General features: G+C 70.8%; 49 protein-coding genes and 1 pseudogene (2 of these 50 running past the window's edge). 23 read left to right on the forward strand and 27 right to left on the reverse strand.

Going from position 1 to position 56,159, the window contains the following annotated elements; genetic code table 11:
- Positions 1–647, reverse strand: partial view of a sensor histidine kinase gene (locus ML342_RS03555; RefSeq protein WP_240125551.1) — the 5' portion only. Its footprint begins 583 nt before the window's first position; 647 of the gene's 1,230 nt are visible here — the first part of the coding sequence; its start codon is at positions 645–647; its stop codon lies off the left edge, out of view.
- A 29-nt stretch (positions 648–676) separates the two neighbouring features.
- Positions 677–832, reverse strand: a complete 156-nt coding sequence (locus ML342_RS03560; RefSeq protein ID WP_240125552.1) for a hypothetical protein — start codon at positions 830–832, stop codon at positions 677–679.
- A gap of 192 nt (positions 833–1,024) precedes the next feature.
- On the opposite strand from ML342_RS03560, the gene ML342_RS03565 reads away from it, so the two are divergent.
- From ML342_RS03565 to ML342_RS03580, 4 genes are read left to right on the forward strand one after another with little or no spacing between them, the layout of a single operon-like run.
- Entirely contained in the window at positions 1,025–2,272 is a 1,248-nt protein-coding gene (locus ML342_RS03565; protein WP_240125553.1) for an efflux RND transporter periplasmic adaptor subunit, read from the forward strand.
- Between the two features lie 55 nt (positions 2,273–2,327).
- The gene (locus ML342_RS03570; RefSeq protein ID WP_240125554.1) at positions 2,328–3,020 is read left to right on the forward strand and encodes an ABC transporter ATP-binding protein; all 693 of its coding nucleotides are present in this window, start codon (positions 2,328–2,330) and stop codon (positions 3,018–3,020) included.
- A 13-nt stretch (positions 3,021–3,033) separates the two neighbouring features.
- Entirely contained in the window at positions 3,034–4,191 is a 1,158-nt protein-coding gene (locus ML342_RS03575) for an ABC transporter permease (protein WP_240125555.1), read from the forward strand.
- Positions 4,192–4,204: 13 nt separating this feature from the next.
- On the forward strand, positions 4,205–5,512 hold the full coding sequence (locus ML342_RS03580; protein WP_240125556.1) for an ABC transporter permease: 1,308 nt from the start codon (positions 4,205–4,207) through the stop codon (positions 5,510–5,512).
- A 17-nt stretch (positions 5,513–5,529) separates the two neighbouring features.
- On the opposite strand, the gene rarD is transcribed toward ML342_RS03580, so the two are convergent.
- The 13 genes from rarD to ML342_RS03645 form a co-directional block, all read right to left on the reverse strand.
- Entirely contained in the window at positions 5,530–6,465 is a 936-nt protein-coding gene (gene rarD / locus ML342_RS03585) for an EamA family transporter RarD (protein WP_240125557.1), read from the reverse strand.
- Positions 6,462–7,379: a drug/metabolite exporter YedA gene (gene yedA, locus ML342_RS03590; protein WP_240125558.1), complete on the reverse strand. Its 918-nt coding sequence runs from the start codon at positions 7,377–7,379 to the stop codon at positions 6,462–6,464. The genes rarD and yedA overlap by 4 nt, the downstream gene beginning before the upstream one ends.
- Positions 7,380–7,468: 89 nt before the next feature.
- Positions 7,469–9,655 (reverse strand): carboxy terminal-processing peptidase, encoded by a 2,187-nt coding sequence (locus ML342_RS03595; protein WP_240125559.1) that lies wholly within the window; start codon positions 9,653–9,655, stop codon positions 7,469–7,471.
- 155 nt (positions 9,656–9,810) lie between these two features.
- Positions 9,811–10,512 carry a lipoyl(octanoyl) transferase LipB gene (gene lipB / locus ML342_RS03600; protein WP_240125560.1) on the reverse strand — a complete coding sequence of 234 codons (702 nt, stop codon included), beginning with the start codon at positions 10,510–10,512 and terminating at the stop codon, positions 9,811–9,813.
- Positions 10,500–10,781, reverse strand: a complete 282-nt coding sequence (locus tag ML342_RS03605) for a DUF493 family protein (protein WP_240125561.1) — start codon at positions 10,779–10,781, stop codon at positions 10,500–10,502. Before ML342_RS03605 ends, lipB begins: the two co-directional genes overlap by 13 nt.
- Positions 10,782–10,841: 60 nt before the next feature.
- Positions 10,842–12,047 carry a D-alanyl-D-alanine carboxypeptidase family protein gene (locus ML342_RS03610; protein WP_240125810.1) on the reverse strand — a complete coding sequence of 402 codons (1,206 nt, stop codon included), beginning with the start codon at positions 12,045–12,047 and terminating at the stop codon, positions 10,842–10,844.
- A gap of 81 nt (positions 12,048–12,128) precedes the next feature.
- Entirely contained in the window at positions 12,129–13,331 is a 1,203-nt protein-coding gene (locus ML342_RS03615; protein WP_240125562.1) for a septal ring lytic transglycosylase RlpA family protein, read from the reverse strand.
- A complete protein-coding gene (gene mltB / locus ML342_RS03620; RefSeq protein ID WP_240125563.1) occupies positions 13,328–14,452 on the reverse strand; it encodes a lytic murein transglycosylase B in 1,125 nt (374 codons plus the stop codon). Before mltB ends, ML342_RS03615 begins: the two co-directional genes overlap by 4 nt.
- 73 nt (positions 14,453–14,525) lie before the next feature.
- The gene (gene rodA / locus ML342_RS03625; protein ID WP_240125564.1) at positions 14,526–15,653 is read right to left on the reverse strand and encodes a rod shape-determining protein RodA; all 1,128 of its coding nucleotides are present in this window, start codon (positions 15,651–15,653) and stop codon (positions 14,526–14,528) included.
- Entirely contained in the window at positions 15,650–17,704 is a 2,055-nt protein-coding gene (gene mrdA, locus ML342_RS03630) for a penicillin-binding protein 2 (RefSeq protein ID WP_338064983.1), read from the reverse strand. The genes rodA and mrdA overlap by 4 nt, the downstream gene beginning before the upstream one ends.
- A 3-nt stretch (positions 17,705–17,707) precedes the next feature.
- Complete coding sequence (gene mreD / locus ML342_RS03635; RefSeq protein ID WP_240125565.1) at positions 17,708–18,190, reverse strand: rod shape-determining protein MreD; 483 nt, start codon at positions 18,188–18,190, stop codon at positions 17,708–17,710.
- Complete coding sequence (mreC, locus tag ML342_RS03640) at positions 18,187–19,107, reverse strand: rod shape-determining protein MreC (RefSeq protein WP_439655141.1); 921 nt, start codon at positions 19,105–19,107, stop codon at positions 18,187–18,189. The genes mreD and mreC overlap by 4 nt, the downstream gene beginning before the upstream one ends.
- An 85-nt stretch (positions 19,108–19,192) precedes the next feature.
- A complete protein-coding gene (locus ML342_RS03645) occupies positions 19,193–20,236 on the reverse strand; it encodes a rod shape-determining protein (RefSeq protein WP_240125566.1) in 1,044 nt (347 codons plus the stop codon).
- Between the two features lie 226 nt (positions 20,237–20,462).
- Here ML342_RS03645 and ML342_RS03650 point away from each other — a divergent pair, with 226 nt between their 5' ends.
- Positions 20,463–21,398 (forward strand): carbohydrate kinase family protein, encoded by a 936-nt coding sequence (locus tag ML342_RS03650; RefSeq protein WP_240125567.1) that lies wholly within the window; start codon positions 20,463–20,465, stop codon positions 21,396–21,398.
- A gap of 55 nt (positions 21,399–21,453) precedes the next feature.
- Positions 21,454–21,768, forward strand: coding sequence for a hypothetical protein (locus ML342_RS03655; protein WP_240125568.1), 315 nt, complete (start codon positions 21,454–21,456; stop codon positions 21,766–21,768).
- Between the two features lie 39 nt (positions 21,769–21,807).
- Here ML342_RS03655 and ML342_RS03660 read toward each other — a convergent pair whose 3' ends face one another.
- The 3 genes from ML342_RS03660 to ML342_RS03670 are packed head-to-tail and all read right to left on the reverse strand — an operon-like array spanning position 21,808 to position 25,519.
- Positions 21,808–22,533, reverse strand: a complete 726-nt coding sequence (locus ML342_RS03660; protein WP_439655154.1) for a hypothetical protein — start codon at positions 22,531–22,533, stop codon at positions 21,808–21,810.
- A 51-nt stretch (positions 22,534–22,584) separates the two neighbouring features.
- A complete protein-coding gene (locus ML342_RS03665) occupies positions 22,585–23,547 on the reverse strand; it encodes an alpha/beta fold hydrolase (protein ID WP_240125570.1) in 963 nt (320 codons plus the stop codon).
- Positions 23,548–23,572: 25 nt separating this feature from the next.
- A complete protein-coding gene (locus ML342_RS03670; protein ID WP_240125571.1) occupies positions 23,573–25,519 on the reverse strand; it encodes a M1 family metallopeptidase in 1,947 nt (648 codons plus the stop codon).
- A gap of 190 nt (positions 25,520–25,709) precedes the next feature.
- On the opposite strand from ML342_RS03670, the gene ML342_RS03675 reads away from it, so the two are divergent.
- The 3 genes from ML342_RS03675 (at position 25,710) to plsB (ending at position 32,498) form a co-directional block, all read left to right on the forward strand.
- Positions 25,710–26,645, forward strand: coding sequence for a hypothetical protein (locus ML342_RS03675; protein ID WP_240125572.1), 936 nt, complete (start codon positions 25,710–25,712; stop codon positions 26,643–26,645).
- Between the two features lie 111 nt (positions 26,646–26,756).
- Entirely contained in the window at positions 26,757–29,714 is a 2,958-nt protein-coding gene (locus ML342_RS03680) for a GGDEF and EAL domain-containing protein (RefSeq protein ID WP_240125573.1), read from the forward strand.
- A gap of 66 nt (positions 29,715–29,780) precedes the next feature.
- The gene (gene plsB / locus ML342_RS03685) at positions 29,781–32,498 is read left to right on the forward strand and encodes a glycerol-3-phosphate 1-O-acyltransferase PlsB (protein ID WP_439655142.1); all 2,718 of its coding nucleotides are present in this window, start codon (positions 29,781–29,783) and stop codon (positions 32,496–32,498) included.
- A 6-nt stretch (positions 32,499–32,504) separates the two neighbouring features.
- Here the strand turns inward: plsB and ML342_RS03690 are convergent, their stop codons facing one another.
- Positions 32,505–32,723 carry a YdcH family protein gene (locus ML342_RS03690; protein WP_240125575.1) on the reverse strand — a complete coding sequence of 73 codons (219 nt, stop codon included), beginning with the start codon at positions 32,721–32,723 and terminating at the stop codon, positions 32,505–32,507.
- Positions 32,724–32,779: 56 nt separating this feature from the next.
- Here ML342_RS03690 and ttcA point away from each other — a divergent pair, with 56 nt between their 5' ends.
- The 4 genes from ttcA (at position 32,780) to ML342_RS03710 (ending at position 36,036) form a co-directional block, all read left to right on the forward strand.
- Positions 32,780–33,718: a tRNA 2-thiocytidine(32) synthetase TtcA gene (gene ttcA / locus ML342_RS03695; RefSeq protein WP_240125576.1), complete on the forward strand. Its 939-nt coding sequence runs from the start codon at positions 32,780–32,782 to the stop codon at positions 33,716–33,718.
- Between the two features lie 75 nt (positions 33,719–33,793).
- A complete protein-coding gene (locus ML342_RS03700) occupies positions 33,794–34,696 on the forward strand; it encodes a recombination-associated protein RdgC (protein ID WP_240125577.1) in 903 nt (300 codons plus the stop codon).
- Between the two features lie 37 nt (positions 34,697–34,733).
- Positions 34,734–35,531 (forward strand): M48 family metallopeptidase, encoded by a 798-nt coding sequence (locus ML342_RS03705; RefSeq protein WP_240125578.1) that lies wholly within the window; start codon positions 34,734–34,736, stop codon positions 35,529–35,531.
- Positions 35,532–35,589: 58 nt separating this feature from the next.
- Entirely contained in the window at positions 35,590–36,036 is a 447-nt protein-coding gene (locus tag ML342_RS03710; protein WP_240125579.1) for a hypothetical protein, read from the forward strand.
- Positions 36,037–36,055: 19 nt separating this feature from the next.
- On the opposite strand, the gene ML342_RS03715 is transcribed toward ML342_RS03710, so the two are convergent.
- Both ML342_RS03715 and hemH read right to left on the reverse strand, forming a co-directional pair.
- On the reverse strand, positions 36,056–36,910 hold the full coding sequence (locus ML342_RS03715; protein WP_240125580.1) for an alpha/beta fold hydrolase: 855 nt from the start codon (positions 36,908–36,910) through the stop codon (positions 36,056–36,058).
- Positions 36,910–37,899, reverse strand: a complete 990-nt coding sequence (gene hemH, locus ML342_RS03720; RefSeq protein WP_240125581.1) for a ferrochelatase — start codon at positions 37,897–37,899, stop codon at positions 36,910–36,912. Before hemH ends, ML342_RS03715 begins: the two co-directional genes overlap by 1 nt.
- A gap of 104 nt (positions 37,900–38,003) precedes the next feature.
- Here hemH and ML342_RS03725 point away from each other — a divergent pair.
- From ML342_RS03725 to ML342_RS03745, 5 genes and pseudogenes are all read left to right on the forward strand, one after another.
- A pseudogene (locus ML342_RS03725) lies at positions 38,004–38,807 on the forward strand (lipid-binding SYLF domain-containing protein); the annotation flags it as partial.
- Positions 38,808–38,881: 74 nt separating this feature from the next.
- Positions 38,882–39,124 carry a Sec-independent protein translocase subunit TatA gene (gene tatA / locus ML342_RS03730; RefSeq protein WP_240125582.1) on the forward strand — a complete coding sequence of 81 codons (243 nt, stop codon included), beginning with the start codon at positions 38,882–38,884 and terminating at the stop codon, positions 39,122–39,124.
- An 8-nt stretch (positions 39,125–39,132) separates the two neighbouring features.
- Complete coding sequence (gene tatB / locus ML342_RS03735; protein WP_240125583.1) at positions 39,133–39,486, forward strand: Sec-independent protein translocase protein TatB; 354 nt, start codon at positions 39,133–39,135, stop codon at positions 39,484–39,486.
- On the forward strand, positions 39,479–40,237 hold the full coding sequence (tatC, locus tag ML342_RS03740; protein WP_240125584.1) for a twin-arginine translocase subunit TatC: 759 nt from the start codon (positions 39,479–39,481) through the stop codon (positions 40,235–40,237). The genes tatB and tatC overlap by 8 nt, the downstream gene beginning before the upstream one ends.
- Before the next feature lie 35 nt (positions 40,238–40,272).
- Positions 40,273–40,989: an RDD family protein gene (locus ML342_RS03745; RefSeq protein ID WP_240125585.1), complete on the forward strand. Its 717-nt coding sequence runs from the start codon at positions 40,273–40,275 to the stop codon at positions 40,987–40,989.
- Between the two features lie 18 nt (positions 40,990–41,007).
- Here ML342_RS03745 and ML342_RS03750 read toward each other — a convergent pair whose 3' ends face one another.
- Positions 41,008–41,922 carry a hypothetical protein gene (locus tag ML342_RS03750; RefSeq protein ID WP_240125586.1) on the reverse strand — a complete coding sequence of 305 codons (915 nt, stop codon included), beginning with the start codon at positions 41,920–41,922 and terminating at the stop codon, positions 41,008–41,010.
- Positions 41,923–41,979: 57 nt separating this feature from the next.
- Positions 41,980–42,705 carry a glutamine amidotransferase gene (locus ML342_RS03755; protein WP_240125587.1) on the reverse strand — a complete coding sequence of 242 codons (726 nt, stop codon included), beginning with the start codon at positions 42,703–42,705 and terminating at the stop codon, positions 41,980–41,982.
- A gap of 119 nt (positions 42,706–42,824) precedes the next feature.
- Between ML342_RS03755 and glyQ the strand changes: the two genes are divergently transcribed.
- Genes glyQ through ML342_RS03775 form a run of 4 tightly spaced genes read left to right on the forward strand, consistent with a single transcriptional unit; the run spans position 42,825 to position 51,690 of the window.
- Positions 42,825–43,757, forward strand: coding sequence for a glycine--tRNA ligase subunit alpha (gene glyQ / locus ML342_RS03760; RefSeq protein WP_240125588.1), 933 nt, complete (start codon positions 42,825–42,827; stop codon positions 43,755–43,757).
- Positions 43,754–45,922 carry a glycine--tRNA ligase subunit beta gene (gene glyS, locus ML342_RS03765; RefSeq protein ID WP_240125589.1) on the forward strand — a complete coding sequence of 723 codons (2,169 nt, stop codon included), beginning with the start codon at positions 43,754–43,756 and terminating at the stop codon, positions 45,920–45,922. Before glyQ ends, glyS begins: the two co-directional genes overlap by 4 nt.
- A 57-nt stretch (positions 45,923–45,979) precedes the next feature.
- Positions 45,980–47,878 (forward strand): autotransporter assembly complex protein TamA, encoded by a 1,899-nt coding sequence (locus ML342_RS03770; RefSeq protein ID WP_240125590.1) that lies wholly within the window; start codon positions 45,980–45,982, stop codon positions 47,876–47,878.
- On the forward strand, positions 47,875–51,690 hold the full coding sequence (locus tag ML342_RS03775; protein ID WP_240125591.1) for a translocation/assembly module TamB domain-containing protein: 3,816 nt from the start codon (positions 47,875–47,877) through the stop codon (positions 51,688–51,690). Before ML342_RS03770 ends, ML342_RS03775 begins: the two co-directional genes overlap by 4 nt.
- Positions 51,691–51,702: 12 nt before the next feature.
- Here the strand turns inward: ML342_RS03775 and ML342_RS03780 are convergent, their stop codons facing one another.
- The 4 genes from ML342_RS03780 to rhlB all read right to left on the reverse strand — a co-directional run bounded on the left by ML342_RS03780 (position 51,703) and on the right by rhlB (position 55,891).
- Complete coding sequence (locus ML342_RS03780) at positions 51,703–52,539, reverse strand: response regulator (RefSeq protein WP_240125592.1); 837 nt, start codon at positions 52,537–52,539, stop codon at positions 51,703–51,705.
- A 1-nt stretch (position 52,540) separates the two neighbouring features.
- Positions 52,541–53,491: a permease-like cell division protein FtsX gene (gene ftsX / locus ML342_RS03785; RefSeq protein ID WP_240125593.1), complete on the reverse strand. Its 951-nt coding sequence runs from the start codon at positions 53,489–53,491 to the stop codon at positions 52,541–52,543.
- Positions 53,484–54,173 carry a cell division ATP-binding protein FtsE gene (locus ML342_RS03790; RefSeq protein ID WP_240125594.1) on the reverse strand — a complete coding sequence of 230 codons (690 nt, stop codon included), beginning with the start codon at positions 54,171–54,173 and terminating at the stop codon, positions 53,484–53,486. The genes ftsX and ML342_RS03790 overlap by 8 nt, the downstream gene beginning before the upstream one ends.
- Positions 54,174–54,250: 77 nt before the next feature.
- A complete protein-coding gene (rhlB, locus tag ML342_RS03795) occupies positions 54,251–55,891 on the reverse strand; it encodes an ATP-dependent RNA helicase RhlB (protein WP_240125595.1) in 1,641 nt (546 codons plus the stop codon).
- Between the two features lie 235 nt (positions 55,892–56,126).
- On the opposite strand from rhlB, the gene trxA reads away from it, so the two are divergent.
- On the forward strand, positions 56,127–56,159 hold the start of the coding sequence (gene trxA, locus ML342_RS03800; protein WP_240125596.1) for a thioredoxin. It continues 294 nt past the right edge of the window; only the first 33 of its 327 coding nucleotides appear in the window; it begins with the start codon at positions 56,127–56,129; its stop codon lies off the right edge, out of view.

Here is a 56,159-nt window from a genome sequence, read left to right on the forward strand (position 1 = left end):
TCGCGCCCGATGCGCTCGCGCTCGGCCAGCGCCGCCAGCCGCCGCACTTCCTCGTGCGAGAGCTTGAGCGCAGCGTCGCGCTGGCGGTTCAGGCGCTCGACGAAGGTGATGATGCCGATGATCGCGGTCACCGCCGGCATCCACACCAGCGCCACCCACGGATAGCCGATCAGGCGCGCGTAGCCCATCAGCGCGAGGTTGCAGGCCAGCAGCCAGATCACGTAGCGGCGCAGCGCGCCGTTGCCGCGCGGCTGCAGCATCACGCAGCCGAACACGAAATAGCTGAGCCCGGACGGGTACCACGGCAGCAGCGCGAAGCACAGCAGCAGCATGCCCAGCGCGGCCAGGTGGGCGCGCCGCTCGCTGGCGCACACGCTGACCGCGTACAGCCACAGGAACAGCGGATAGCTGACCGCGGTCAGCAGCAGCCAGCGCCCGGTATAGCCGTACGCGCCGCCGGAGAAGGCCGGGGTGATGAACACCCACACCGACCACACCAGATGGATGAAGCTGGTCCAGGCCGGGCGCTCCAGGCGCGCCTCGCGCGCGACCAGGGAATCCGGCGCCGGCGCGAAGTGGCGCGCCAGCCAGACGCGCAGGCGACGGTCGAACCGATCGCCCATGCCGCTGCCAGTGTCTGCGTCCATCACGTCCCTCCCGCGGGCCAGGCGCGATCCTACTGCAGGCCGCACCTCAGCCGCGCCGGCGCAGGCCGCTCGCCGCCGCGCAGGGCCAGGTCCACGCCCTGCAGCGCGTGGATCGCGCCATGCCGCTTGTGCGCCGCGTGCAGGCGCGCCAGCAGCGGATGCGCATCCGTCCCATGTCCGTCCATCGTAAAACCCCGTGAAGATGAAGATGGCGCCAGCCTGCCGATGGCACGCCCGTGCCTGCAGGCGCAGGCGTCAGGCCATCCGGATGACAGCCATCACATGCCCGCCCGGAGCCCCCTGCGTAGGCTGTGCCACGATGGCGATGCAGCGCGGGCCACGACCGGCCCCACCGTTCCGCCCCCCCGGATGCCGACATGACTTCGAACGCCGACCTGCTCAATTCCCTCAAGATCGACCGCAGCGCACCGCCGCCGCGGGCCTCGCGCCGCCCGCTGTGGATCGCGCTGGCGGTGGCCGGCGCGCTGGTGCTGACCCTCGCCACCGGGTTCGCCCTGCGCGGAGGGCGCGCGCTCCGCGTGAACGTGGCCGAAGTGACCGCGATCGGCGGTGGCGCGGCGTCCGCCGCCTCGGTGCTGGATGCCAGCGGCTACGTGGTGGCGCGGCGAATGGCCACGGTCTCGGCCAAGGTCACTGGACGCGTGCGCGAGGTGCTGATCGAGGAAGGCCAGAAAGTCGCGGCCGGGCAGGTGCTGGCGCGGCTGGACCCGGTGGATGCCGATGCCCAGCGCCAGCTTGCGGCCTCGCAGCTGGCCGCCGCGCGCAGCCAGATCGGCAGCGTGCAGGCACAGCTGAAGCAGGCCGAGGCGGATGCCGCGCGGCTGTCCACCCTGGCCGCGCAGCAGCTGGTCTCGCGCGCCCAGGCCGAGCAGGCCATCAGCCAGCGCGATGCCCTGCGCGCGCAGCTGGCCACCGCCCGCCGCAATGCCGAGGTCGCCGCCAAATCGCTGCGCATCGCCGACAACGGCGTGGACAACACCATCGTGCGCGCACCGTTCGCCGGCGTGATCATCGCCAAGGCCGCGCAGCCCGGCGAGATCGTCTCGCCGCTGTCGGCCGGCGGCGGCTTCACCCGCACCGGCATCGGCACCGTGGTGGACATGGACTCGCTGGAAGTCGAAGTGGACGTGGGCGAGGCCTACATCGGCCGGGTGAGGCCCGGCATGCCCACCCAGACCGTGCTCAACGCCTATCAGGACTGGAAGATCCCGGGCCGGGTGATCGCGATCATCCCCGCCGCCGACCGCGGCAAGGCCACGGTGAAGGTGCGGGTGTCACTGGACGCCAAGGGCGATCCGCGGATCGTGCCCGACATGGGCGCGCGGGTCAGCTTCCTGGACGAGACGCCCGCGCAGGCGCAGCGCAAGCCCGGCGTGCTGGTGCCTGCCAGCGCGATCACCGAGCGCGGCGGCCAGGACGTGGCGTTCGTGGTGCAGGACGGCAAGGCCGTGCAGCGCACGCTCACCCTCGGGCGCACCCTGGGCGATGACCGCGAGGTGCTCGCCGGCCTCGCCGGCGGCGAGCAGGTGGTGCTCGACCCGCCGCCGGCGCTGGCCGACGGCGCGCAGGTGCAGATCGCGCCGGCCGACGCGAACGACGAATGACGACCGTTTCCCCGCGCGCCGCGACCGGCGCGCCCCATCCCCGGAGATCCATGCCATGACCGCCCTCGTCCGCATCCGCAACCTGCACAAGACCTACCGGCGCGGCCCGGAAACCGTGGATGTGCTGCGCGGGATCGACCTCGACATCGCCGGCGGCGACTTCGTCGCGCTGATGGGTCCCTCGGGCTCGGGCAAGACCACCCTGCTGAACCTGATCGGCGGGCTGGATACGCCCACCTCCGGAACCATCGAAATCGCTGGTCAGCGCATCGACCAGCTCTCGTCCGGGCAACTTGCGCACTGGCGCAGCCAGAACGTCGGCTTCGTGTTCCAGTTCTACAACCTGATGCCGACCCTGACCGCGCAGAAGAACGTCGAGCTGCCGCTGCTGCTCACCCCGCTCTCGGCCGCGCAGCGCCGCCGCAACGCCGAGATCGCGCTGCAGCTGGTCGGCCTGCCCGACCGCGGCCGCCATCGCCCGAACGAGCTCTCCGGCGGCCAGCAGCAGCGGGTGGCGATCGCGCGCGCGATCGTCTCCGATCCCACCCTGCTGATCTGCGACGAACCCACCGGCGACCTCGACCGCGCCTCCGCCGAGGAGGTGTTGACCCTGCTGCAAGAGCTCAACCGCGCGCACGGCAAGACCATCGTGATGGTGACCCACGACCCCAAGGCCGCCGAATACGCCACCCACACCCTGCATCTCGACAAGGGCGTGCTGGTCGAGCAAGCGGCGCAGGCCGCCTGAGCGGGAGACAGCCATGAAGTACCTGCCCCTGATCTGGGCCGCGCTGATGCGCAGCAAGACCCGCACCCTGCTGACCCTGCTGTCGGTGCTGGCCGCGTTCCTGCTGTTCGGCCTGCTCGACTCGGTGCGCGTCGCCTTCAATGCCGGCGGCAGCGTGGCCGGTGCCAACCGCATGATCACCACCTCGCGGCTGTCGATCACCCAGATGCTGCCCTACAGCCTGGATGCGCAGATCCGCGCGCTGCCGGGTGTGAAAAAGGCCGCCTACGCGGCCTGGTTCGGCGGCATCTACCGCGACCCCAAGAACTTCTTCGCCAACTTCAGCGTCAGCCCGGACTATCTCGACCTGTACCCCGAGTTCAAGCTGCCGCCCGCGCAGAAGAAAGCCTGGCTGGCCGACCAGCGCGGCGCCATCGTCGGCGAGGCGCTGGCCAGGCAGTTCGGCTGGAAGATCGGCGACACCATCCCGCTGCAGGCCACCATCTTTCCCACCCGCGGCAGCAACGACTGGCCGTTCACCCTGCGCGGCATCTACCGCGTGGACGACCCCAAGCAGCGGGCGCAGGAACGCGTGCTGTTCTTCCACTGGAAGTATTTCGACGAAGCCAACGACTACGTGAAGGGCCGGGTCGGCTGGTGGGTGGTCGAACCCGAAAGCCCCGCCATCGCCGAACGCGTGGCCAAGGCCATCGACGCGCTCTCGGCCAATTCCGACCACGAGACCAAGACCCAGAGCGAGGCCGCGTTCAACCAAGCCTTCGCCAAGCAGTTCGCGGACATCGGCCTGATCGTCACCGCCATCATGGGCGCGGTGTTCTTCACCCTGCTGCTGCTGACCGGCAACACCATGGCGCAGGCGGTGCGCGAGCGCATCCCCGAGCTGGCGGTGCTCAAGACCATCGGGTTTTCCAACCGCAGCGTGCTGTGGCTGGTGCTGGCCGAATCGGTGCTGCTGGTGGTGCTGGGCGGCACCCTGGGGATGCTGCTGGCGGCCGCGATCGTGCCGATGGTGTCCGCCGCCAGCGGCGGCATGGTGCAACTGCCCGGCCTGCTGGCGCAGACCTGGGGCCTGGGCCTGGCGCTGATGACCGGCATCGGGCTGGTGGTCGGGCTGCTGCCCGCGCTGCGCGCCATGCGCTTGAACATCGTCGATGCCCTCGCCGGGCGCTGAAGAGGACTTCCCCATGAAGCGTTTCGTTTCCGGCCTGCTCACCGTCCTGCTGCTGGCGCTGCTGCTGGCCACCTGGATCGCGCTGCCGTGGCAGGGCGTGCTGGCGCTGGCGCTGGCGCTCGCGCTGTGGCTGGCGCTGTCCCGCAGCGGTCGGCTGGCGTGGGAGGCGGCGAAGATCGGCATCGCCAGCCTGCCGCAGCGCTGGGGCGCCTCCAGCGTGGTGGTGGTCGGCATCGCCGGGGTGGTCGGCGTGCTGGTGGCGATGCTGGCAATGGCCGAAGGCTTCAAGGCCACCCTCGACCGCACCGGCGATGCCAACACCGCGATCATCCTGCGCGCCGGCTCGCAGGCCGAGACCAACTCGGTGATCACCCGCGACCAGGTGCCGCTGATCGCCTCGCTGCCGGGCATCGCGCGCGGCGCCGACGGGCGGGCGCTGGCCTCGCCCGAGCTGTCGCAGGTGGTGAACCTGCCCAGCCGCGCGGACGGTACCGACGCCAACGTGCAGTTCCGCGGGGTCGGCCCGGCCGGCTGGGCGATCCGCCCGCAGCTGAAGATCGTCGAAGGCCGCCGGTTCACCCCGGGCCTGCGCGAGATCGTGGTCGGGCGCGGCGCGCAGCGCCAGTTCCGCGGGCTGGAAGTGGGCAAGCCGCTGAAGCTGGCCAACCAGCAATGGACCGTGGTCGGCGTGTTCGAATCGAAGGATTCGCACGACTCCGAGCTGTGGACCGACGCCGACGTGCTCGGCCCGGCCTACCAGCGCAGCGCGTTCCAGTCGGTGACGGTGAAGCTGGACGGCAAGACCGGCTTCGCGCAGCTGAAGGCGGCGCTGGCCGCCGACCCGCGGCTGAAGCTCGACGTGCTGACCACCCGCGACTACTACGGGCGGCAATCGCAGGCACTGACTAGGCTGATCCGCATCCTCGGCAACGTGATCGGCGCGATCATGGCGATCGGCGCGGTGTTCGGCGCGCTCAACAGCATGTACGCGGCGGTAGCCGGGCGCGCGCGCGAGATCGCCACCTTGCGCGCCATCGGCTTCCGCGGCCTGCCGGTGGTGACCGCGGTGATGCTGGAAACCATGCTACTGGCGCTGCTGGGCGGCCTCTTGGGCGCGGGCATCGCCTGGCTGCTGTTCAACGGCTACACGGTGAGCACACTGGGCCAGAACTTCAGCCAGGTGGTGTTCCAGTTCAAGGTCAGCCCGGCGCTGGCCTGGACCGGGCTGAAGTGGGCGCTGGGGATCGGCCTGATCGGCGGGCTGCTGCCGGCGCTGCGCGCGGCGCGGCTGCCGGTGACCGAGGCGCTGCGCGCGGCCTGAGGCGGCCGGTCTCGCGCTCAGGCCAGTTCGGCCAGCGCCTGCGCACGCTGGCGGCGGCCGTGCAGGAGGCCGTCGATCACGAACACCGCCAGCGCCAGCCAGATGCAGGCAAAGCCCACCAGGCGGGTGCGGTCGAACGGCTCGGCGAACACGAACACGCCGATCAGGAACTGCAGGGTCGGCGCGATGTACTGCAGCACGCCCACGCTGGTCAGCGAGATCCGCCGCACCGCATAGGCGAAACCGATCAGCGGCAGCGCGGTCACCAGCCCGGACAGCACCAGCAGCGCATCCAGCCCCGGCCCATAGCTCGGCCGGCCGGGCAACGGCAGGAAGCCGCCGGTGCCATTCCACTCGCTCCACAGCAGCACGCCAAGCACCGGCAGCAGCAGATAGGCGCTTTCCACGCCCAACCCGGTGACCGAATCCACGTGCGCGAGCTTGCGCAGGACGCCATACAGCCCGAACGAGGCGGCCAAGGTCAGCGCGATCCACGGGAACCGCCCGTACTGCACGGTCAGCCACAGCACGCCGCCCAGCGCGATCGCCACCGACACCCACTGCAGCGGGCGCAGGCGCTCGCGCAGGAACAGCACGCCGATCACCACGTTGAGCAGCGGATTGATGAAGTAGCCCAGCGCCGTCTCCACCACGTGGCCTGCATTCACCGCCCAGATGTACAGGCCCCAGTTGCCGGCGATCAGTACCCCGCTGAGCAGCAGCATCCAGCGCAGCCGCGCCTGCCCGGCCAGCACGTCGCGCAGCCAGTGGCGGCCGTCGCGCCAGACGAGGAAGGCGCCGACCAGCAGCGCGCTCCACACCACCCGGTGCAGCACGATCTGCAGCGAGGGCACCGCTTTCAGCAGATGCCAGTACAGCGGCGCCACGCCCCACAGGACGAAGGTGCCCACCGCCGCCCAGGTGCCGCGCACGGCCTGCGCGTTGGCGCTCACGGCGCCTCCTCCGGCGCGACCGGCGCGGGCCGGCTCGCCTTCGCGCTGCGCGCGAAGGTGAGGATGGCGACGCCGGCGAGGATCACCGCCATCGCCACGACCTCGCGCACGCCGAAGCGCTCGTGCGCCAGCCACGCGCCCAGCACCACCGCGATCGCCGGATTCACATAGGCATAGCTGCCGGCCAGCGCCGGGCGCACGTGGCGCAGCAGCCAGATATAGGCGGAGAAGCCGGCCAGCGAGCCCATCACCACCAGGTACCAGAATGCGCCGATGGCGTGCAGCGTGGGCAGGCCGTGCAGGCGCTCGCCCAGCGCCAGCCCGGCCGCCAGCATCAGCACTCCGCCGCACAGCATCTGCGCGGCGGCCGACATCAGCGGCGACGGCAGGTCGCGGCCACGGCTCCAGATCGAGCCGAACGACCAGCTGACCGAGGCAACGAGCAGCGCCAACAGCCCCTGCGGCGCGCCGGACAGGCTCCCGCCAGCACTCAGCCAGACCACGCCGGCAAACCCAATCCCCAGGCCCAGCGCCTCGCTGCGGGTCGGACGCTCGCCGCGCAGACCGGCGAACACCGCCATCCACAGCGGCGCCGAGGCCACCGTCACCGCGGCCAAGCCGGACGACACCGTGGTTTCGGCCAGGTTGACCATGCCGTTGCCCAGCAGCAGCAGCAGCGCGCCCAGTACCGCCGCGTTGCGCCACTGCGCCGGCGTCGGCGCCGGATTCCCGCGCCAGCGCAGCAGCGCGAACAGCAGCCCGCCGGCGATGACGAAGCGGATCCCCCCGAGCAGCAGCGGCGGGAACCCGCCCTCCAGCGCGAAGCGGATGGCGAGGTAGGTCGAGCCCCAGATGAGATACACGGCGGCCAGCGCCAGCGCGACGCGCGCGGCGGGCGGTGTGGAAGATGGCATTGCAGATCCCTCGGACAGCAGCCCTTCACGACGGCGGGCGCCCGAGGACGCCCGCCAAAACCCTATTGGAATACCCGGATACGGCGCGGTCAGTCGGCCCAGTGGCCGGCGGCATTGCGGGTGGCCGGCAGCACCTGCGCCGCCAGCTGCGCATTCTGGCCCAGCAGGCCGATCGCATCCGCCAGGATCGCCGCGGATTCGCGCAGCAGCGGGTCGGTGGCCTTCCTGGCCGCTTCCTCGCGCGCCACCGAATCGGCGACGTTGCGCTCGTCGGCCGCCAGGCCATCGTCGGGACGCGCCTCCAGCAGCGGATCCAGCGGCAGGCCGAGGCGCTTGCGCTCCTCGGCGCGCTGCTTGCGCTGGGCGTCGAACTTGTCGCGCTCGGCGCGGCGCTCGGCCTCGTTCAGCGAGATCGACTTTTTGGCCTGCTCCTCGCGGAAGCGGCGCACGTCCTCCAGCCACCACTGGTATTCGACATCCTTGGCCACCCGCGCCTGGTGCAGCACTTCCAGCCGTGGCAGCAGCGGCGCGAAGTTGCCGTAGCGCAGGTGCGGGGCGGGGGCGATGCGGGTCCACGGCAGCGCGTTGGGATAGGTGCTCTCGCCGAACTCGCTGGCGTCCACGCTGGCCGGGAAGGCCACGTCCGGCTGCACGCCCTTGTTCTGGGTGCTGCTGCCGTCGGGGCGGAAGAACTGCGCCACGGTCAACTTGACCTCGCCGAAGCGCGGGGTCTCGTTGGCCGGCCAGCGGTCGAGATCCACCAGGGTCTGCACGGTGCCCTTGCCGAAGGTGTCCTCGCCGATGACCAACCCGCGCCCATAGTCCTTGATCGCGCCCGCCACGATCTCCGAGGCCGAGGCCGAGGCGCGATTGACCAGCACCGCCAGCGGGCCATCCCAGGCCACGCCCGGGTCCTGGTCGTACTGCACGGTGACCCGGCCGCCGGCTTCACGCACCTGCACCACCGGGCCCTTGTCGATGAACAGCCCAGTGAGCTCGACCGCTTCGCTGAGCGAGCCGCCGCCGTTGCCGCGCAGGTCCAGCACCACGCCATCGACCTTCTGCGCGCGGAAATCGGCCAGCATGCGCGCCACGTCGCGGGTGGCGGAGGCGAAGTTCTTTTCGCCGCGGCGGCGCGCCTCGAAGTCCTGGTAGAACCCAGGCAAGCGGATCACCCCGATCCGGCGCGCCGGCTGTTTGCCGCTGGGCGGCACCACGATCGTCTCGGCGCGCGCGCGCCGATCTTCCAGCCTCACCTTGGCGCGGGTGAGCAAGAGCTGCACCGGCTTGCTGTCCAGCGGCGCCTCTGCCGGCACCACGTCCAACCGAACCTGGGTATTGGCCGGGCCGCGGATCAGCGCGACCACGTCGTCGATGCGCCAGCCGATGACATCCTTCATCTCACCGCTCACGCCTTGACCAACCGCCACGATGCGGTCGCCCGGCTTGAGCTTGCCGCTGCGCGCGGCCGGCCCCCCGGGCACCATCTCGCGCACCGTCACCACGTCGTCCTGGCGGAACAGCACCGCGCCGATGCCCTCCAGCGAGTTGGACATCTGCACGTTGAAGTTTTCCGCGCTGCGCGGCGTGAAGTAATCGGTGTGCGGATCGACGCTGGCCGTGTACGCGTTCATGAAGGTCTGGAACACATCTTCGTCCTTGAGCTGGTCCACGCTCGTCGCGAAGTTGGCATAGCGCTTGTCGAGGGTCTTGCGGATCTCCTCCGGCGGCTTGCCCGCCAGCTTCAATCGCAGCCAGTCGTTCTTCACCGACTTGCGCCAGAGCTCATCCAGCGTGGCGGCATCGGCCCAGGGCGCGTCCTTGCGGTCGTATTCGTAGCGCTCGTCCTTGCTGAAATCGAAATCACCCTTGAGCTGCTTGCGCGCGAACGCGGTGCGCTCGGCCACCCGCTGGCGGTACACCGCGAAGATCGCCCAGGCCGGATCCACCTGGCCAGACTTGATGGCATCGCCGATGCGGTTCGCATAAGCGTCCCGGAAGCCGGCCACGTCCTGCGCGGTGAAGAACACCTTGGCCGGATCGAGCGCTTTCAGGTATTCGGTCAGGATCTGCTGCGAGAGCGCCGCGTCCATCGGCCGCGGGCGGTAGGCATAGCGGCTGTCGGACAGCAGCCCGTACACCATGCGCGCGGTGATCGCCTGATCGCGGGTGGGCCCGGTCGGCAGTGCGGTATCCCCGGCACCGGCCAGCAGTGCCAGCGGCGAGGCCAGCGCCAGGCCGAGGGTCAGCGAGATCAGAAAGCGGTTGCGGCTCATGGTGGATTCCGCGGCGTGGGGGCCGCTTGCAGGGGGACGGTCAAAATGGCGGCATCTTCGACGTCCGGCCAGTGCCGGAAGTTCACGATGCCCGCCCCGCCACTTTATCGGCAAGCCAGGCGCTTGTGTGAATGCCAACCGCTGGCGCGGAACGCTCAGCCCGCCAGCGCCGCCGGCAGCGCCGGCTCTAGGCGCCAGGCGAGCCCGAGCTGGCGGCCGAGATGCGCCAGCAGCGCCGGCTTGACCGCCTCCAGCGCGGACGGCCCGCCGAGATCGGCCAGCGCCACCACCTGCAGGCCGGCATAGCCGCAGGGATTGATGCGCGTAAACGGCGGGGTGCTCTCGCCGGCGATGTTGAAGGCCAGCCCGTGGAAGGTGCAGCCGCGGCGCACGCGGATGCCGAGCGAGGCGATCTTGGCGCCGTTCACGTACACGCCGGGGGCGCCGTCCTTGCGCGCGGCGTGGATGTTCCAGTCGGCCAGGGTGTCGATCACCGCCTGCTCGATCCGGCACACGTAATCGCGCACGCCGAGCTTCAGGCGCTTCAGATCCAGCAGCGGGTAGGCCACGATCTGGCCGGGGCCGTGGTAGGTCACCTGGCCGCCGCGATCGACGTGCAGCACCGGGATCTCGCCCGGCATCAGCACATGCTCGGGCTTGCCGGCCTGGCCGAGGGTGAACACCGGCTCGTGCTCGACCAGCCAGACTTCATCCAGGGTGTGCTCACCGCGGGCATCGGTGAATGCCTGCATCGCGCGCCAGACCGGCTCATACGGCCGCCGGCCGAGGTCGCGGGCGAGGCCGGCGCGAACGGCATCGGCTGGCGATCCGGCGCAGACCGCGCTCACAGCGTCCATTTCACTTCCGGATGGTCGCGCAGGGCCTGATGCGCGCGCTCGTACTCCTCGCGCGAGCGCGCACGGAAGGAGATCCGCACCGAAACGTACTTGCCATTGGCCGAGTGCCGCCAGCTGACGTGCTCATGCAGCACGTCGATCCCGGCCTCCAGCAGGTGCTGCGGCAACACCGCCTCCAGGCGCTGGTCGGCCGCCCCCATCGCCGACAGCTCGAACGTGCCGGGGAACTGAAAGCCGTGCTCGGGGTTGTCGGAATGGATGCCGTTCATGCCGTCATTATGGAAGAGGCGGAGCGCCGGGCCCAAGCCGGCGACGCCAGGCCCGGCGGGTCAGCCCTGCCACCACATCAGCAGCTCGTGCCAGAGGCGCTTGAAGAAGCCGCCTTCCTCCACCGCCGCCACCGCCACCAGCGGCGCTTGCGCCACCAGCTTGCCGTCCAGGGTCACCTTCACCGTGCCGAGCCTTTGGCCCTTGGCGATCGGCGCCACCAGCGATTTCGGCAGCTCCATGGTCGCCTTCAGGCGGTCGTATCTGCCGCGCGGCATGGTCACCAGCAGCGGCTGCGCCACCCCGACCTTGACCACATCCTCCGCGCCCTTCCACACCTTGGGGGTGGCCAACGCCTTGCCCGGATCGTACAGGCGATGGGTCTCGAAGAAGCGGAAACCCCAGTTCAGCAGCGCCTGCGAATCGACCGCGCGCTGGTTCTCGCTGGAATCGCCCATCACCACCGTGATCAGGCGCATGTCGCCGCGCTTGGCCGAGGCCATCAGGCAATAGCCGGCGCTGGAGGTGTGCCCGGTCTTGATACCGTCCACCGAGGGATCGCGCCACAGCAGCAGGTTGCGATTGGGCTGAGTAATGGGCCCGACCGTGAACTCCTTGATCTTGTTGTAGCTATAGGCCACCGGATAGTCGCGGATCAGCGCGCGCCCGAGCAGCGCGAGATCGCGCGCGGTGCTGACGTGCCCCGGCGCCGGCAGGCCATGCGGGTTGACGAAGTGGGAGTTCTTCATCCCGATCTTCTTGGCGTAGGCGTTCATCAGCTGGGCGAATGCCTGCTCGCTGCCGGCCACGTGCTCGGCCAGCGCGATCGCGGCATCGTTGCCCGACTGCACCACCATGCCTTTTTCCATCTCCACCAGCGGCGCGGTCTTGTTGACCTCGAACCCGCTGTAGCTGCCGTCGGTGGCGGCCCCGCCCTCGCGCCAGGCGTGCTCGGTCATCATCACCGGATCGTCCGGCTTGATCTTGCCGGCCGCCATTTCCGCGGCGATCACGTAGCTGGTCATCACCTTGGTGATGCTGGCCGGTTCCACCGGGGTATCGATGTTCTCGCCGGCCAGCACCTGCCCGGTGGCGTAGTCCATCACCAGCCAGGCTTTGCTGACCTTGGGCGCGGGCGCGTCCGGGATCGGCAGGGCATCGCTCAGCGCGGCGGCACGGGCAGGTGCGGTGGGTGCCGGAGTCTGGGCCAGGCCGGTAGCCGTCACCAGCAGGCTCGCGGACAGGACCACCGGGAACAGGGAACGCATCATCGACAAACACTCCTCAAGGCCGCGCGGACACGGCGCAAACGTGATCAAACGGGCATTCTAAGCGGCATCGCGCGCAGGTCAGTTGCGCACGCGCTGCGGCCGGCCGAATCCGAGACCGGCGATGCGGGTCGCAAGTTCCGCGCCGGCAGCGTCATCAGACACCGGCCCGAGCCGCAACCGCCACACCTTGCGCCCGTTGACGTCTGCGTCTTGCAGGTGGGCACCGTCGATCGCGGCCGCACGCAGGCGCGCCAGCGCCTGCTCGGCCAGGCGCCGATCGCTGAAGCTGGCGATCTGCCAGACGCTGCCGGTCGCCGCGGTCGGCAGCGCGGACGCGGCAGACGCCGCCGGTGGCAGGCTGGCCGCTGGCGGCGCGGATGACGCCTCCGGCGACTCGCTGGGCGCGGCCGCCGCGGGGACGGCCGGCTTGCCGGTGGCGATCCGGATGGCGCGCGCGCGCATCCAGGCATCGAACTCGTCGGCGCTGCGCGGGCGCTCGGCGTCGGCCATCCGGAGGCGATTCCCGTCGTCGCCGGATGCAGGGCCGGGCGCCGCCGGCAACCGGGCCACGAGGTCGTCCAGTGCGCTGCCCGGCGCTTTCGTGCGTTGCGCCAGATCTCCGCCCTGCACCGGGGTCAAGGCTTCCACCCGCACCCGCGCGCTGCCCTTGTCGCGATAGCCCAGCTTGACCGCGGCGGCATAGCTGAGGTCGATCACCCGCCCCGGATGGAACGGGCCGCGGTCGTTCACCCGCACGATCACGCTTTTGCCGTTCTCGAGGTTGGTGACGCGCGCGAAGCTGGGCAGCGGCAGGGTCTTGTGCGCGGCGGTGAAGGCGTACATGTCGTACACCTCGCCACTGGAGGTGCGGCGGCGGTGGAACTTGTTGCCGTAGTAGGAGGCGATGCCTTCCTCCACATAACCGCTGGCATCGTCCAGCACCCGGTACTGCTTGCCCAGCACCACGTAGTCGCGGTTGCCGGTGGGCGCGCGCGGCTCGTCGCGCACCTCGGGCTCGGGGATCGCGTCCACGTCCGGGATTTCGTCCGGCACCGAATCCGGCACCCCGGGGCGGAACAGCCCGCCGGCCACGTAGTCGCCGCGCTTGGAGGGATCCTCCTGCGCCGGTGGATACGGGGAGACCTTGCGCGGCGGCGGCGTGGATGCGGGCGAAGGCGGCGGCACGTGCGCCACCGGCGCCGGCTTGCCGCCACCGGTGGTGGCGCAGGCCGTAAGCGCCAGCGGCAGCAGCGCCAGCAGCGGGCGCAGGCCGCGCTTCATGCGCCGCCGTCTCCGCGGCCGGCGATCGCCTGCGCGAGCTGGTACACCGCGGTCGCGTACAGGCGCGAGATGTTGTAGGTCGTGATCGCGCGAAAGTTGTCGAACACGATCCAGTACTCCGGGCCATCCGCGCCATCGAGGGTGATCAGGGTGGCGCCGGCATCACCCGGCACCCCGGGCACCACCGGGCGATAGCCCAGCCGCGCCAGCGCGTCCACCGTCTGGTCCAGGGTCACCGTGTTGCCCGGGTTGGCGAAGTCGGCTGCGGCGGGATCGCGCTGCGCGCGCACCATCACCGCGCCGCCGCGCTGCCAGTTGCCCTTTTTGGCGAAGTAGTTGGCGACCGAGGCGATCACGTCGTCGATGTCGTTGAACAAGTCGCGGCGACCGTCGCCATCGCCGTCCACCGCGTACTGGCTATAGCTCGAAGGCATGAACTGGCCCCAGCCCATCGCGCCGGCGTAGCTGCCTTTCAGCGCGGTGATGTCGAATCCTTCCTCCTTGCCCAGCGCGAACAACTGCGCCAGCTCGTCGCGGAAGAACGCCTGGCGCTTGTCCTCGTAGGCCGCGCGCGCCGGATCGCCGCTGCGCGGGTAGGCAAATGCGAGCGTGTACAGCGCATCCACCACCGGCCAGCTGCCCTGGTTGGCGCCGTAGCTGGTCTCCACCCCGAGGATGGCGGCGATGATCTCCTTGGGCACGCCATAGGTGTCCTCGGCGCGCTGCAGCGCGGCGCGATGGGCGTCCAGGAAGGCGCGTCCGCCGGCGATCCGCGCCGGCTGGAGGAAGATCGGGCGGTAGTCGCGCCACGGCTTGGCCTCGGCCGGACGCGCCATCGCCTTGCGGATGGGTTCGCGGATCTGCGCGCGCGCCAGCACCGCCTCGATCTGCGCGGCGGGAATCGCGAACCGCTGCGCGGTCTCGCGCACGAACGCGGCGCGCGCGCTGGCGAGATCGGCCTGCGTCGGCAATCCAAGTTCGGTCGCAGCGGGCGCAGCCGGCGCGGAGGTCGCGGGGGTAGCCGGCGCCACCGGCGCTGCGCCCGGCGGGGATTTCTTCGTGGGCGCGGCGCAGGCACAAAGCGCAAGCGCGAGTAGGCTGGGCAAACGACGTCGGATCATCGGCGCGGAGGGTAGCACGCACCGCCGCCAGCGTCGGCATCCCCCATTCAGGCGGCCGGACCCCGCCCTTGCATCAGCGATACACCGGGCGATGCGCGCGCACCGCCATCACCAGGCCGAAGCCGAGCAAGAGGGTCACTGCCGAGGTGCCGCCGTAGCTGAGCAGCGGCATCGGTACCCCAACCACCGGCAACAGACCGGCGATCATGCCGCCATTGACGAATACGAACGCAAACAGCGACAGCCCGATCGCCCCCGCCAGCAGGCGCGCATAGCCATCACGGGACTCTGCCGCAATCCACAGGCAGCGCGCGATCAGCAGCAGGTAAATCGCCAGCACCAGCACCACCCCGAGCCAGCCGAAATCCTCGGCCAAGACCGAAAACGCGAAGTCGGTGGTGTGCTCGGGCAGATAGTTCAGGTGCGACTGCGTGCCCTGGCCCCAGCCCTTGCCGGTCAGCCCACCGCCGCCGATCGCGATCTGCGACTGCAGGATGTTCCAGCCGGCGCCCATCGGGTCGTTGTCGGGGCTGCGGAAGGTGAGGATGCGTTCCTGCTGGTAGGGCCGCAGGAAGGCCAGCCATTCCATCGGCGCCCACATTGCAATCGCAAAGCCTCCGCCGCCAATCGCCGCAGCCGCGCCCCACCACCACCACGACGTGCCGGCCAGGAACAGCACGAACACGCCGGTGGCCAGGATCAGCACCGCGGTGCCGAGGTCGCGCTGGAGCAGGGTCAGGCCCACCGGCACCGCGATGATCGCCAGCGCGCCCAGCAGCACCGACGGCGACGGCGGTAGCCGGTGGCGGTCGAAATGCCAGGCCAGCAGCATCGGCAGGGTGAGCTTGCACAGTTCGGCCGGCTGCACGTTGAAGAATCCGAGGTTGATCCAGTGGTTGCCGTACTTGCCGCTGCCGATGAACAGCACCGCCACCATCGGCAGCATCGACAGCACGAAGATCGCCGGCGTGGCCTGCTTGATCAGCAGCAGCGGCAGCCGCGACACCACCCATAGCCCGCCCAGTCCGACCAGATAGAACGCCCCCTGCATCGCCACCCCGCGCACCGATTCATTACTGGCGCTGTACTGGGTCGCCAGGCCGATGCCCATCAGCACCAGCAGCGCCGGCATCAGCACCGGGTCGAGGTTGCGCACGAACCGCCGCAGCAGGTCGATGAGCAGCAACAGCAGCCCTTTCATCGCGGCGCTCCTGTATCGGGCGCGGGCGCAGGGTCAGGCACTGGCGCAGGCGTGGCCGCCGGCAGGCGCGGCGCGGGCGCGGCGGCGGGGCTGGTCGCAGGCGTCGCCGGCGGCGACAGCGGCTGCGCATCCGGGCTGCCGCGCACGTTCGAAAAATCCGGGCGCGGCGGCGCCGTCCCGCGCTCCCCTGCGGGCGGTTGCGGCGCGGGCCGTTGGCCGAGCAGCCAGGCATCGAACACCTTGCGCGCGATCGGCGCGGCGGTGTCGGCGCCGTAGCCGCCGCCTTCGACCGCCACCGCGATCGCGATCCGCGGCGCATCCGCCGGCGCGTAGGCGATGAACAGTGCGCGGTGGCGCAGGTTCAGCGGCAGGCTCTTGGGATTGACCGCGGCGGCGCCGCGGCGGCTGACCACCTGCGCGGTGCCGGTCTTGCCGGCGATCAGGTAGGTCAGGCCGGGGCGGATGTTGGTGGCGGTACCCGGCCCGTGCACGGTGCCGATCATGCCCTCGCGCACCACCTGCAGATGCGCGTCGCTGTCGCTGATGCGGCGCGCCGGCCGCAGGGGTACCGGCTGCCACGGCGCACCGAACCCGGCGCGGATGTCCTTGACCAGATGCGGCGGACGCAGCCAACCGGTGGCCAGCCCGGCGGTGCCCTGCACCAGCTGCAGCGGGGTCACCTTCCAGAACCCCTGGCCGATCGCGGTGATCACGGTATCGCCGGGATACCAAGGGCCCAGCCTGCGCGCATATTTCGCCTTCCACGCCGGCGACGGCAGGATGCCGCCGATCTCGCCGGCAAGATCGATCCCGGTCGGCTGGCCGAAGCCGTAGCGCGCCATGTACTGATCGAGCCGGTCGATGCCCATGTCCAGCGCCAGCTTGTAGTAGTAGGTATTGACCGATTCGTAGATCGACTTGCGCAGGTCGGTCCAGCCGTGGCCGCCGCGGTGGGAGTCACCATAGCCACGCTTGAAGCCGGGCAGGTAGAACATGCCGGTGGAGAGCACCTTGTCCTCCGGCCGGCGCAGGCCGCTGTCCAGTCCGGCCAAGCCCAGGAACGGCTTGACCGTGGAACCGGGCGCCACCCCGCCCAGCACCACCCGGTTGAACTGCGGGCGTGAAGGATTGTCGTTGAGCGCCTGGAAGTCGGCGCGGCTGATGCCGTTGACGAACAGGTTGGGGTCGAACGCCGGCAGGCTGACCATCGCCAGAATCTCGCCGGTGCGCGGGTCCACCGCCACCGCCGAGCCCTCGAGGTCGCCGAAGGCGTCCACCATCGCCTGCTGCAGGTCGGCGTCGAGCGACAGCCGCAGGTCTTTGCCGGGCTCGGCGGGCACCGTATCCAGCGCGCGCACGGTGCGCCCGGCGACGTTGGTCTCCAGCCGACGGTAGCCGGGGCGCCCGCGCAGCTCCTCTTCGTAATAGCGCTCCAGCCCGCTCTTGCCGACGTGGGTATAGGCCGAGGCGGCCTCGCCCAGCTTCTCCAGATCGTGCTGATCGACGCGCCCGACGTAGCCGATCACGTGCGCGAACAGCGCGCCGTAGGGGTACACCCGGCCCAGATACGGCACCAGATCCACGCCCGGAAAGCGCCAGCGGTTGGCCGCGAAACGGGCCACCTCGTCATCGCTCAGACGCAACTTGAGGGTGACCGGCTGAAACGGACGCGCCGCGCGGTAATCGCGCAGGAAGCGCTCCTGCTGCTCGGCATCCAGCGCCACCACGTCCTGCAGCGCGCGCAGCAGGGCCACGCCGTCGCCGGCGCGCTCGGGCACCGCGTCCAGGCGCCAGGCGGCGACGTTGTCGGCCAGGATGCGGCCCTTGCGGTCGTAGATCAGCCCGCGCGCCGGCGCCACCGGCACCAGCCGCAGGCGGTTGCGCTCGGAACGGGTGGCGTATAGCGCGTGCTGGATCACCTGCAGATTGAAGTACCAGCCGGCCAGCACCGCCAGCCCGCCCAGCGCCGCCAGCAACCCCGCCAGCGCGCGCCGTCGAAACAGCGCCGCTTCCGCCGCATGGTCTTTCAGTGGCCGCACCCGTCGCCGCATCGCTCAGCCCCGCCGACGCAGGCGCGCCGTATCCAGCAGCAGGTGCAGCGGCGGCCACAGCAGCATGCCCAGCAGCGGCGCCAGCCAGTAGGCCCAGGCCAGCTGCGGCACGCCCATCAGCAGGTGGACGGCTGCGACGATCACGCGGTCATTGAACAGCAGCACGCCCAGCGCCAGGGTCTGCTGCGACATCGGGAAAAAGCGCAGGCGCGCGCGGAACCGCTCGATGATGAACGCGAGCACCACCAGCCGCAGCGCCTGCTCACCCAGCAGGCTGCCGAACGTGAGGTCGGCCAACAGGCCGAGCAGGAACGCGCTGCCCAGGCTCACTCGCTGCGGCGCCTCCAGCAGCCAGTACGCCAGCACCAGCGCCAGCCAGTAGGGCCGCAGCGGTTGCAATACGTCCGGCAGCGGCACCAGCCCCAGCAGCAGCGCGGCGGCCAGGCTGAGCGGCAACGCCCAAGGGTTGTTGCGGATGCGGCTCATCGCGCGCGCTCCGATGTCCGCTGGGCGGTTGTCTCAGCGGTTGGCCCTGTCGCGGAAGTGGCGGCATTCCCCTCCACGGGCGGCCGGAATCCGCGCAGCAGCAGCACGTCGCGGCCGCGATCGAGCTGGGCCGCGGGAATGACGTCCGCTTCCAGGAACGCACGGCTGTCGTCGGCACGCAGGCGGGCGATGCGACCGACCGCAAACCCGGGGGGAAAGCGGTCGCCGAGCCCGGAGGTCAACAGCTCATCCCCCTCGCGCACGTCCGCCGACAGCGGCACGTCGGCCAGATGCAGCAGGTCGCTGCGACCGGTCCCGTACACCACCAGGCGCACGCCGCTGCGCGCCACCATCACCGGCACCGCGTGGTCGGGATCGGTCACCAGCAATACGGTGGCGGTGTTGGCCGTGGTGGCGATCACCTGGCCAAGCAGCCCGCCGGCGTCGATCACCACCTGCCCCACGCGCACGCCGCGATTGCGTCCGCTGTCCAGCAGCAGGCGCTGCCGGGTCGGGTCGAGATCCACGTCCAGAATCCCGGCCAGCTGCACGTCCAGGCGCGCGCGCGCGGCGCTGTCGAGCAAGCCGCGCAGGCGCGCGTTTTCGGCGGCCACCATCTGCAGACGCGCATTGCGCGCGGCGGCAAGCAGCAGCTCGCGTCGCAGGCGTGCGTTGTCGGCGATCAGCTGGCGGCGCGACACCGCATTCTCGCGCAAGGAGGTCGCCAGCTGCGCCGGCTGCGCGGCCAGCCACCACAGCGGCTGCGCGAGCAGTTCGCCCTGCATGCGCAGCGCATGCAGCCAGCCACCGCGATAGTCCAGCACCATCAGCGCCGCAGCCGCCACCAGGTAGGCCAGCAGCCGCAGCACGCCGGCGATCTCACCGGGGCGGGAAGCGGAAGGGCCGGCCTGGGGCATCGGGCAAGGACTATGCGAGAAATCGAAGAAAACGGCCGTGACGAAGAAGCCGGCAGACGGTGATCGCGCTGCCGGGTGGGCGCGTTCAGTCCGGCGCGAAGAACTCGTTGCCGTGCATGTCCACCAGCTCCAGCGCGCGCCCGCCGCCGCGGGCGACGCAGGTCAGCGGATCGTCCGCCACCTGCACGTGCAGGCCGGTCTCGCTGCTGATCAGCTTGTCGAGATCGCGCAGCAGGGCGCCGCCGCCGGTGAGCACGATGCCGCGCTCGGCCACATCCGCGCACAACTCCGGCGGGGTCTGCTCCAGCGCCAGCTTGATCGCCGAGACGATCCCGGCCAGCGGCTCACGCAGCGCTTCCAGCACCTCGTTGGAATTGATGGTGATGATCTTGGGCACGCCCTCGGCCAGATGCCGGCCGGAGACTTCGATCTCGCGCACCTGCGATTGTGGGTAGGCATTGCCCAGCTCGAGCTTGATCCGCTCGGCAGTGGCATCGCCGATCAGCATGCCGTGATTGCGGCGCACGTAGTTGACGATCGCCTCGTCGAAGCGGTCGCCGCCGATCCGCACCGACTGCGAGTACACGATGCCGTTCAGCGCGATCACCGCGACCTCGGTGGTGCCGCCGCCGATGTCCACCACCATCGAACCGCGCGCCTCGGTCACCGGCAGGCCGGCGCCGATCGCCGCCGCCATCGGCTCTTCGATCAGGTACACCTCGCGCGCGCCTGCCTCCTCGGCCGACTCCTTGATCGCGCGGCGCTCCACCTGGGTGCTGCCGGCCGGCACGCACACCAGCACCCGCGGGCTGGGCCGCAGAAAGCGGCTCTTGTGCACCTTGCGGATGAAGTGCTTGAGCATCTCCTCGGTGTAGGTGAAGTCGGCGATCACGCCGTCCTTCATCGGCCGCACCGTGGTCATGTGGCCGGGGGTGCGGCCGAGCATCTGCTTGGCCTCGCTGCCGACCGCGGCGACCGCCTTGGCGCCGCCGCCGCAATCCTGACGCACCGCCACCACCGACGGCTCGTTGAGGACGATGCCCTGGCCGCGCACATAGATCAGCGTGTTGGCAGTGCCGAGATCGATGGACAGGTCGCTGGAGAAATAGCCCCGGAGGAACTTGAACATGCGGATGTCGTGCCGGAATGAAGGAGGGCCGCGCCAAAGACGCGGTGTTGGGCTGGCGCAGAAAGAATGGGGAGAGCCGCGGCGGCGGCCGGGCGCACAAGCCTAGCAATGGCCCCTGCCGCCGGCAAGGAACGGCACGCGCGGCGTTCAGCGCCGGTGCCGAGGGGGCGGCCGGACGGTATCATGCCAGCCCCCTGCATATCGTTTTTTTCCGACCGAGGCGTTCATGGCTGCCCTGATCTGCGGCTCGCTGGCCTACGACACCATCATGGTGTTCCCCGACCAGTTCAAGAACCACATCCTGCCGGACAAGGTGCACATCCTGAACGTGTCGTTCCTGGTGCCGCGGATGCGCCGCGAGTTCGGCGGCTGCGCCGGCAACATCGCCTACAACCTGAAACTGCTGGGCGGCGACCCGATCCCGATGGCCACCGTCGGCGGCGATTTCGGGCCCTACCGCGAGTGGTTCACCGAGCTGGGCATCACTCTGGACTACGTCAAGGTGATCGACGAGCTGTTCACCCCGCAGGCGTTCATCACCACCGACCACGACAACAACCAGATCACCGCCTTCCACCCGGGGGCGATGATGCGCAGCTATGAAAACCACGTGAAGGACGTGCCCGGGGTGACCATCGGGATCGTCAGCCCGGATGGCTATGAAGGCATGCTGCAGAACGCGCGCGAGTTCGTCGAATGCGGCATCCCGTTCATTTTCGACCCAGGCCAGGCGATGCCGCTGTTCAACGGCGAGGAACTGCGCCGCTTCATCGAGCAGGCCGACTACGTCTGCGTGAACGACTACGAATCCAACCTGCTGCAGGAACGCACCGGCTGGAGCGAGCGCGACATCGCCCGCCGGGTGAAGGCCTACATCACCACCCGCGGCCCCAAGGGCGCGGAAATCCACGCCGACGGCACCACGTACCGCATCCCGCCGGCGCACGAGCGCCGGGTGACCGACCCCACCGGCTGCGGCGACGCCTTCCGCGCCGGCCTGATCTTCGGGATCGAGAAAGGCTACGACTGGGAAACCATCGGCCGCATGGGCAATCTGATGGGCGCGCTCAAGGTCGAGCATCCCGGCACCCAGAACCAGCGCTTCGATTTCGAGGAGTTCGCCGAGCAGTTCCGCCAGCAGTTCGGCTACGCGCTGGGTTGAGACGGCGCCGACCCAGGGTTTCGGCGCCGCCCCAGGGTTTCGGTATAGTGAAGGGATGGATGAGCGCAAGGTCATTCCATTCTCCACGGAACGCACGCAGGACGATGCGCGCACGCTGTTTCTGCTGCGCAGCGAGCCTTGGCGGTTCTCATCGGACGAGTTCGACGCCCTGCTCGAGCGATTCGGCATCGACCGCGCCGAGGCATTCGATCTTGAGCTGATGCGGCTCGCGCACCGGGCGCGGACCTGTCCCGAGGCAGCGTTCCTGTACACGATCTTCACCGCCCCGATGGAGTCCCCGGAACAGTACGAGGCCGCGGTCCGGGAGGCGGAGGCACGTTATCGGCGGACGACCTTCAAGGCGGTTTGAGGGCGGCCTGCTTGAGGGCGGCCTGCCCGTTCGTCCCGCTCAGTTCCACTTCGGCAACCGGGCCGGATCCAGCCCGCCGACCTCGAACTGGGCGGTGCGCGCGCCGACGTCGCGGGTGGGGAACTCGATCGCCAGCTGCTTACCGGACTTGGCGAGCTTCCACAGCCCCTTCCAGTCGTCGATGAACATGGCGATGGCCTCGTCGGTCTTCGGGCGCGAGCCCGGCAGGGTATGCACCTGGCCGTCCAGCGTGACCTTGAGCCGGCACCCGGCGTAGCAATCGAAATCACCGGCCTGCAGCACCAGGTAGGCGCTGCGGCCCCACTGGGGATGATCGCGGAAGATCAGCCGCACCGGGTGCGCGCCGCTACCGTCGGTGTCCACCGGCTCCTGCGAGTAGATCGCCGCCGACAGCTGATGGCCACCGCCCGCCACCGGGATGTCGTCGTAGCTCCACAACGCAGCCAGCCGCTGCTGCTGCACCTGGGCTTCGGCCTTGGCGCGCACCTCATCCAGCCGCGGCTTGACCCGCTGCGCGGCGGCGGTGGTCGGATAGTCCACCTGCAGCACCTCGGCATAGCCCTTGGCCAGCCGCCAGTTCTGCGCCGCCACCGCGTCCTCGAACTGCTTCTCCATCGCCGCGGCGGCCTGCTCCTTGGCCGCGGCCTGGGCGGCGCCAGTCTGGGCGGCGAGCTTCGGATCCTCGCCGCGCTGGCAGGCGGCCAGCAGCAGGGCGGCGGCAAACACGGCGAACGCGGCGGGCATGGCGGCGCGGGACATGGCGGGTATCGAAGCAGTCTGCAGGAGACGAGAAGCTTAGCCGGACGCGGCGGGCATGTCCTCGATCCAAGCCACCAGCGCCTGCGCGACCTCGCGCGCGCGTTCCACCGGCGTCATGTGGCCGCAGCCATCCAGCAACAGCTGCCGCGCGTGTGGAATGCGTGCGGCGTACAGCGCCAGGGCGCTGGGGTCGATCACCGCATCCTGGCGCCCCCAAACCAGCAGCGCGGGCTGGTGGATCCGCGCCGCCTCCTCGCCGGGCCGCAGGCTGTCCGGACCGCGCCCGATCTGGTCGAGCACCGCCTGCTCGAACCCGGCATCGGCGCGACGGCGGGCGATCAGCGCGGCGGACAGCGGCCACGGCAGCCAGGGCATGGCGCGGGTATCGAAAAACACCGTGCGCAGATAGCGCCGCAGCGAGGCGGCATCGCGCACGGCGAAAGGGTTCTCGCCGGCCAGCACCGCCAGCCCGAACGCGTTGTCGGCAAAGCGCACGCCGGCGGCGCTCAACAGGGCGACGCGCGTCACCCGCTGCGGATGGCGGGCAGCGACCAGCGCGGCGATCCCGCCGCCCATCGAGTGCCCGACCAGCACCACTGGCCGCAACGGCGAGCAGGCGGCGATGAACGCGGCCACGCGCTCCGCCTGCTCGACGAACCCGTAGGCGGCCTCCGGCTTGCGCTCGGACTCGCCCCAGCCGGGCAGGTCGGGGATCAGCAGGTGGTAGCGGCGGCCGAGCGCGCGCGCCAGCGGATACCAGTTCTCCTTGCTACCGGTGAAGCCGTGCAGCAGCACCAGGGTCGGGGCCGCCGGATCGCGCGCGCGGCGCTCGGCATACACCCAGCGATGCCCGGCCACTCGCACCTGGCGCTGGCGCAGGCCGAGCGCCAGGCGCAGCAAAGCGAAGACCAGGCGCAGCAACCGGTACGGCTCACGCGCCAGCGCCCACGCCGCAGTCAGCGCCAGCAGTATCCCGACGAGCGTCAGCGCGCCGCCCATGCCGGCCCGTGCGCCTGGCGCCGGCTCACGGCGCGGCGGCGGCCGGAGTCGTCTGCGCCCTGGCGGCGTCCAGGATCGCCTGCACCGAGCCGGCGGTGATCGGATGCATGCCCGGCTTGGCCTTGGCGAACACCTGCTCGGCGAACGCCAGCCCGTCCGGGGTCGCCACCAGCGCCTTGTAGATCGGCAGGATCAGCTTGCGGCGGCCCACCTTCTCCAGGAACTTGCCCATCTCCTCGCGCGCGGCGGCATAGCCGCTACGCTCGGCCAGCGGATACCAGCGCATCGCGATCTCGCCGTTCGGCGTGCCGGTGAAGTGGTAGGCGGCATCCAGCTGCGCCAGCTGCTCCTGCTTCAGGGTCGGCGGCATGCTCTCGAGGAAATGCACCCACTCCTGGGTGGTCCAGGCATCGGTCACCGACTTCGCCGGCAGCTGGCCGCTGCCCTGCCAGGCGATGCGCGCGGCGTTCACGGTGGCGAACTTGGCCGACTCGACCTGCGGCGCGTTGCCGGGGATGCCCGGCTCGTACAGCCACTGGTCCACCTCCTGCATCGTCACCACGTTTGGATGCTTGTCGATCAGGGTAGCCTTCAAGTAGTCGCGGAACTGCGCCGTGGTGATGCTCTGGAACGCGAAGTGGTCGAAATAGCCCTTCAGCCACGGGTCGAACACGTCGCGGCCGAAGCGCTTCTCCAGGAACTCCAGGAACCACGCGCCCTTGGTGTACACGGTGGCGCTGGACTGGTCGTCGGGATCGGCCAGGGTGCCCGGCTTGAGCGAGAGCCGCTGCAGCTCGGGGCGCAGGGTCTTGTACTCCTGCTTGAGCTCGTCGCGGTCGATCACCTCCTCCATGTCGGCCATGTCGCGGCCGTACAGGGCCTCGGTGATGCGGCTCTGCACGTAGGTGGTGGTGCCCTCGTTGAGCCAGGCGTCCTTGTCGGTGGCGAAAGTGACCAGGTTGCCCGACCAGCTGTGCGCCAGCTCGTGCGCCACCAGCGACACCAGCGACTTGTCGCCGACGATCACGGTCGGGGTGGCGAAGGTCAGGCGCGGGTTCTCCATGCCGCCGTAGGGGAAGCTCGGCGGCAGCACCAAGAGGTCGTAGCGGCCCCAGCGATACGGGCCGTACAGCGACTCCGCGGTGGTGATCATCTTCTCGGTGTCTTCGAACTCGTGCGCGGCCTTGTCCACCATCGCCGGCTCGGCCCACACCCCGCTGCGCGCCGAGATCGGCTTGAACACCAAGTCGCCGGCGGCGATCGCCAGCAGGTAGGACGGGATCTTCTGCGGCATCTTGAAGTGATAGTCGCCGTCGCGGACCGCGTTCGGGTCGTTGTCGGCGCTCATCAGCACCATCACGTCCTTCGGCGCCTTCACGTGGGCGCTATAGGTGAAGCGCACCTGCGGGGTGTCCTGCAGCGGCACCCACGAGCGCGCGTGGATCTGCTGCGACTGGCTGAACATGAAGGGCTGCTTGCCGCCCTCGGTCATCGCCGGCGCCAGCCACTGCAGGCCGGAGGCCTCCGGCGAGGTGGCGTAGGTGACGCGCACCTTGGCCGGGCGGGTCGGGGCCTCGATGGTCAGCGCGCTGCCCAGCACCTTGTCCTTGTCCGACAGCGAGAACTGCAGCGGCGTCCACTTGCCGTCCGCGCCCAGGCCCTCGGCCTTGTCGATGGTCAGATCACGGGTGTCCAGCACCAGCGCCGTGGCGGACTTGTCCATCCAGTCGAGGGTATAGGTGGCAGTGCCGCTGATGACCTTCTTGTCGAAGTCGAGCGCCAGATCGAGGGCGAGATCGCTGATGCGCACCTTGTCCGGCTGCGAAAAGGAATGTTCGTCCACGATTTTCTCTGCCACGGCGGGCGCGGCGGCGGCGGGAGCGGGAGTTTCCGGGGCGGATGCGCGGTTACAGGCGGCGAGAGAGGTGCCCAACGCGGCGGCGATGGCGGCGGACAGGAGCAGCTGACGCATGAAGATCGGGCCTTGCAACGGAAAGCCCCAAGTTTAGCGCCATCGCCCGTGCGCCGCCGCCCGTGCCCTTAATCATTCAGCATGACAAGGGGACATCTCTATCTTGGACAAAAGGGGACATCTCCATTTTGGATTGACACCGCATGCAACCGGCCTTGCCTTGCGTGCCCGCGGCCGCGACACTCGCCTCATGTCTCCCGGGGACACCCTGCCGCTACGCCTTGCCCGGCGCATGCTGTGCGCATTCGCCCTGCTTGCGCTGCTGGCGGGGCTGGCCGGCTGCCAGCCGGCCTCCGCACCCGATGCAGGCGATGCCGCGCCGCAGGCCGGCGAGCCGGTGCCGGCCGCGCGCCCGGTGGATGCGGTGTACGTGCTGCGCGACCGCCTGCTGGCGCGCGACGGGGTGGGCTTCGCCCGGGTCGCGGTGCCACCCGCGCTGCACGCCGATCTGCAACGCGCCTGGCGCGACGGCCGCAGCCGCTGGCCGCTGGACGAGCTGCCGCTGGATGCGCGCATTCCGGCGATGCTGGCCGCGCTGCAGGCGCCGGACGCCGACCGGCGGCTGATGGCCACCTTCCGCAGGCAGTTCGCCGGGGCCGATGCCGACATCGACCAGGCGGTGCGCACGCTGATGGTCTTCGGCAGCGAATACGTGCAGCGCGACCCTGGCTACAGCGCGGACGAGCGCGACCACGCCGCGCAGGCGATCGCCGCCGTCGGGCGCTGGGCGATCGCGGCACCGCTGGACGACCCGGCGCGGGCGCAGCGCTTCTTCAGCGTGCTCTCGGCCGCGGCGGTGCGCAGCGGCATCGACGGCAAGGCCGGCTGGCCCGCATTCGCGGCGCTGGGCATGACCCAGAGCCTGAACCGGCTGTCCCCGTTCTTCGCCACTCTGCTGGCGCAGCTGCGCCAGCAGTACGGCCTCGACATCGACGCCAGCCTGCGCAGCCTGCACGTCAGCCTGGTCGAGCAGACCGGCGACCGCGCGCGCCTGCGCCTGCAGTACACCCTGGGAGGGACCCCGATCGACGCCTTCACGACCGCAGTCCGGATCGAGGGCCATTGGTATCTGGACGATTACGTGCAGGCTGCACAGCGCAGCCTGGCGGCCGCGCCCCGCCCTTGAGCCGCCGCCCGGGCCTGGGCAACAGCTTGGCCGGTGGCGGCCGATATACTCGGATGCGGGCTGCTCGAGGCGCCGGTGACAGCGGCCAACGTCCGCACGGGAGGTGAGGGCATGAACGAAGGCGCAGGCACGCACACAACGAGTCGACCCGCTGCGGATGCAGAATCGCCCACGCTGGCGCTGGCGGGGCTGGCGATCGCCACCGCGCCGAGCGTGCGCGAAACCGCCGCTGCGCTGCTACGCGGACTGGCCGACGTGGGCCGCTGCGCGCAGGCAGTGGCCTGGACCGATCACGGGGAGCTGCTGTTCGAACCGCAGGAGAGCGACAGCGCAGAGTTCCGCCGCGCCGCCGTCGCCGCGTTCTCCGGCCGCCCGCTGAGCGGCCCCGAAGTTCCGGATACCCGCCTGCTGCCACCGGGCGCGGCGGATGCCGGCGCGGTGCTGCTGGCCCCGCACGGGGCGCTGGCGGGACTGGAGCCCGCGCCCAGCCGCCTGCTTACCCTGGCCGGCCAGCGCCTGGCCGAGCTGTTCGCGTTCCAGCGCCTGCGCGCCTCGGTGCAGGATCTGGAACAGGCCGAGCAGCTGCAACACGCGCTGTTCGCGATCGCCGACATGGCCGCCTCCGACCGCGACATGCAGAGCATGCTGCGCGGGCTGCATCAGATCATCGGCCGGCTGATGTACGCCGAGAATTTCTACATCGCGCTGTACGACCCGCAGCGGCAGACCCTGCGCTTCATCTATTTCGCCGACGAGATGGACGCGGGCATGTACGACCCCGACGAGGAGATCCCGATTTCGCGCATGCGCGGCAGCCTCACCCTGGGCCTGATCCGCCACGGCCGCGCGGTGCGCGGCCCGTCGGAAGAGATCATGCGCCTGCTGGGCCTACCGCCGGAGGAGGGCATCGGCACGCCGTCGGTGGACTTCATGGGCGTGCCCATGCAGCGCGACGGCCAGGTCTATGGCGCGCTGGTGGTGCAGAGTTACAAAGAGGGCGTCGTCTATACCCAGTCCGACTGCGCGGTGCTCAGCTTCGTGGCCGAGCACGTGCTCAACGCGCTCGAGCGCAAGCGCAGCCAGGAGGAGCTCGAGCGCCGCGTGGTGGAGCGCACCCGCGAACTGGCCGAAGCAAATGCCCAGCTGCAGGTGCAGATCGCCGAGCGCGAGCGCGCCGCGCACCTGCAGGCCACCCTGTACAAAATCGCCGCTCTGGCCAATCACGAGCAGTGCGACGCGGATTTCTACCGCAGCATCCATCAGGCAGTGGGTGAGCTGATCGAAGCCGAAAACTTCTACATCGCGCTGCTCTCACCCGACGGCCAGCACCTGCAGATCCCTTACACGGTCGACACCGCCGGCGAAGATCGCGCCGATCGTCCGCTGGGCCGCGGGCTGACCGAGTACGCGCTGCGCCAGACCGAGCCGCTGCTGATCGACGACGCCGGCATGCGCGCGCTAGTGGAGCGCGGCGAGATCGATGCCGAGCACTACGCGAGCTGCATGCCGGCGGTGTGCTGGCTGGGCGCCCCGCTGCGCGGGCCGGACGGCGTGATGGGCCTGGTCGCGGTGCAAAGCTACCGCCCGAATCTGGTCTATACCGAGCAGGACGCCAAGTTGCTGGATTTCGTGGCGCAGCAGATCGCCAGCAGCCTGGAACGCCGGCGGCATGCCGAAGCGCTGGAGCGCCTGAATGCCGAGCTCGAACAGCGCGTGCAGGCGCGCACCCGCGAGTTGCGCCGTGAGATCGCGGTGCGCGAGCAGGTCGAGGCGCAGCTCAAGCACCAGGTGATGCACGACCCGCTGACCGGGCTGCCCAACCGGCTGTACCTGCGCGACCGCCTGCAGCGCGCGCTGTCCGCGCAGCAGCGCAATCCGCAGCAGACCTTCGCCCTGCTCTATCTCGACGTGGACCGCTTCAAGCTGTTCAATGACAGCCTCGGCCACCTTGCCGGCGATGCGGTCCTGCGCGAAGTATCGCGGCGCATGCTCGAATGCGTGAGAACTCCGGATGTGGTCGCGCGGCTGTCGGGCGACGAGTTCGCGATCCTGCTGGAGGAGGGCGCGCAGCCGTCCACCGCGATCAAGATCGCGCAGCGCATCCAGGCGCGGATGCAGGCGCCACTCCCGGTCGGCGAGCGCGAGGTGCAGGCCTCGGTCAGCATCGGCATCGCCATCAGCCACGACCGCTACCTGACGATCGACGAGATCCTGCACGACGCCGACGTGGCGCTGTACCGCGCCAAGTCCACCGGCCGCCAGCGTTTCGTGCTGTTCGACGAGCACCAGCAGAATGCGGCGATGAACGTGCTGGAACTGGAGATAGAGCTCCGCCGCGCGCTGCACGCGGGCGAGTTCGTACCCTATTTCCAGCCGATCGTGCGCATGGACGACCACAGCACGGTCGGCTACGAGGCGCTGATCCGCTGGCAGCATCCGGTGCGCGGCCTGCTCGGCCCGGGCGAGTTCCTGCCGGTGGCCGAGGAAAGCGGGCTGATCGAGGCCATCGACTGGCACATGTACCGGCTCTCCTGCATCGCCGGCGCACCGCTGGTGGCCCACGGCGGCTTCATCAGCATCAACATCTCGGCGCGCCACTTCCAGTACGAGGATTTCGACCAGCGCCTGCTGGAGCTGCTGCGCGAGACCGGGTTCCCGCCGCAGCGGCTGCAGATCGAAGTGACCGAACGCACCCTGCTCAGCGATCCGAACGCCGCCGCGCGCATCCTGCAGCGGCTGCGCGATGCCGGCATCGGCACTGCGCTGGATGATTTCGGCACCGGCTATTCCTCGCTCAGCCACGCGCACCGCTTCCCGCTGGAAAAGATCAAGATCGACCGCAGCTTCATCCGCGATCTCGACCAGGCCGACGCACAGCGCAGCATCGCGATCATTCGCGCGGTCCTGAGCCTGGCGCAGTCGCTGGATCTGAACGTGGTGGCGGAAGGGGTGGAAACCGAGGCGCAGCGACAGGCGCTGCTGGCACTCGGCTGCCAGCACGCGCAGGGCTTCCTGTTCGGACGCCCGCAGCCAGCGGCGGCCTGCCTGGCTGCCGACACGAAAGCGTGACCGCAATCACGTCGGCTTCCGGCCTGGCGTCGCTGATGGCGCGATCGGTCGGCCATAATGGCCGCGATGCCTGACCGCAAGCTTCCCGACCAACCCGGCCTGTTCGACCCGCCGGATGCGCCCGAGCGCCCCGTCACCGACCCTGCAGACGCAGGCCCGTTGCCGCTGCCCGGTTTTCTGGAGCAGGCCGGCACAGGGCAAGGCGCCGAAGCGCCTGCTGCGCCCGCCGCAGCGCCGGCATCGGCGGGCGGCACGTCGCGCACGCCCCTGTGGGCGCGCCTGCTGGGGCGGCTGCTGGCGCCCTGGCTGCGCCTGGAAATCGAGGTCGATCCTGCGATCGCGAGCGATCCTCGCCCGATCTGCTACGTGCTGGAAGACTATGGCCTGTCCAATGCGCTGATCCTGCAGCGCGCCTGCCGCGAGGCCGGACTGCCGCCGCCGCTGCAGCCGATCGCGGGCGATCCGCTGGGGCGCAAGCGCGCTTACGTGGCGCTGTCGCGGCGGCACGTGAATGCGCTCGGCCTGCTGCCAGGGGCCGAGCACAAGACCCACTCCGGCTCGCTGGCGCGGCTGCTGCAGGCGCACCAGCGGCAGCCCGCGCTGGACGTGCGGCTGGTGCCGGTGTCGATCTTCGTCGGCCAGGCGCCCAAGCGCAGCAGCGGCTGGTTTTCCGTGCTGTTCTCGGAGAACTGGACCATCGTCGGCCGCTTCCGCCGGCTGCTGGCGATCCTGCTCAACGGGCGCGACACCCTGGTCAAGTTCGCCGCTCCACTCCAGGTGCGCGAGGTCGTGGCCGAGGGGCTCGATCCCGAGCGCACCGTGCGCAAGCTCTCGCGCATCCTGCGCACCCATTTCCGGCGCGTGCGCGAGGTGGTGATCGGCCCCGACCTGTCCACCCGGCGCATGCTGGCCGACCAGGTGCTGTCGGCGCCGCTGGTGAAGGAGGCCATCGCCGATCAGGCCCGCCGCGACAACAGCAGCCTGGAAGCAGCCTGGGAGAAGGCCAATGCCTACTTCTGGGAAATCGCCGCGGATTACTCCAGCACGGTGGTGCGCTCGGCCAGCTTCGCCCTGACGTTCGTCTGGAACCGCATCTACCGCGGCGTGCTGGTGCATCACCTCGACCAGTTCAAGCAGGAGGCGCTGGGACACGAAGTGATCTACGTGCCCAGCCACCGCAGCCACATGGACTACCTGCTGGTGAGCTACCTGCTCTACACCCACGGCGTGGTGCCGCCGCATATCTTCGCCGGCATCAACCTCAATCTGCCGGTGGTCGGCACCCTGCTGCGCAAGGGCGGCGCGTTCTTCGCCCGCCGCAGCTTCAAGGGCAACGCGCTGTATTCGGCGGTATTCCGCGAATACATGGCGCAGTTGGTTGCGGGCGGCTACTCGATCGAATACTTCATCGAGGGCGGGCGCTCGCGCACCGGGCGGCTGCTGCAGCCCAAGGGCGGCTCGCTGGCGATGACCGTGCGCGCCTATCTGCGCCAGCCGACCCGGCCGCTGCTGTTCCAGCCGGTCTACATCGGCTACGAAAAGCTGATGGAAGGGCGCAGCTACCTCGAAGAACTGTCCGGCAAGCCGAAGGAGAAGGAATCGATCTGGCAGCTGCTGACCGGCATTCCCAAGGTGCTGCGCAGCAACTACGGGCAGGTGGTGGTGAACTTCGGCGAGCGCATCCAGCTCAGCCAAGTGCTTGCGGAGCTGGCGCCGGAATGGGACGGCCAGCCGCTCGGCGACGACGAAAAACCTGCCTGGTTCTCGCGCACCATCGATGCCCTGGCGCAGCGCATCCAGATCAACGTCAACCGCGCCGCCGACGTCAACCCGATCAATCTACTGGCGCTGGCGCTGCTGTCCACGCCCAAGCACGCGATGGGCGAGGCCGACCTGCGCGCGCAGATCGCGCTGTCCAAGACCCTGCTGGCGGAGGTGCCGTACTCTGAGTGGGTGACGGTGACGCCGCATACTCCGGAGGAGATCATCGCTCACGGCGAGGAAATCGGCCTGATCACCCGCACCGCGCATCCGCTGGGAGACGTGCTGAGCGTGGAAGGCGACAACGCGGTGCTGCTGAGCTACTTCCGCAACAACGTCCTGCACCTGTTCACCGCGTCCTCGTGGATCGCGGTGTGCTTCCAGAACAACCGCCGCATGGGCCGCCGCCAGCTGCAACAGATCGGCCGCACCCTGTACCCATTTCTTCAGGCCGAGCTGTTCCTGCCGTGGGACGAAGACACCTTCGCCGCGCGCATCGATCGCACCATCGAGGTGTTCATTCGCGAGGGGCTGCTGGAGCAGGTCAGCGACGAAGACGGCGGCATCCTGCAGCGCCACTCCGGGCAGAGCGACGAGGTATTCCGCCTGCGCGCGCTCGGGCACACGCTGCAGCAGGCGTTCGAGCGCTACTACATCGCGATTTCGGTGCTGGTCAAAAACGGCTCGGGCACGCTCGGCGCAGGCGAGCTGGAAAGCCTGTGCCAACTGGCCGCGCAGCGCCTCTCCCTGCTGTATGCGCCGGCCGCGCCGGAATTCTTCGACAAAGCGCTGTTCCGCGGCTTCATCCAGAAGCTGCGCGAGCTCAAGCTGGTGTGGCCGGACGAGACCGGGCGACTGGCCTTCGACGAGCGCCTGAAAGCGTGGGCGAAGGACGCGCGCGTGGTGCTCGGGCGCGAGCTGCGGCATACCATCGAGAAGATCAGTCCCGCCGGCAGCGGCCGCACCACGGGCGAGCAGCCGGCGTTGCCGCCCGATCCCGCGTCCACGGACGGGGCCGGCTGAGCGCACTCACGCCGGCTCGTCCGGAATCAGCCGGTTCTCGATCCAGGCAATCTGGTCCTTCAGCAGCAGCTTGCGCTTCTTCATCCGCTTGAGCGCCAGCTCGTCGGCCTGCAGGGAGGCCTGCAGCAATGCGATTTCCTCGTCCAGGGCGCGATGCTCCAGACGCAGTTCGGCGAGGCGTCGCGTCAGGCGCGCAAGTTCGGCCGGATCGAGAGGCTGGTTCATGCGCCGAGCATAGCGCGACCTCCGGTGCGCCGGCAGGCGGGTAGAATGGCGGCCCCATGACGCCCCCCGCTTCCCACCCCGCGCCATCTGCCGCCCGCCATAAGCGCGAAGCCGACAAGCTGGCCAAGCGCCTGCGCCACCAGGTGGGCAAGGCGATCGCCGACTTCGGCATGATCGAGGACGGCGACAAGGTGATGGTCTGCCTGTCCGGCGGCAAGGACAGCTACACGCTGCTCGACGTGCTGCTGCAGTTGCAGAAGAAGGCGCCGGTGCGGTTTTCCATCACCGCGGTCAACCTCGACCAGAAGCAGCCGGGGTTCCCGGAGCACGTACTGCCCGAATATCTGCGCTCGCTCGGGGTGGACTTCCACATTCTCGAGCAGGACACCTACTCGGTGGTCAGCCGCGTCATTCCCGAGGGAAAGACGATGTGCTCGCTGTGCTCGCGCCTGCGCCGCGGCGCGCTGTACACCCATGCCGCGCAGCACGGCTTCACCAAGATCGCGCTCGGCCACCATCGCGACGACATGGTGGCCACCTTCTTCCTCAACCTGTTCTTCCACGCCAAGCTCTCCGGCATGCCGCCGAAGCTGCTCAGCGACGATGGCAAGCACGTGGTGATCCGGCCGCTGGCCTATGTGCGCGAATCCGACATCGAGGCCTACGCCGCGGCCAAGGGCTTTCCGATCATTCCCTGCAATCTGTGCGGCTCGCAGGAAAACCTCCAGCGCAAGCAGGTGAAAAAGATGCTGGCGCAGTGGGAGAAGGAAAGCCCGGGGCGAATCGAGACCATCGCGCGCGCGCTGGGCGACATCCGCCCGTCGCAGCTGGCCGATCCCAAGCTGTTCGATTTCCTCGCGCTCGGTCGCCGCAGCGACGCGGCCTTGCCTGATGCGCACGCCTGGCTGGCTGGCGCGCCTGCCGACCCCGAACCCATCCCGCTGGCGCTGCACCCGGTGCGCAACCACGATGGTCTGGACATTCTGAAGTCCTGACGCTCCGCGCCCTCCCGGCCTGCCGCCCTTCCGTTCCCTGCCGCCCGTCATCGCGGCCCCTGCCTTGGACTGCCGATGTTCTTCCGCAATCTCACCTTGTTCCGTTTCCCCTCCGCGCTCGACCTGTCCGATCTCGACCCGCGGCTGGCCGAATGCGCGCTCAAGCCGGTCGGCGCGCTGGAACTGTCCTCGCGCGGCTTCGTCGCGCCGATGGGCCAGCACCACGACGGCTTTCAGCACACATGCGACGGTGCGCACTGGTTGACCGTCGGCGGCGAAGACAAGCTGCTGCCGGGCGCGGTGATCAACGACCTGCTGCAGAAGAAGCTGGCGGCGATCGAGCAGAGCGAAGGCCGCAAACCCGGCGGACGCGCCCGCAAGCGACTGAAGGACGAGTTGATCGCCGAACTGCTGCCGCGCGCCTTCGTGCGCCCGGTGCGCACCGACGCGCTGCTGGACGGGACCCTCGGCGTGATCGCGGTGGACACCTCCTCGCGCAAGGTGGCCGAAACGGTGGTATCCGAAGTGCGCCGCGCGCTGGGCAGCTTCCCGGCGCTGCCGCTGAACGCAGAGGTGGCGCCGCGCGCCATCCTCACCGGCTACCTGACCGGCGATGCGCTGCCCGACGGGCTCACCCTGGGCGATGAATGCGAGCTGCGTGATCCGGCCGATTCCGGCGCGGTGGTGAAGATCCAGCGCATGGAGCTGTCGGGCGAGGAGATCGGCAAGCACCTGGAAGCCGGCAAGCAGTGCACGCGCCTGGCGCTGGTGCTGGACGACCACGTCAGCTTCGTGATCGGGGAAGACCTGGTCGTGCGCAAGTTCAAGCTGCTGGACGGCGCGGTGGATTCGATCGAGTCCGGCGAGCACGACGACATCGTGGCCGAACTGCAGGCCCGCCTGGCGCTGATGACCGCCGAGCTCAGGCGCCTGTTCGCCGTGCTGGAGACCGCGTTCAGGCTCAGCCGGGCCGAGTAAGAGGCGTCGCCCGCCCCCGGCAACGTACACTGGCGCGATGCGCTCCCTGTTCCGCCTGACGCTGCCCGCACGCCCCGCGCCGAAAGCGCCTGCGATCCAGCGCGATCGGCTGACCTTGCGTCTCGACGATGGCCGCGACATCACGGTTCTGCGCGTGCGCGATCCGCGCGCGCGCCGGATCCGCCTGACGGTGGACGAGCGCGGCGCGCGCCTGACCCTGCCGCTGCGTGCCAGCCTGAGCGCAGGCGAACGTTTCCTGCACGCGCACCGCGACTGGCTGGCAGGACAGTGGGCCGCGCAAGCCGAGGCGTCCGGCGCCCGCTTGGTGCGCATGGCGACGCCGGCGCTGCCGCTGCGCGGCGTCGAGCTGCCGCTGCGCTGGGCCGAGGGCCGCGCCTGCCGGCTTACGTTCGCCGAGGACGGCAGCCTCTGCTTCAGCGTCCCGGCCCGCGCCGGGGACGCGGCCCTGCGCCGCGCGCTGCGCGATTTCTACGAGGCCGAAGCCCGCGCCGACATCGGACGCTGGCTTCCGAACTACCTTTCCGGACTGCCGCGCGCGCCGCGCCGGATCGTATTCAAGCGCACCTCCTCGCTATGGGGCTCGCTGGCGCCGGACGGCACCCTGGCGCTGGACCTGGCGCTGGTGCTGGCGCCGCCCGCGGCGTTCGAATACGTGCTGGTGCACGAACTCTGCCACCTGCTGCACGCCGACCACTCGCCACGGTTCTGGGCCGCGGTCGAAGCCCGCTATCCGGACTGGCGTAACCAGCGCGACCACCTGCGCCGCGCCGGGCGCAGCCTGAAGGGGCGGCTGCGCGCGCTGCTGGCCGACTGAAGCGTGTTCGCACGTTATTTCAGGCAGCCACGGATCACTCGGGGGAGCCATGACCCGCATGCACCGCCGCCTCCCGCATGCATTGCTGCTCGCGGGCACGGTGCTGGCCGGCTGCCACAAGGCGCGGGACGCCTCCCCGCTTGCATCCGCGCCGGAATACACGCCCGCCCATGCCGCGGCGCAGGCCGACGCGGGTGGCCGCGTCACGCTGCCGCCGGGCTTTCCCACCGATATCTACCTGCCGGCGCGGCACCGGGTGGCCACCGCGGTGGACATGGCCGGGATGCAGATGGTCAACCTGATGACCCCGACGGCGACCGCGACGGTGTATGCCGAGGCCGACCAGGGAATGCAGGCGCGCGGCTGGAAGCGCGAGCTGGCGATGCAGTCGGACGACGGCAGCACGCTGTCCTTCCGCAAGGACGGCCGCCAGGTGTTCTACCAGCTGGTCCGTGACCCCTCCGGCGGCACCCAGCTGGCGGTGCGGGTGGCCAGCAGCGACTAAAGGCCGCGCCGCCAGCGCGTCAATCCGCGCCCAGGAATGCGTTCACCGCCTGCGCCACCGCCTGCGGCTGCTGCATGTGCAGGTGATGCCCGCCGGGCAGCACCACCAGCCGTCCACGCGGCAGCAGCGCCACCCGGCGGCGGCGCTCGGCATCCGGCAGGTAAGGCTGCGCGGGATCGGCGAACACCGCCAGCGTCGGGCATTCGATCGCGCGCAGCACGTCGTCGATCTGCGCCTGGGTCATCCGGATCATGGTCGGCTGCACCAGGCGCGGATCACTGCGCCAGACGAACCCGCCGTCCACCGCGCGCAACCCGCGCTCCACCAGCAGCCGCAGCTGCGGCACCTCCAGCCCGGTGCCGGGAACGCGCTGCGACTGCAGGCGCGCGCGCACCGCCGTCTCGATATCCGGAAATACGCGCAGCCCGCGCCCGGGCCGTAGACGGTGGGCGATCGCCTCGCGCATGCGCGCGGCGGTGCGCTCCGGCGCCTCCGCCAACGCGCCCAGCATCTCGATCACCGCCAGCCGCTCGACGCGCTGCGGGCAGGCGGCGGCCAGCAGGCTGGCCAAGCCCGCGCCCATCGAGTGCCCGAGCAGGCAGAACGACTCCCAGCCGAGCGCATCGGCCACGTCGAGCAGGGTGTTCAGCGCCAGCGGAAAACCGTAGTCCGCTCCCGGCGGCAGATGCACGCTGTGACCGTGGCCGGGCAGGTCCAGCGCCACCAGATCCAGCCCGCGCAGGTACGGCGCCAGCGGCAGGAAGCTGGCGGCATTGTCCAACCAGCCATGCAGCGCCAGCACGCGCGGGCCGCGCCCATCGTTGCGCAGGGCCGCGATCCGGCCCAGCGGGATGTCGAGGACGACCTCGCGCATCAGGCCCAGCCCTCCTGCGCGCGCGCCAGCGCCGCCAGCGCGTCGGCATGCGCCGGCGCCGCATTGAGGCAGGGGATGTAGCGCAGCGCGCGGCCGCCGGCGGCGCGGAACGCGGCAGCGTTCTCCAGCGCGATCTCCTCCAGCGTCTCCAGGCAGTCCACCGCGAACCCCGGGCAGATCACATCCACCGTGCGCACGCCCTGACGCGCCAGCGCCTCCAGCGTCGGCTGGGTAGACGGCTCGAGCCAGGGCTCGCGGCCGAAGCGCGACTGGAACGTCAGCAGAAGCTCATCACGGGCGATGCCGAGCGCGGACGCGATCGCGGCGGCGCTGGCCTCGCACTGCGCGGCATAGGGGTCGCCGGCCTCGACCAGCCGGCGCGGAATGCCGTGGAACGAGAGCAGCAACCGCTCACCGATGCCGTGCGCCCGCCAGTGCGCGCGGATGCTGTCTGCGACCGCCGCGACCCAGCCCGGATCGACGTGGTAATCGCACCGCAGTTCCACCTGCAGGCCGCTGCCGGGAACCGCCGCGGCCAGCGCGTCCTCGACGCTGGCGGTGGTCGTGGTCGAATACTGCGGATACAGCGGCAGCACCCGCACCCGGCGCACGCCCTGCGCGCGGAGTTCGGAGAGCACCGCGGCCACCGACGGCTCGCCGTAGCGCATGGCATGCCGCACCTGCCAGCCTGGCAGGCGCTCGCCGACCGCCGCCGCCAGCGCGGCGGTATGCACCGCCAGCGGCGAGCCGCCCTCCATCCAGATCTGCGCGTACTTGCGCGCCACCTTCGGGCTGCGCAGCGGCAGGATCAGGAAGTGCAGCAGCGGGCACCACAGCCAGCGCGTCAGCGGCACGATCCGATAATCGTGCAGAAACTGCGAAAGATACTTACGCACCGCCCTCGCGGTGGGCGCCGCGGGAGTCCCGAGATTGACCAGCAGCAGCGCGGGCGGGGTGGCAGAGGCGGCGGCGTGGGTATCGTCCTGCATACGCATATAGGATGGCATGAAGCGCGTGCGGATCCCGCTTGGCTTAACATCGATTCATGCCCGCCGCGCCAGGATGCGGCCGTCCCCCGAACCCGGAGATACCGATGAGTGCCACCCCACGCCGCCTGACCCTCGCGCTTGCCGTCCTGCTCGCCGCCGGCAGCGTCGCCGCCGGCGCCCGCGAAGATGCGCGCGCCGATGAAGCGATCCGCGTGCTCAAGCAGATCCAGGCCATTCCGGAATCCTCGATTCCCGACCGCCTGCTGGAAGACGCGCGCGGGATCGTGGTGGTGCCCGACACCATCAAGGCCGGCTTCATGCTGGGCGGGCGCCGCGGCCTCGGGATGATGGCGGTGAAGCGCCCGGACGGCAGCTGGTCGAACCCGGTGTTCGTGAAGCTGTCCGGCGCCAGCTTCGGCTTCCAGGCCGGGGTGCAGTCGGCCGACGTGATCCTGGTGTTCCGCAGCGATCGCGGCCTGGACACCATCGTCAACGGCAAGTTCACCCTCGGCGCCGATGCCAGCGTCGCCGCCGGCCCGGTCGGCCGCAACGCGGCGGCCGCCACCGACGGCGCGATGAAGGCCGAAATCTGGTCGTGGTCGCGCGCGCGCGGGCTATTCGCCGGGGTGGCGCTGGACGGCGCGGTGCTGCAGATCGACCACGGCGCCGACCGCAGCGCGTATGGCGAAGGCGTCACGCCGCGCATGATCTTCGAAGGCCGCACGCCGCCGCCATCGCCCGCCATCGCAGCCTTCCGCACCACCCTGGAAGAAGCCACCGCCGCCGCCCGCTATGCGCGCCAGCGCGCCGAAGCGGCCTCCGCCCCGCCACCGCCCGCGCCGGGCGCGGCTACGGTGACCCCGCTGGGCAACGACCATCCAACCACCAGCGCGCCGCTGCCGCCGCCGACCAAACCGTGAGCGGCATGTCGGCCTGCTAGACTGATGGCCCTCTCTCGCAGACTCGAAGCACGGGTGCATCCATGGGCGGTTTCAGCATCTGGCACTGGCTGATCGTGCTGTTGATCGTGCTGCTGGTGTTCGGCACCAAGCGGCTGACCTCGGGCGCGCGTGACCTCGGCAAGGCCGTGCACGAGTTCAAGAAGGGCATGCGCGGCGAGGACGAGGCCGCGCAGGACGCGAAGAAGCCCGCGCCGCGCATCGGCCAGGAGCCGCCGGCGGGTGCACCCTCCGAGCAGCGCGAGCGCGACGACACCTCCCGCTGACATCCGCGATGTTCGACTTCTCGCTCGGCGAGATGCTGGTGGTGGCGCTGGTGGCGCTGGTGGTGCTCGGCCCCGAACGCCTGCCCAAGGCCGCGCGCCTGGCCGGATTGTGGCTGCGCCGCGCGCGTGCGCACTGGGTGTCGGTGAAGAACGAACTGGAGCAGGAACTGGCGCGCGAAGAGCTGGCGCGTAGCCTGCGCGAGACCCGGCAGGCGCTGGACGAGGCGCAGCTGCAGCTGCATACCAGCGGCCACGATCCGGGGCCGGCCGCGTCCGCAAGCAGCCCTTCCGAACCTGCCGCGCCAGCGTCCGAAACCGCAGCCAACCCCACGCCCGCCGGCGAGGTGCGCCGTGATGGCTGACGCTGGCGACGCAACCGACGAGCGTCCGCTGATCGCGCACCTGCTGGAACTGCGCATGCGCCTGCTGCGCGGCCTGATCGGGCTGGCGCTGGTACTGCTGGCGCTGCTGCCGGTGGCCAACCGGCTATACGCCTTCCTGGCGCGACCGCTGCTGGCGAAACTGCCGAAAGGCGGCCAGCTGATCGCCACCCAAGTGGCCTCGCCGTTCTTCGCGCCGCTCAAACTGGCTTTGTTCGTGGCGCTGATGATCGCCATGCCGTGGCTGCTCTACCAGCTGTGGGCGTTCGTCGCGCCGGGGCTGTACCGGCGCGAGAAACGGTTGGCGCTGCCGCTGCTGGTCTCGGCGCTCGCGCTGTTCTATGCCGGCTGCGCGTTCGCCTATTTCCTGGTGCTGCCGATGGTGTTCGGCTTCCTCGCCCGGGTGACCCCGGACGGGGTGGCGATGATGACCGACATCAGCGCCTACCTCGATTTCGTGCTGGTGCTGTTCCTCGCCTTCGGGCTGGCGTTCGAGCTGCCGGTGGCGCTGGTGATCCTGGCCCTGCTCGGCTGGGTGACCCCGGCCCAGCTGCGCGAGGGGCGCGGCTACGCGATCGTGGGCATCTTCATCGTCGCCGCGATCGTGACCCCGCCCGATGTGGTGAGCCAGCTGATGCTGGCGATTCCGATGTGCCTGCTGTACGAAGCCGGCATCCTCGCTGCGCGGCTGGTCGCACCGGCGCGGTCGGTCGCTCCCGATACGCCCGATTGAGGCACTTGCCCGTCTCCGTGGAGCGCAGTCGAGCGATGCCACCCACCGATGGCCCTCCCGCTGAGTTCAGGCCCGCCGGTTTCTGGCCGCGCTATGCGGCGTGGTCGCTGGATGCCGCCTGCCTGCTGCCACTGGCCGCGCTGCTCGGGACCGGCCCGCTGCGGCGGGCGTGGGCGCAAGCGGATGCCAGCCTGCATACCCTGCTAGCACTCGCCGCGCAGCGGCTGGATGCCGGGCTGACCCGAGGCGATCCACCGCTGGCGCTGGCCCTGGCCGCCGCCGGCGATCCCCGCCTGCAGGCCGCCGCGCACGCGCTGAGCACCGCGCTGACCACCCTGCTCGGCCTGCCGCTGCTGCTCTACGCCCTGCTGTCGGCGCTGTGGGCACTGGGATTCGAAGCCTCCCGCTGGCAGGCCACCCCGGGGCAGCGCGCGCTGGGCCTACGCGTGACCGATACCGCCGATGCGCGCATCGGTGGCGGGCGGGCGCTGCTGCGCCATCTCGCCGCCGGGCTGTCCTGGGCCAGTCTCAATCTTGGGCACGCCCTGATCGCGCTGCCGCCGCATCTGGCCCTGCACGACCGCCTCAGCGCTACGCGCGTGCAGGCGCATGCTGGCACTTCGCGCCTGCCCGTCTGGGCGCGCGCCTGGCTGTGGCTGCAGGCGCTGGCCGGCGTGTTCGCGCTGGCCTGGCTCTACCGCCTGCTGCAGGCGCAGATGGACGCCGCCCTGCGCGCGGCCCTGGGCAGCTGAGCGCCTGCCAAGCGCGGCTTATAGTTCGATGCGGTCCTCGCGCGCCGACACCGCCAGGCCATTGCCACCGTCGCCGCTGATGTCGCGCCAGGCGTAGTACATCACCCCGAACATCACCACCATCAGGGCGACCACGAACGCCAGGTACAGCGGCACCGCGATCACCGCCACCACCCAGCCGCCCAGCAGTTTCGCCAGCAAGCCGGCCACCAGCATGGCCAGCACCAGCACGATCGCCAGCACGACCGCCGCCAGCACCGCCAGCACGAACAGCAGCAGCAGCGCCGGCAGGTTGCGCAGGCTGCCGCGCACGCCGTCGGCCAGGGCTTCGCCGACGCTGCGGCCACGCAGCGCGATCTGGCCGAAGCCGATCGCCTGCACCCCATAGACCAGCAGCCCTACCACCCACATGACCAGCATCGCCAGGCTGAAGCCATCCGGCAGCGCGGTCGGCGGGGTGCCGCCCGCGGGGCCCTGCAGGGTGTGCAGATACCAGCTGCCGATGTCGGGCGCCAGCAGCCCGACCAGCGCTGCCAGCAGCAGGTTCTGGGCCAGCATCAGCACGACCATGAACGTGACCGCGCGCGCCGCCACCGGCGGCTCGCCGAGCACCGAGAACACCGCCGCGGGACCGACCGCACGCCCATGCTCGACGGCATCCACCAGCCGCAGATAGCCGGCGATCAAGACCGCCATCAGCGTGGTCACCACCAGCCCGACCAGCATCGAGGCGCCGCTGGCCACCAGCCCGCCAGGCTTGGCCGCCAGGCCCACCGCGACCAGCACGACCACCATGCCCATGGCCAGGGCGATGATCGCCGCCAGCAGCAGCAACGCACCGCCGAAGATCGCCTTCGGGTTGTCGCGGCCCAGATTTAGCGCCCGCCGCAGCCAGTCGATGCTGGCCGTGGCGCCCACCGCGCGCGTCGTCATCCGTGTCTCCCTCGAAAAAAGCCGAGGCCCGCGGCGCGGGCCATGCCTACAGCATACTCAACCCGGAATGCTGCGGCGGACGTGTTGCACGAACCGACGCAGCACGCGCCTGGCCAGCGGCGCGGCGTGCACAGCGGCCTCCAACCGGCGCGGATCGCGGCCTTCCTGCGCCAGCGCCTCGCGGCGGGCGCGAATGTAGCCGCGCATGTGCATGGTGCTGAACTCGGGATGGAACTGCACCCCCCAGACGCTCGCGCCCCAACGATAGGCCTGGCAGGCGTCCTGCGCGCTGCGCGCGAGCACGAGCGCGCCCGGCGGCGGCCGCAGCACGCTCTGCAGATGGGTCAGCTGGGCGGAAAACCGCGCCGGCAGGCCGGCGAACAAGGGGTCGGCGGCGGCTTCCGGCAGCAGCTCGACCGCCACCGTGCCCATCTCGCGCCCCTGCGGGTTGTCGCCCACCGTGCCGCCCAGCGCGTGCGCGATCAGCTGGTGGCCGTAGCAGATCCCCAGCAGCGGCAGCCCGGCCTGCGCGGCCTTCGCCAGCCAGGCCGCGCTGCGCTCGCTCCAGTCGCGGCGCTCGGTCACCATCGCCGCCGAGCCGGTGACGATCACGCCGGCAAACCCGGCGCGCTCGGGCAGCGCCTCGCCGTGCTCGACGTCCACCACCACCGCGGCATCGCGGTCCAGCCCGGCCGCCACCCGGATCCAGTGGGCGAAGCTGCCGTGGCGGCGCATGCTCGCGGTGGGGTGGCCGGTTTGCAGGATCAGCAGGGGTGCGGTCATCGGCGTTGCATCTCCCCGCCGCGGCATGCGCACGGGGAAGTCGGAAATGGGGCGGGAACGGGCAGGCGGCGCGAGCCGGCCACTTATACTAGCCGGCCACGTTGCCGCTTGACCCGCCGATGGCCGCCGACCGCGTACCGATCACATTTCAAGACCTGATTTTCCGCCTCAACGCCTATTGGGCCGAGCAGGGCTGCGTGCTGATCCAGCCGCTGGACCTCGAAGTGGGCGCCGGTACCTTCCACCCGGCCACCTTCCTGCGCGCGATCGGCCCGGAGCCGTGGAACGCCGCCTACGTACAGCCTTCGCGCCGCCCCACCGACGGCCGCTACGGCGAGAACCCCAACCGCCTGCAGCGCTATTACCAGTACCAGGTGGTGATGAAGCCCAGCCCGGACAACATCGTCGAGCTCTACTTCGACTCGCTCAAGGCGCTGGGCATCGACCCGCTGGTGCACGACCTGCGCCTGGTCGAAGACAACTGGGAATCGCCCACCCTCGGCGCCTGGGGCCTGGGCTGGGAAGTCTGGCTGAACGGCATGGAGGTGACCCAGTTCACCTACTTCCAGCAGGCCGGCGGGCTGGAATGCCGGCCGGTGCTGGGCGAGATCACCTACGGCCTCGAGCGCCTGTGCATGTACCTGCAGAACTGCGACAACGTCTACGACCTGGTGTGGACCTATGGGCCCGACGGGCTGCCGGTCACCTATGGCGACGTGTACCACCAGAACGAAGTGGAGCAGAGCGCCTACAACTTCGAGCACGCGGACGTGGCCGAGATGTTCCACCGCTTCGACGCCTGCGAGCGGGAAGCGATGAAGCTGGTCGAGGCCGGCCTGCCGCTGCCGGCCTATGAGCAGGTGACCAAGGCCAGCCACAGCTTCAACCTGCTGGACGCGCGCCGCGCGATCTCGGTGACCGAGCGCCAGCGCTACATCCTGCGCGTGCGCAAGCTGGCGCAGGCGGTGGCGGAAAGCTATTACGCGCAGCGCGAGAAACTCGGCTTCCCGGGGCTGAAGAACAACACCGCCCGCACGGAGGCCACGGCATGAGCATGCAACCGCTGCTGATCGAACTCGGTACCGAGGAACTCCCGGTCAAGGCATTGCCGGGGCTGGCGCAGGCGCTGTTCGACGGCGTCATCGCCGCGCTGGAAAAGCGCGGCATCGCGATCGAACGCGGCGATGCCAAGCCGCTGTACTCGCCGCGTCGGCTGGCGGTGCTGCTGCCGGGCGTGGCGATCGCGCAGCCGGCGCAGACCTCCGAGGTGCTGGGCCCCTATCTCAACATCGCGCTCGACGCCGACGGGCAGCCGACCCGCGCGCTGCAGGGCTTCGCGGCCAAGCTCGGAGTGGAATGGACGCAACTCGAGCGCATCACCGACGCCAAGGGCGAACGCTTCGTGCACCGCGCCACCACCCCGGGCGCGCTGACGCTCGACCTGCTGCAGGCGGTGCTGGACGACGCGCTGGCCGGCATGCCCATCCCCAAGCCGATGCGCTGGGGCGACCACCCCTACGGCTTCGCGCGCCCGCTGCACTGGCTGGTGGTGCTGCTGGGCAGCGCCGTGGCCAACGTGCACGCGCTGGGCATCCGCGCCGGCCGCCACACGCGCGGCCACCGCTTCCACGCCCCGGGCGAGATCGCCCTCGCGCAGCCGCAGGACTATGTAGAGGCGCTGCGCCAGGCCTGCGTGCTGGTCGATCCGGACGAACGCCGCACGCATATCCGCGCCCAGGTGGAGCAGGCGGCACGGGGCGTCGCCGGCCTGGCGCGGATTACCGCGGACAATCTGGAGCAGGTGACCTGCCTGACCGAATGGCCGCAGGCGATCGCCTGCACCTTCGAGCGCGACTTCCTGGCCGTGCCGCAGGAAGCGCTGATCGAGACCATGGAGGCCAATCAGAAGTTCTTCCCGGTGCTGGACGCGCAGGGACGGCTGACCGAGCACTTCGTCGGCATCGCCAACATCGCCTCCAAAGACCCGGCGGAAATCCGCAAGGGCTACGAGCGCGTGATCCGCCCGCGTTTCTCCGATGCCAAGTTCTTCTTCGACGAGGACCTCAAGCAAGGCCTCGCATCGATGGGCGAGGGCCTGAAGTCCGTGACCTACCAGGCCAAGCTGGGCAGCGTGGCCGACAAGGTCGCGCGCATGACCGCGCTGGCCGAGGCCATCGCCGCCCAGGTCGGGGCCGACCCGGCGCAAGCGCGGCGCGCGGCGCAGCTGGCGAAGAACGACCTGCAAAGCCGCATGGTGGGGGAGTTCCCGGAGCTGCAGGGCATCGCCGGCCGCTACTACGCGCAGGCCGCCGGCGAAACGGAGGCGGTGGCGCTGGCGATCGACGAAGCCTACCGCCCGCGCTTCGCTGGCGATGCCATCGCCGCCTCTCCCTTGGGCAAGGTGCTGGCGATCGCCGACCGCCTGGACACGCTGGCCGGCGGCTTCGCCGCGGGCCTGAAGCCGACCGGCAACAAGGACCCCTTCGCGCTGCGGCGCAATGCGCTGGGGCTGGCGCGGACGCTCATCGAGAGCGCCTTCGATCTCGACCTGAAGGCGCTGATTTATCGCGCATTCGAGGCTGTAAAACAGGCCATGGCCGATGTTGTACTTCGGCAAATGCACGATGCTGCGGAAAGTGCGCGTGCAATGGGCGTCGACACACCATCGCATCATTTCACTAGCCACTCGATTAGCCTGGCGGAATTGGACGAGCTCTACGACTTCATCCTCGACCGCCTGCGCGGCTACTACGCCGACAAAGGCGTGCCGGCCGCGCACTTCAATGCCGTCGCGCAGCTCAAGCCTGCCTCGCTGTACGACTTCGACCGCCGCCTCGATGCCATCGGCATCTTCGCGCAGCGGCCGGAGGCCGCGGCGCTGGCTGCGGCCAACAAGCGCATCGGCAACATCCTGAAGAAGGCCGACATCGCCATCCCGGCGATGGAAGACCCCTCGCTCATGACCGAGCCCGCCGAACGCGCGCTGGCCGAAGCGGTGGAAGCGGCCTACGCGGAGACCGCTCCGGCGCTGGCACGCGGCGACTACGTGGACGTGCTGTCGCACCTGGCGCGGCTGCGCCCGCAGGTGGACGCGTTCTTCGACGCGGTGATGGTCAACGCCGACGACCCGGCCGTGCGCGGCAACCGCCTGGCCCTGCTGAAGCGGCTGGCCGACCGTCTGGGGAGTGTGGCCGCGATCGAGCACCTGTCGGCGTGAGGGCCGCGCGCCGGCGGGTTTAATCCGGCGTTGACGCCGCGCCGGTATCCTGCGTCGATGCCGATCCGCTCCCTGCGCCTTCCGCTGCTGCTCGCCTGCCTATGCGCCGCCGCCCCGGCGTGGGCGGTGAAGGTGGAGCGGATCGAGATCGAGGGCCTCAAGGACGCGGCGATGCGCGACAACGTGCGCAGCGCGCTGTCGCTGAGCGACGCGCTGGGCAAGGACCTGCGCGCGCGCCGCCTGGGCTACCTGCTGCAGGTGGCCGACGCCGAGGCGCGGCGGGCGCTGGAGCCGTTCGGCTACTACGCGCCGACGATCGAGGTGCTGCGCAGCGACCGCCCGGCGCCGGCGGCGAGTGAAACCGCTGGCAATGCCGCAGACGCGGACGACACCAACGCGGCGGCGGATGCGGCGGAAAGCGATGCCGCGGACGCCGATGCGGGCGAGGCCGCCGCACCGGGGCGCGCGATCACCGTCACCCTGCGCATCGTGCCCGGGCTGCCGGTCCGGGTGCGCGGCTTCGATGTCGGGGTGGACGGCCCGGGCGCGTCCGATCCCACGGTCGCTGCGGCGTTGCAGGCATTCCAGCCGCGCCCGGGGCAGGTGCTGGACCACGCGCGCTATGAGGCCAGCAAGGCGCAGGTGGCCGGTGCGCTGGCGCGCCACGGGTATTTCGAGGCGAAGCTGCTGCAGCACCGGGTGGAGGTCATCCGCGCCGAGCACGCCGCCGACATCGCGCTGCGCTGGGACAGCGGCGCGCGCTTCGCCTTCGGCCCGGCGCAGTTCACGCAAACCCCACAGGCGGTGGTGTGGCCGCGCCTGCTCGACAAACTGGTGCCGTGGACGCCCGGCGCGCCCTACGACGAGGCGCAGGTGGAGCGCCTGCGGCAGTCGCTGCAGGCGCTGGACTACTTCGGGCTGGTGGACGTGCAGGCCGATCCGGCCGCCGCCCGCGACGGCCAGGTGCCGGTACAGGTGCAGCTGACCCCGGCCAGGCGCAGCCTCTACAGCGCCGGTCTCAGCTACGGCACGCTCAGCGGCACCGGCATCAGCCTCGGCATCGAGCGCCGCTACCTCAACCGCCGCGGGCACAAGGCGCTGGCGCAGATCGACTGGGCGCTGAAGCGCAAGACCGCGACCGTGCAGTACCGCATCCCGGCCTTCGCCTGGCTGGACGGCTGGTACACCGCCAGCCTGCAGGCCGCCGACGAGCAGACCGCCTACGTCGATAGCCGGCATCTGGAGCTGGTCGCCGGGCGCACCGGGCAGTACAGCCGCCACCTGGAGCTGTCGGCCACCCTGCACGTGCTGCGCGAGCGCTGGGCGTACTCCCTGCCGAGCAAGCCCACGCCCAGCTTCCAGTTGGCCAGCTTCGTGTTCCCGGAACTGCGCGGCGAGTACATCGCGGTGGACGACCGCCTGGCCCCGCGCCGCGGCGGTGGCCTCACCCTCACCCTGCGCGGCGGCAGCGGTGGCGCCGACGGCAACGCCACCTTCACCCAGCTGCACGCGCGCGCGCAGTGGTTCCACGGGCTGGATGCGGACAGCCGCCTGATCGTGCGCGGCGAGCTGGGCCACACCTTCACCCGCGATGTGCTCGACCTGCCGCCCAGCCTGCGCTTCTACGCCGGCGGCGACCGCAGCGTGCGCGGCTACGGCTGGCACGAGATCGGCCCGCGCATCGTCACCACCGGCGGCGACTACTTCACCGGCGCGCCGAACGTGGTCACCGCCAGCCTGGAATATGAGCGCTACTTCAAGGGCCCGTGGGGCGCGGCGGTGTTCGTGGACAGCGGCAGCGCGTTCGCTGGGCGCACGCCTGACATGCACACCGGCGTCGGCGTCGGCCTGCGCTGGCGCTCGCCGGTGGGGCCGGTGCGGATCGACATCGCGCGCGGGCTGAATTCGCCCGACTCGCCGTTCACCCTGCACCTCAACATCGGAGTCGATCTATGACGCCCGCGCCGCCTCCGCCGCGCGCGCGCCGGCACCGTCTGCTCGTCGGCAGCGTCATGCTGCTGAGCCTGCTCCTTGCCGCGACGCTGGGCTGGCTGTTGCTCACGACGCGCGGGCGCGATGCGCTGCTGGCGCAGATCGTGGCGCGGCTGCCGGCCGGCACCGAGCTGACCTGGGACGCGGCGGACGGGCCGCTGTCCGGCCCGCTGACCCTGCGCGGCGTGCGCTTTTCGATGCCGCGCCAGCGCGACCCCGACTGCGTGCCCACGCCGCGCGCCCGCTGCGCGATGGGCACACTGCGCTTCCAGGCGCAGACCGTGGTGCTGGATCCGGCGCTGCTGCCGCTGCTGGGCGGCACCCTGCGCCTGGACGCGCTGGAGGTGCGCGGCGGCGTGCTCGACCTGCCGCGCAGCGACACCCCGCTGCAACTGCCGCGCTGGCCGGACGTGCTGCCGCAGATCGCGCCGCCGCTGGCGCTACGCGCCGATGCCATCCGCATCGACGCCCTCGCGATCCAGCGCGAGGGCGCGCCGCTGCTTACGATCCAGCGCCTGCGCGGCGGGTTGCAGGCCAGCGCCGGCCGCCTGCACGTGGAGCACCTGGCGATCGACAGCGACCGCGGCCGCTTCACCCTGCACGGCGATTACCAGCCGGCGCGCGATTTCCGCAGCGACCTCACCGCCACCGCGGTGCTCGCCGCCGCGCCCGGGCGCACCCCGGCGCGACTGGGCCTGGTGGTGCGCGGCGACCTGAAGCGGATGGTGGTGGCGCTGGCCGGGGACGTCCCGGACCCGCTGCGCGCAAGTCTCCTCCTGCAGGGCGACAAGGCAACCCCGCACTGGCAGCTTTCCGCACGCGGCGACGGGCTGGACCTGGGCCTGCTGGCGGGCGCGGCCACGCCCGCCACCCCGCTGCGGTTCTCGCTCAGCGCGCGCGGCAAGGGCGGCGACGCGCAGCTGCAGGGCGCGCTGCACCAGGGCGAGCGCGCCTTCGTCCTGCAGCCCTCGCGGCTGCGCCTGCAGGACCAGCAGCTGCAGCTGCAGCCGCTGGTGCTGGATGCCTTCGGCGGCCGCATCACCGCGCGCGGCAGCGCCGACCTGCGCGATCCCGCCCGCGCCTCGGTGCAACTGGCACTGGCCGCGCGCGGCCTGCGCTGGAGCGATGCCGATGGCACCACCACCCTGCGCGGCGATGCCGACCTCGGCGTGAGCGGGCAGCTGCAGCGCTGGGCGCTGCAGGGCCAGCTGCGCCTGCTGCGCGGCCACGAGCGCGCGGAGGTGGAGCTCACCGGCAACGGCGACCTGGACCGGATGCAGGTGACGCGCCTTATGGCGAGCATGCCGCAGGGCCGGCTGGACGCCAGCGGCGCGCTGGCATGGACACCGGCGCTGGAATGGACGGCGCAGGCCACGCTGGCCGGGTTCGATCCCGGCTACTTCGCGCCGGACTGGCCGGGCGCGATCCACGGCGAGCTGCGCAGCCGCGGCGGCACCCGCGCCGATGGCCAGCTGCGCGCGGAGCTGCAGGCGCGCGACCTCGGCGGGCGGCTGCGCGGGCGCGCGCTGGCCGGACATGCCGACGCCACGATCGACGGCGACACCTACCGCGGCGACCTCGCGCTCAGCCTCGGCGGCAGCCGGATCGACGCGCACGGCAGCATGGCGGACACGGTGGCGGTGACGGCCAGCCTCGCCCCGCTGCGCCTGGACGACCTGCTGCCGGGCGGCGGCGGCGTGCTGCGCGGCACGCTGGCGCTGCGCGGCGCGCGCCGTGCGCCGGACCTCGCGGTGAACCTGACCGGCCGCGACCTCGCCTTCGGCGCGTACCGCGCCACCCATCTGCAGGCGCAGGGCCGGCTGCCGTGGCAGGCCGGCGACGGCGATCTGCGCCTCGACGCCAGCGGGGTGCAGGCCGGCCTGCCGCTGGACAGCCTGCATGCCCGCCTGCGCGGCGCGGTCGAACGCCTGCAGCTGGACGCCGAGGCGCGCGGCGAGGCCGGCACCCTGGCGCTGTCTGCGCAGGCGCGCCGGCGGGGCGCCGGCTGGCAGGGCGCGCTGGCGACGCTGGCCCTCGGCCCTGCGCGCGGCGGAGCGTGGACGCTGGCGCAGCCGGCCGCCTGGCGCTGGCGCGGCGGCGCGTTCGCGCTGGATCCCGCCTGCCTGCGCGGCGCTGCGGGCGGCCGCGTCTGCGCGCAGGGCGGCTGGCCGCAGCCGGGGCTGCGCGTGCAGGGCGACGCGCTGCCGCTGGCCCTGGCCGCCGACTGGCTGCCGCCGCGCAGCGATGGCCGGCCGTGGGCGCTGGACGGCACGCTGGATTTGCAGGCGGACGTGCGCGCGGCAGGGCGCGGTTGGCAGGCCACCGCCACGCTGCGTTCGGCCGCCGGCGGCCTGCGCGAACGCCCCGGGGCGCGGCGCGCGCTGCTGCGCTATCGCGACCTGGTGGTCGCGGCCGATCTCGGCCCGGCGCAGTGGCAGCTGTCGGCGTATGCCGCGCTGGGACGCGACGGCAGCCTGGCCGCGCAGGTGCAGACCGGGCCGCAGGCGCAGGCCCCGCTGCGCGGCGTGTTGCGCCTGCGTACCACGGAGCTGCTGCCGCTGGAGCTGCTCTCGCCCGACATCGTCGAGCCGCGCGGGCGCCTGGACGTGGCCGTGCAGTTGGGCGGCAGCCGCGCCGCGCCGCGTCTGGGCGGCCAGGCGCAGCTGCAGGGGTTCGCCGCGGAGCTGCCGGCGCTGGGGATCGCCGTTCAGGACGGCGAACTGCAGCTGCAGGCGCAGGAAGACGGCAGCGCGCGCATCGCCGGCACTCTCGGCACCGGCCAGGGCCCGCTGCAGGTGGAAGGCAGCCTCGGCTGGCAGGACACCAGCACCCCGCTGCAGCTGTCGCTGCGCGGGACCCGCGTGCTGCTGGCCGATACCCGCCAGCTGCGCCTGCTGGCCTCGCCCGACATCCGCCTGAGCTACCGCGCCGGCGCGCCGCTGCAGGTGCGCGGCAGCGTGGCGGTTCCGCAGGCCGACGTTCATCTGGAACGGCTGGAGATGGGCGTGGCGCCCTCGCCGGACGTGGTGGTGCTGGACCCGGCCGATCCGCAGCAGGCCGCGGCCAGCCCGCTGCCGCTGGATCTGGACCTGGCGGTGACGGTGGGCAATGCGGTGAAGCTGGACGGCTACGGCCTGGCCGGCACCCTCGGCGGCAGCCTGCGCGTGCGCCAGCTCCCCGGCGGCGAGGCGCGCGCCACCGGCGCGCTCGAGGTCGGCGGCCGCTACCGTGCCTATGGCCAGGACCTGCGCATCACCCGCGGCCGCCTGCTGTGGTCGAACAGCGCGATCGCCGACCCGCACCTGGACATCCGCGCCGAGCGCGAGGTCGGCGACGTCACCGCCGGCGTGCAGGTGTCGGGGCGCGCCTTGGCGCCGCAGGCCAGCGTGTGGTCGAACCCGGCGATGAGCCAGTCCGAGGCGCTGGCCTACCTCACCCTCGGCCGCCCGCTGCCCAGCCTCAGCCGCAGCGAGCTGCAGCAGGTGGACCTGGCCAAATCCGCGCTCAACGCCGGCGTCGGCTTGCTCACCGCGCAGCTGGGCGCGCGCATCGGCCTGGACGAGGCCGGCGTGAGCACCTCGCGCGCGCTCGGCGGCGAGGTGCTGGGCGTGGGCAAATACCTGTCGCCGCGGCTGTACGTCAGCTACGGCGTATCGCTGCTCGGCACCGGCCAGGTGGTGACGCTGAAGTACCTGCTGCGCAAGGGCTTCGACATCCAGGTGGAATCCAGCACGGTCGAGAACCGCGCCTCGCTCAACTGGCGCACGGAGAAATGAGGCGCGCCGCGCTTACTCCTTGATCTTCGCCAACCGCAGCTGGAACAGCACCTTGGTCACCAGCAGGCGCTCTTCGATCGGCTTGAGCACGAGGTCGTTGGCGCCTTCGCGCAGCAGCGCGGCCTGGTTGTCGCGGTTGTCGTCGCCGGTCATCATCACCATCGGCAGACGACGCTTGCCGTAGCGGAACACCGCGCGGATCTGGTTGAGCAGCTCGCGCCCGGACAGCGCGCCCTTCAGATACACGTCGCTGAGCACCAGGTCGGCACCGATGTCGCCATCCTTGCGGCCGAAGAAACGATGCAGGTAGTCCAGGGCATCCTCGGCCGAGATCACGTGCAGCACCTGCAGGCCGTGCCGCTCCAGCATGCGCTTGGTGGCGACCGCCACCACCTTGCTGTCTTCCACATAGAGCACGCGCGCGCCCTCGATCGGCGCCGGATGCACGTAGCCGCGGATGAACGCGGCCAGTGCCTCCTGGCCGAGCGACTTGTCGAAATAGTCGGTGATGTCCTCGCTGAAGGCGCGCGTCTCCAGCGCCTCCTGCGCGCTGCCGGAAATCACGATCACCGGCACGTAGGCCTGACCGGCCGCCTCGCGCACGCTGCGCGCCAGCGCCAGGCCGTCGCCGTCGGGCAGCACCAGCGCGGTGGTGACCAGATCGACGGTGCCCGCCTGCAGCGCCTGGCGCGCCTCGCCGACGCTGCCGCACCCGATCACCTCCACGCCCGGCAGCTCTTTGCGCAGGGTGTCGCCGATCAGCTTGCGCACCAGCTTGCTGCCGTCGACCACCATCACGCGCGGGGCATCGCTGACGACGTGGCGAAGATCGTGCTTGTCGGTAGTCATGTCAGCCCTCCAGTGGACGGTTCTGGCGCAGATGATGGCCGACGGCGAGGACGGCACCCAGCCAGCCGAGCAGGCCCGCCACCGCAAGCACCCCTGCGATGTCGGGCCAGCGCAGGCCCTGCAGCGCGAACGCGCCGCCATAGCTGGCGGCCAGGGCAGCCAGCGGCGCCTCGAGGGCAACCCGCACCGCCGCCAGGATGGCCAGCGCCAGCGCGCCGGCGGCCAGCCCGTAACTCAGCCCCAGGTACAGGAACGGCCGCCGCACGAAGCCGTCGCTGGCGCCCAGCAACTGCAGCACGGCGATCTCCTCGTGCCGGGACTGGATGTCCAACCGCACGGTATTGCCGACCACCAGCAGGGCGCCTAGGCCCAGCAGCACCGCCAGCACCTGCGCGATCCGCGTGCCGAATCCCAGCCATGCCTGCAGGCGCTGGCGCCAGACGGCGTCGTACTGCACACGCTCGACCCCGGGCATGGCCTGCACGGCGGCCGCCAGCGCATGCTCATCGCCGCGCGCGTGCAGGCGCAGCACCACCGGTAAGGCGTTGCGCGCCACCTCCTCGCCCAGCGCGTCGATCGCATCCGCCAGCTCCGGCCGCGCGCGCATCCGCGCCAACGCCTGCGTCGGCGGGATCACCTCTACCGTCGCCACGTCGGGCCGCGCGCGCAGCGCGCGCGCCAGGGCCGCGGCCTGATCGTTAGCGGTGCCCGGGGCGAGGAAGACGTTGACCTCGTGCGCGGCCTGCAGCGCATCGTCCAGCCGCGCCAGGTTCTGCAGCGCCAGCCCCAGCGCCAGCGGCAAGGCCAGCGCCAGCGCCATCACCGCGATCGTGAGCAGGCTCGACCACGGCCGCCGCAGCAGACGCCCCAGGCTCGCCACCAGGCTGAACCCGTGGTGCGCCAGCCAGGTGCGGAAGCGGCCGGCATGGGTGCCCGCGCTGCGCTCACTCATCGACCAGGTCCTCCGGCGCGATGTCATCGATCAATCGCCCCTGTTCCAGCACCAGCACGCGCTTGCGCATGCGCTTGACCAGCGCGAGGTCGTGACTGGCCACCAGCACGCTGGTGCCGCGCTCGGGCAACGCCGCCAGCAGGCCCATGATCTCGGCCGACAGCGCCGGATCCAGGTTGCCGGTCGGCTCGTCGGCGATCAGCAGGCGCGGCTCGGCGATGATGGCGCGGGCGATCCCCACCCGCTGCTGCTCGCCGGCCGAGAGCTGGCCCGGCAGCGCCGCGGCGCGTGCGCCCAGGCCCAGCCTGTCGAGCAGGCTGCGCACGCGCTTGCCGATCTCGCTGCGGCGCAGGCCACGCAGCACCAGCGGCAAGGCGACGTTGTCGGCCACGCTACGGTCCATCAGCAGCCGATGATTCTGGTGCACCACGCCGATCTCGCGCCGGTGGCGGGCGATGCCGCCGCCGCGCACGCGCGCCAGGTTGCGCTCCTCGAACAGCACCGTGCCGCGGCTGGGGCGCTCGACCAGCTGGATCAGCTTGAGCAGGGTGCTCTTGCCGGCGCCGGAGCGGCCGGTGACGAACAGCATCTCGCCCGGCTCCACGGCAAAGCTCACCTCGGCCAACGCGGCATGGCCACCGGGATAGTGCTTGCTGACGTTGTCGAACCGCAGGACCGGCATGCGCACAGGCTATCCGAAAGGGGCACCAGTATCGCCGCCAGCGCCGCCAGCGGCCAGCGCTGGCATGGCGGTGGCGTTTAGTGCGGACCGGCGGGGCCGCGCCAGACCAGCGCCTTCAGGCCGCGGCCGATGCGCTTGAGCAGCGAAGGACGCTCGGGCTTGGCCGCGACCGGCGCCGGCGGCACGAACTGCGGGGCGGGCGTCGCCGGGGCCGGCGTGTGCGCCGCGGCATCGGCGTTTTCCAGCGGCCGTCCGCGCCGGCGACGGCGACGCTTGCGGGCGGGCGCCTCGCCCTGCGCAGGCGCAGTCGGTGCGGCAGGCGCTGGCGCCGCGCCCGCCGCGTGCGCACGCGGCGGCCGGGAAGTGCGGCTCTCGCCGTCGCCGCGATGTGCGCCGGCGCCATCGCCACGTCGTCTGCGGCGGCCGCCGCCCGCGCGCTTGGCGTCCTCATTCGCGCGCGCCTCACGCACTTCCTTGTAAATCTCGCCGATGCTGTCGCCTGCAGCCGCCTCGGCGGGCTGTGCCCGTGGCGGTCGCGGCAACGGTGTCAGCAATTCTTCGGTGACCGGCTCGGAGGGAATCTTCTGCCCGATATACGCCTCGATGTCGGGCAACGACATCGCATAGCGCTCGCAGGCGAAGCTGATCGCGTCGCCCTCGGCGCCCAGGCGCGCGGTGCGCCCGATGCGGTGCACGTAATCTTCCGGATCGAACGGCAGGTCGTAGTTGTAGACGTATTTGACGCCGTCGATGTGCAGGCCGCGCGCGGCGACATCGGTGGCGACCAGGATCTCCAGCTGGCCGGCCTGGAACTTCTTCAGCAGCGACTCGCGCTTCTTCTGCGGCACGTCGCCAGACAGCACGCCGACCCGGTAACCGGCTTTCTCCAGCGCGCGCGCGACGCGCTCGACGAATGCCTTGGTGTTGACGAACACCATGGTGCGCGCGCCCTCGCTGCGCGACAGCAAGCCCAGCAGCAGCGGCAGCTTCTCTTCGTCGGCAGGGTAGTACAGCTTCTGGCGCACGCGCGCGGCGGTGACCGTCTCGGCTTCCACCACCAGCTTCTGCGGTTCGTTCATGTGCTCATACGCCAGCTCCAGCACGCGGTGGCTGAGCGTGGCCGAGAACAGCAGGGTCTGGCGGGTGGTGCGTTCGGGCATCCGCCGCAGCAGGAAGCGGATGTCCTTGATGAAGCCGAGATCGAACATGCGGTCGGCCTCGTCCAGCACGCAGATCTCGCAGGCGTGCAGGCTCACCACCTTGTGCTGCTTGACGTAATCGATCAGACGCCCCGGGGTGGCGATGATCACGTCGGCGCCGGCCTGCAGCTGCTCGCGCTGCTTGTCGTAATCGACGCCGCCGTACACCAGCGCGAACTTCAGGCCGAGATCGGCGGCGAACTTGAGCGCATCCTTGTGGATCTGGATGGCCAGCTCGCGGGTGGGCGCCAGGATCAGCGCGCGCGGGTCTTCCGGCTTGCGGTCGGCCAGCGCCGGGCGCGTCAGCAGGCGGTTGATCACCGCGACCAGGAAGGCCAGGGTCTTGCCGGTGCCGGTCTGGGCCTGGCCGGCGACGTCGCCTCCGGCCAGCGCCACCGGCAGGCTCATCGCCTGGATCGGGGTGCAGCGGGTGAACCCGGCGCCTTCCAGCCCGGCAAGCAGGGCCGGGTGCAGGTCGAAGGAGGAAAACGTGATGTCAGTCAGCGGTTTGTCGGACACGAAAGACGGCCTCGAAGGCTGTGGATGCGCCCGTGCCGAAACAGCACGTTGCGCTCGACCACTTGTCTTGATGGGGGCAGCCGCGCAGACTGCCGTAAGGATTCCGGGGCGGTCATTCCCGCCCTGGGCCCGGAGCAACCACGCGAGCAACCACGCGCGAACCCCGGCCGATCTTTCCGAGTTTATCATTTCATGCGCGCGCCATTTCGCCGCGCCACCTTCATCTGGAGCCTCCATGAGCAACACCGTCCTGCACGCCACCGATGCC

It is taken from the genome of Thermomonas alba, from assembly GCF_022419205.1.
In the GTDB taxonomy this organism is placed as follows: Bacteria; Pseudomonadota; Gammaproteobacteria; order Xanthomonadales; family Xanthomonadaceae; genus Thermomonas; species Thermomonas alba.

Bases quoted from the DNA above. Each gene is read 5' to 3' on its own strand.
- ML342_RS03570 (WP_240125554.1), top strand. From the start codon at position 2,328: ATGACCGCCCTCGTCCGCATCCGCAACCTGCACAAGACCTACCGGCGC.
- glyQ (WP_240125588.1), top strand. From the start codon at position 42,825: ATGGCCGCCGACCGCGTACCGATCACATTTCAAGACCTGATTTTCCGC.
- ML342_RS03770 (WP_240125590.1), top strand. From the start codon at position 45,980: ATGCCGATCCGCTCCCTGCGCCTTCCGCTGCTGCTCGCCTGCCTATGC.
- ML342_RS03665 (WP_240125570.1), bottom strand. From the start codon at position 23,547: ATGGGCGGCGCGCTGACGCTCGTCGGGATACTGCTGGCGCTGACTGCG.
- hemH (WP_240125581.1), bottom strand. From the start codon at position 37,899: ATGCAGGACGATACCCACGCCGCCGCCTCTGCCACCCCGCCCGCGCTG.
- mltB (WP_240125563.1), bottom strand. From the start codon at position 14,452: ATGATCCGACGTCGTTTGCCCAGCCTACTCGCGCTTGCGCTTTGTGCC.
- ML342_RS03710 (WP_240125579.1), top strand. From the start codon at position 35,590: ATGCACCGCCGCCTCCCGCATGCATTGCTGCTCGCGGGCACGGTGCTG.
- ML342_RS03655 (WP_240125568.1), top strand. From the start codon at position 21,454: ATGGATGAGCGCAAGGTCATTCCATTCTCCACGGAACGCACGCAGGAC.
- ML342_RS03575 (WP_240125555.1), top strand. From the start codon at position 3,034: ATGAAGTACCTGCCCCTGATCTGGGCCGCGCTGATGCGCAGCAAGACC.
- ML342_RS03780 (WP_240125592.1), bottom strand. From the start codon at position 52,539: ATGACTACCGACAAGCACGATCTTCGCCACGTCGTCAGCGATGCCCCG.
- ML342_RS03675 (WP_240125572.1), top strand. From the start codon at position 25,710: ATGTCTCCCGGGGACACCCTGCCGCTACGCCTTGCCCGGCGCATGCTG.
- rodA (WP_240125564.1), bottom strand. From the start codon at position 15,653: ATGAAAGGGCTGCTGTTGCTGCTCATCGACCTGCTGCGGCGGTTCGTG.
- ML342_RS03580 (WP_240125556.1), top strand. From the start codon at position 4,205: ATGAAGCGTTTCGTTTCCGGCCTGCTCACCGTCCTGCTGCTGGCGCTG.
- ML342_RS03680 (WP_240125573.1), top strand. From the start codon at position 26,757: ATGAACGAAGGCGCAGGCACGCACACAACGAGTCGACCCGCTGCGGAT.
- plsB (WP_439655142.1), top strand. From the start codon at position 29,781: ATGCCTGACCGCAAGCTTCCCGACCAACCCGGCCTGTTCGACCCGCCG.
- ML342_RS03750 (WP_240125586.1), bottom strand. From the start codon at position 41,922: ATGACGACGCGCGCGGTGGGCGCCACGGCCAGCATCGACTGGCTGCGG.
- ML342_RS03645 (WP_240125566.1), bottom strand. From the start codon at position 20,236: ATGTTCAAGTTCCTCCGGGGCTATTTCTCCAGCGACCTGTCCATCGAT.
- yedA (WP_240125558.1), bottom strand. From the start codon at position 7,379: ATGCCATCTTCCACACCGCCCGCCGCGCGCGTCGCGCTGGCGCTGGCC.
- ML342_RS03605 (WP_240125561.1), bottom strand. From the start codon at position 10,781: ATGAACGGCATCCATTCCGACAACCCCGAGCACGGCTTTCAGTTCCCC.
- ML342_RS03660 (WP_439655154.1), bottom strand. From the start codon at position 22,533: ATGCCCGCCGCGTTCGCCGTGTTTGCCGCCGCCCTGCTGCTGGCCGCC.
- ML342_RS03690 (WP_240125575.1), bottom strand. From the start codon at position 32,723: ATGAACCAGCCTCTCGATCCGGCCGAACTTGCGCGCCTGACGCGACGC.
- ftsX (WP_240125593.1), bottom strand. From the start codon at position 53,491: ATGAGTGAGCGCAGCGCGGGCACCCATGCCGGCCGCTTCCGCACCTGG.
- ML342_RS03705 (WP_240125578.1), top strand. From the start codon at position 34,734: ATGCGCTCCCTGTTCCGCCTGACGCTGCCCGCACGCCCCGCGCCGAAA.
- ML342_RS03595 (WP_240125559.1), bottom strand. From the start codon at position 9,655: ATGAGCCGCAACCGCTTTCTGATCTCGCTGACCCTCGGCCTGGCGCTG.
- lipB (WP_240125560.1), bottom strand. From the start codon at position 10,512: ATGGACGCTGTGAGCGCGGTCTGCGCCGGATCGCCAGCCGATGCCGTT.
- tatA (WP_240125582.1), top strand. From the start codon at position 38,882: ATGGGCGGTTTCAGCATCTGGCACTGGCTGATCGTGCTGTTGATCGTG.
- ML342_RS03755 (WP_240125587.1), bottom strand. From the start codon at position 42,705: ATGACCGCACCCCTGCTGATCCTGCAAACCGGCCACCCCACCGCGAGC.
- ML342_RS03560 (WP_240125552.1), bottom strand. From the start codon at position 832: ATGGACGGACATGGGACGGATGCGCATCCGCTGCTGGCGCGCCTGCAC.
- ML342_RS03565 (WP_240125553.1), top strand. From the start codon at position 1,025: ATGACTTCGAACGCCGACCTGCTCAATTCCCTCAAGATCGACCGCAGC.
- ML342_RS03700 (WP_240125577.1), top strand. From the start codon at position 33,794: ATGTTCTTCCGCAATCTCACCTTGTTCCGTTTCCCCTCCGCGCTCGAC.
- ML342_RS03715 (WP_240125580.1), bottom strand. From the start codon at position 36,910: ATGCGCGAGGTCGTCCTCGACATCCCGCTGGGCCGGATCGCGGCCCTG.
- tatC (WP_240125584.1), top strand. From the start codon at position 39,479: ATGGCTGACGCTGGCGACGCAACCGACGAGCGTCCGCTGATCGCGCAC.
- ML342_RS03650 (WP_240125567.1), top strand. From the start codon at position 20,463: ATGGCTGCCCTGATCTGCGGCTCGCTGGCCTACGACACCATCATGGTG.
- ML342_RS03615 (WP_240125562.1), bottom strand. From the start codon at position 13,331: ATGAAGCGCGGCCTGCGCCCGCTGCTGGCGCTGCTGCCGCTGGCGCTT.
- mreD (WP_240125565.1), bottom strand. From the start codon at position 18,190: ATGAGCCGCATCCGCAACAACCCTTGGGCGTTGCCGCTCAGCCTGGCC.
- ML342_RS03610 (WP_240125810.1), bottom strand. From the start codon at position 12,047: ATGCGTTCCCTGTTCCCGGTGGTCCTGTCCGCGAGCCTGCTGGTGACG.
- ttcA (WP_240125576.1), top strand. From the start codon at position 32,780: ATGACGCCCCCCGCTTCCCACCCCGCGCCATCTGCCGCCCGCCATAAG.
- tatB (WP_240125583.1), top strand. From the start codon at position 39,133: ATGTTCGACTTCTCGCTCGGCGAGATGCTGGTGGTGGCGCTGGTGGCG.
- glyS (WP_240125589.1), top strand. From the start codon at position 43,754: ATGAGCATGCAACCGCTGCTGATCGAACTCGGTACCGAGGAACTCCCG.
- ML342_RS03670 (WP_240125571.1), bottom strand. From the start codon at position 25,519: ATGCGTCAGCTGCTCCTGTCCGCCGCCATCGCCGCCGCGTTGGGCACC.
- ML342_RS03775 (WP_240125591.1), top strand. From the start codon at position 47,875: ATGACGCCCGCGCCGCCTCCGCCGCGCGCGCGCCGGCACCGTCTGCTC.
- ML342_RS03790 (WP_240125594.1), bottom strand. From the start codon at position 54,173: ATGCCGGTCCTGCGGTTCGACAACGTCAGCAAGCACTATCCCGGTGGC.
- mreC (WP_439655141.1), bottom strand. From the start codon at position 19,107: ATGCCCCAGGCCGGCCCTTCCGCTTCCCGCCCCGGTGAGATCGCCGGC.
- mrdA (WP_338064983.1), bottom strand. From the start codon at position 17,704: ATGCGGCGACGGGTGCGGCCACTGAAAGACCATGCGGCGGAAGCGGCG.
- ML342_RS03745 (WP_240125585.1), top strand. From the start codon at position 40,273: ATGCCACCCACCGATGGCCCTCCCGCTGAGTTCAGGCCCGCCGGTTTC.